Origin of the sequence: Streptomyces rugosispiralis (genome assembly GCF_024505145.1) — a bacterium.
In the GTDB taxonomy this organism is placed as follows: domain Bacteria; phylum Actinomycetota; class Actinomycetes; order Streptomycetales; family Streptomycetaceae; genus Streptomyces; species Streptomyces rugosispiralis.
In genome coordinates this window covers 111,642-168,926 of sequence record NZ_JANIAA010000009.1, presented here as the reverse complement: position 1 = coordinate 168,926, position 57,285 = coordinate 111,642, and the positions used below count along the sequence as shown (strand labels likewise).

Here is a 57,285-nt window from a genome sequence, read left to right as displayed (position 1 = left end):
GCGTCCAGGTCGTAGGAGACCGCGCAGGGCCAGCTCTCCACGCCGAAGGGGACCAGCGTCGGCGGGGCGACCAGGGTGACCTCGGCACCCAGGGTGGACAGCAGATGGACGTTGGAGCGGGCCACCCGGCTGTGCAGGACGTCGCCGACGATGGTGATCCGGCGTCCGGCCAGGTCCTCGCCCACACCGGACGCCCCGGAGGCCAGCCGGCGGCGCATGGTGAAGGCGTCGAGCAGCGCCTGGGTGGGGTGCTCGTGGGTGCCGTCGCCCGCGTTCACCACGGCGCCGTTGATCCAGCCGGAGGTGGCCAGCCGGTGCGGGGCGCCGGAGGCGTGGTGGCGGATCACCACGGCGTCGGCGCCCATGGCCTCCAGGGTGAGCGCGGTGTCCTTCAGGGACTCGCCCTTGGAGACCGAGGATCCCTTGGCGGAGAAGTTGATCACGTCGGCGGAGAGCCGCTTGGCGGCCGCCTCGAACGAGATGCGGGTGCGGGTGGAGTCCTCGAAGAAGAGGTTGACGACGGTACGGCCGCGCAGGGTCGGCAGTTTCTTGATCGGCCGGTCGGCGAGCCGGGCCAGTTCCTCGGCGGTGTCGAGGATCAGGACGGCGTCGTCGCGCGAGAGATCGGCGGCCGAGATGAGGTGGCGCTTCATCCGGTTGCTCCGTGGGTGAAGGAGGTGTGCGGGCGTGCGGGCGGGCAGGCGCGGGGACCGGTGGCCTGGTGGCACCGGTGGTCCGTCGGGCGGGTTCCCCTTCGGTCGCCGGGGTGGCACTCGCCGTCGGTGCGGGGCGCTACTTCCCGTCCGCGGGGGTGGTCCCGCGCAGCCCGAGGAGCACGCTGTCGCGGCCGTCCTCCTCGGTGAGCTGGACCTTGACCGTCTCCCGCAGCGACGTGGGGAGGTTCTTGCCGACGTAGTCGGCGCGGATCGGCAGTTCCCGGTGGCCGCGATCGACGAGGACCGCGAGCTGGACCGCGCGCGGCCGCCCGATGTCACCGAGGGCGTCGAGGGCGGCGCGGATGGTGCGGCCGGAGAAGAGCACATCGTCGACGAGGACCACGAGGCGGCCGTCGATGCCGTCGTCGGGGATCTCGGTGCGGGCGAGTGCGCGGGCCGGGCGCAGCCTCAGATCGTCGCGGTACATCGTGATGTCGAGCGAGCCGACCGGGATCCGGCCGGGCTTGCCGGTGATCTCTTCGAGCCGGGCGGCCAGCCGCCGGGCGAGATAGACACCACGGGTGGGAATGCCGAGCAGCACCACGTCATCGGCGCCTTTGGCGCGCTCGACGATCTCGTGGGCGATGCGGGTGAGAACGCGCGCGATATCCGGTGCTTCCAGCACGGAGCGCGCGGCGTCCGAGGTACGGGCGTCCATACGAAACGGACCTCCTTCTCCGCCTCACGGGACGGACCTTAAAGGACGGTCGGATTTGCGCCATTCACACTAGCAGGAGTGAGGTCCGGCCCCGTCAACACCCCTGGCCGGAGCCCCTCCGCTCCATTCGGCTTGACGAATGGAAATTACGCTGCGTAACCTCACAGTGAGTGACCAGCCGCGCGGCACAGCCGCACGTCGATACAGCGTCCGGGGAGCTTTATGTCCAGCGAATACGCCAAACAGCTCGGGGCCAAGCTCCGCGCCATCCGCACCCAGCAGGGCCTCTCCCTCCACGGTGTCGAGGAGAAGTCCCAGGGCCGCTGGAAGGCCGTGGTGGTGGGATCGTACGAGCGCGGCGACCGCGCCGTGACCGTGCAGCGTCTCGCCGAGCTGGCCGACTTCTACGGCGTCCCGGTGCAGGAATTGCTGCCGGGCACAAGCCCGGCCGGGGCCGCCGAGCCGCCGCCGAAGCTGGTACTGGACCTGGAGCGACTGGCCCATGTGCCGGTCGAGAAGGCGGGCCCGCTCCAGCGGTACGCCGCCACGATCCAGAGCCAGCGTGGCGACTACAACGGCAAGGTGCTCTCGATCCGCCAGGACGATCTGCGCACTCTCGCCGTCATCTATGACCAGTCGCCGTCCGTGCTGACCGAACAGCTGATCAGTTGGGGCGTGCTGGGCGCCGACGCCCGCCGCGCGGTCCAGCACGAAGACGTCTGAGTCCCGCTTTCCCTGTTCACCAGCAGAAACGTGCCGCCGGGGGCAGTGGAGCCCTTCTGGGTCCTCCACCGCCCCCGGCGGCTTTGTCATGTGATGAACGCGGCTATGCCTGGTGCTCCCGGGGCTCCTGCTCGCGACGCAGACTCGGCTTCAGCTCCTTGATCCGGCCCAGCAGGCCGTTGACAAAGGCCGGCGAGTCATCGGTGGAGAACTCCTTGGCGAGCTGCACCGCCTCGTCGATCACCACCGCGTCCGGGGTCGCGTCCTCCCACACCAGCTCATACGCGCCCAGCCGCAGGATGTTCCGGTCGACGACCGGCATCCGGTCCAGCGTCCAGCCCACCGCGTAGGTGGCGATCAGCTCGTCGATCCGGTCGATGTGCTGGGCATATCCCTCGACGAGCTGCATCGTGTATTCGCTGACCGGCGGCTGCCGATCGTCGGTCCGGGCGAGCCGGATCCAGTCCGCGAGCACGGTCTGCACGGTGCTGCCGCGCTGATCGGCCTCGAAGAGGATCTGGAAGGCACGCTTACGGGCCTTGTTGCGGGCAGCCACGGTTAGTTGTTCACCCGACCGAGGTACTCACCGGAGCGGGTGTCGACCTTGATCTTCTCACCGGTGGTGATGAACAGCGGCACACCGATCTCGTAGCCGGTCTCCAGCTTGGCGGGCTTGGTACCACCGGTGGAGCGGTCGCCCTGGACGCCCGGCTCGGTGTACTCGATCACCAGCTCGACGGCGGCGGGCAGCTCGACGTACAGCGGGTTGCCCTCGTACATCGCCACAACGGCCTCGAAGCCCTCGAGCAGGTAGCGGGCGTTGTCGCCGACGACCTCGGGGGTGATGTAGATCTGGTCGAAGGTGTCCATGTCCATGAACACAAAGCTCTCGCCGTCCTTGTACGAGAACTGCATGCCGCGCTTGTCGACATTGGCCGTCTCGACCTTCACACCGGCGTTGAAGGTCTTGTCGACCACCTTGCCGGACAGCACGTTCTTGAGCTTGGTGCGCACGAAAGCGGGGCCCTTGCCGGGCTTGACGTGCTGAAACTCGACGACGGACCAGAGCTGGCCCCCGTCGAGCTTGAGCACCAATCCATTCTTGAGGTCGTTCGTGGATGCCACGGTTGCGGGATCTCCTGGACTACAGCTGGCGGAGACCAGAGAGCCGCCGGCGCGCCCGGTTCCGCTAGAGCGCGAGCAGCTCTTTGGTCGTGATGGTGAGTAGCTCGGGTCCGCCGTCCGCCTCGGGGCGGACGACGAGCGTGTCATCGATCCGGACACCGCCCCGGCCCGGGAGGTGGACCCCCGGCTCGACGGTGACCGGCACACAAGCGTCCAGTTTACCCATGGCGGACGGTGTGAGCCGAGGGTCCTCGTCGATTTCCAGGCCCACACCGTGTCCGGTGCACGGTTCCAGCCCGTCTCCGAAGCCCGCGGCGGTCAGCACCTGACGGGTCACCCGGTCCACGTCCCGGTACGCCCGGCCCGGCAACAGCGCCTCCCGCCCGGCCCGCTGAGCGGCGAAGACGGCATCGTACAGCTCGACCTGCCAGTCCGCGGGCGAGGGGCCGATGACGAAGGTGCGGCCCACCTGGCAGCGGTAGCCGCGGTAGTCCGCGCCGAGCGAGATGGTGAGGAAATCGCCCTCCTCGACCCTCCGGTCGGTGGGCAGATGGCCGGAGCGCCCCGCGTTGGGCCCCGCCGCGACCACGGTGGGGAAGGCCGGGCCGTCCGCGCCGTGGTCCACCAGCCGGCGCTCCAGCTCCAGCGCCAGATGCCGCTCGGTGCGGCCCACCAGGATCGACTCCAGCAGCTCACCGAGCGCCTGGTCGGCGAGCTCCCCGGCGATCCGCATACAGGAGATCTCCTCGTCGTCCTTGATGAGCCGCAACTGCTCGACGGCGCGGCCCAGATCGGCCAGCCGGACGCGTGGGGCGGCGGCTCCCAGCGTCCGATGGCGGGCGACGGTCAGATCGTGCTCCTCGACGGCCAGCGACTCGGCGCCGTCCGCCGCGGCCAGATCGGCGGCGGCCACCGCGGGATCGCCGTCCGCGCCGGGCATCACCAGCAGCCGAGGCTCGTCGGAACGCGGCGGGCCCGAGGAGAGCGGCGGCGCGGACGGGACCTCGGTGGCCACCAGCACGTCCTGGACAGGCCCGAGCAGCAGCACGGCCCCGGGCGGCACGGCGCCGCACAGATAGCGCACATTGGCGGGCCGGGAGACCAGCGCCGCCGCGCTCCCGGCCGCGGTGCACTGATCGTGCAGACGGGCACGTCGGGCCGCGTACACCTCGGACATGTCCCCGAGCGTACGCAGGGCCGCCGGGCACGGCCGGTCGAGCGGGGCCGGACGGGGGGGGTTACCAGCTGGGCGGGGAGGCGATGGAGCGGGTGACGACCTCGTCGAGCATCCGGGCCGTGGTCTCCACGTCGTACGTGGAGTTGTCGATGATGGGCAGGCCGGAGCCGTACCACCCCGCCATCCGGCCGTGGATCCGCGCCACCTCCTCGTCGCTGAGGCGGCGGTTGCCGCTGCGGGCCGCGTTCCGCTCCAGGACGATCTCCAGGCCCGGGAGGACCACCACCGGCAGCAGCCCGGGGCCCACATGGCGCTTCCAGCCGCCGAGGCCGACGACCGGGCGGTCGGGGAAGACGGCGTCGTCGAGGATGCAGGAGATCCCGTTGGCCAGGAAGTTGCGGGCGGCGAAGCCGCAGGTGCGGCGGGCGAGCCGGTACTGCGCCTCGGAGTGCTCGTTCCACCCCGACTGGGGGTTGGCGAAGCCGGACCGGACCCACTCCCGCACATCGTCCAGGCTGATGTGGGCGGTCGGCACCCGGCGGCGGTCGGCCCAGTAGCGCGCGACCGTCGTCTTGCCCGCCCCGGCCGGTCCGATCAGCAGCACCGCCACCGCCGCCTGCGAGACATCGGCGAGCGACGGGTCCGACGGGGGGTGCGGCAGCGGCACCGGGCCGCCGGGCGGCAGTTGGACATGGCCGGTGGTGTTCACCGTCTCCAGCGGAGCCCCGGGGGGCGCGGGCGGGGCCGGCGGAGGGGACACCGGATGCTGCGCGGGCGGTACCGGGTGCCCGGCCGCGGGAGGCACCGGCGGGGCGGGCGGATTGGGGTGAGGTCCCGGGTGATGGCTCGCATTCGCGCCCTGGGTCCAGCCCGCGCCCTGCGGCCCGGGAACCGGCCCCGGCTGATGGGGCGGTGGCAGCGGAGCTCCCGCATGCTGCATCCGGTGGCACTCCGTCTCGTACAGGCAGTTCTCGTCCGACAACTGTCAGGTGCTGATACGGCGGTGAGGCCGCTCCTACCGAACGGTACCTGCCCAAAGCTCGGCTGTGTGAACGGACCGCAAACCCGCTGTGTCCCCGCCGCCCCTCGTCAGCCAGGCATTTCGTCCCTCAAGGGCCGCAACTGCGAGGGCTCGGGGGGCGTTCGAAAGCCCCCGGCGAGGCCGCGGGCTTTCGAACGCGATGACAGAGTTGTGACGCGGTGGGACGCCGCGACACCGCGGAGATCCGTCAGAAGGACCCTGGGCCCGGGTCAGCCGGAGACCTCGGCGTACGCCGCGAGCAGCACCGCCGGGTCCGGGCCCTCCAGCACGGTGGGCTTGGCGATACCGTCCAGCACGATGAAGCGCAGCAGGTCACCGCGGGACTTCTTGTCGACCTTCATGGTCTCCAGCAGCTTGGGCCACTGGTCGCCGCGGTAGGTGAGCGGCAGGCCGACGGCCTCCAGGACGGTGCGGTGCCGGTCGGCCGTGGCGTCGTCCAGACGGCCCGCCAGCCGGCCCAGCTCGGCGGCGAAGACCATGCCCACGGAGACGGCCGCGCCATGGCGCCAGTTGTAGCGCTCGTTCTTCTCGATGGCGTGGGCGAGGGTGTGCCCGTAGTTGAGGATCTCCCGCAGGCCGGACTCCTTGAGGTCGCTGGAGACGACCTCGGCCTTGACCCGGATGGAGCGCTCGATGAGCTCGGCGGTGTGCGGACCGGCGGGCGTACGCGCGGCGACCGGGTCCCGCTCGATCAGCTCCAGGATCTCCGGGTCGGCGATGAAGCCCGCCTTGATGACCTCGGCGAGCCCGCTGACGTAGTCGTTGACCGGCAGCGAGTCCAGCGCGGCCAGATCGCACAGCACCCCGGCCGGGGGGTGGAAGGCGCCGACGAGGTTCTTGCCCTCGGCGGTGTTGATCCCGGTCTTGCCGCCGACGGCGGCGTCGACCATGCCGAGCACGGTCGTGGGGACGGCGATCCAGCGCACTCCGCGCAGCCAGGTGGCGGCGACGAACCCGGCGAGGTCGGTGGTCGCGCCGCCGCCCACGCCGATGATCACATCGGTGCGGGTGAAGCCGGTCTGGCCGAGCGCCTTCCAGCAGTACGCGGCGACCTCGGCGGTCTTGGCCTCCTCCGCGTTGGGCAGCTGGATCGCGATGGCGTCGTACCCCTGCTCGGCGAGGTCCTGGCGGATCGCCTCACCGGTCTCGGCCAGCGCCTCGGGGTGCAGAACGGCGACGCGCTGGACATGGCCGTGGCGCGGAGCGCCTCCCTTGAGGGTGGTGGTGGGAGACGGGCGGGCCGGCGTGCCGATCAGTCCGGCCAGCTCGCCGAGCAGCCGCCGGCCGATCAGCACCTCGTACGGCGCGGTGCCCGCGGTGCCTCCGACCTGGATACGCGTAGGGGTATCGGCCACAGGGGAAGTCATGCGTTCTTCAGCTCCAGTACGTCCAGGACGGCCTCGGCGACGGCCTCGGGGGTACGGTCCTCGGTCGACACCACGCCGCGGGCGACCTCGGTGTACAGCGGGCGGCGCTGCTCCATCAGCTCGCGCCAGCGCTGGCGCGGATTGACCGCGAGCAGCGGGCGCGGGGCGTCGAGACCGGTCCGCTTGACGGCCTCGGCGACCCCCATCTCCAGGAAGACGACGGGGAGCCCGTCGAGCAGCGCCCGGGTGCCCTCGTCGAGGACGGCGCCGCCGCCGAGCGCGAGCACGCCCCGGTGCTCGGCTACGGCGGTCCGCACCGCCTGTCGCTCCAGCTCGCGGAAGTGCGGCTCGCCCTCGTCGATGAAGATCTCGGAGATCTCCTTGCCCGCCGTCGCGACGATGTCGGTGTCGGTGTCCCGGAAGGTGGTGCCGAGCCGCTCCGCGAGCACCTGCCCGACGGTGGTCTTCCCGACCCCCATGGGCCCGACCAGCACGACGGCCGGACCCTCGCTGACCTGCCCCGTCACCGGATGACCAGGTTCTCGAGGAAGCCCTTCACATTGCGGCGGGTCTCGGTGACCGAGTCGCCGCCGAACTTCTCCGCGACCGCGTCCGCCAGGACCAGCGCGACCATCGCCTCGGCGACGATCCCGGCCGCCGGGACGGCGCACACGTCGGAGCGCTGGTGGTGGGCCTTGGTGGCCTCGCCGGTGGTCACGTCGACCGTGGCCAGCGCCCGCGGCACGGTCGCGATCGGCTTCATCGCGGCCCGGACGCGCAGCAGCTCGCCGGTGCTCAGCCCGCCCTCGGTGCCGCCGGAGCGGCCCGAGGAGCGCCGGATGCCCTCGTCCGTGGAGAGGATCTCGTCATGGGCCTTGGAGCCGGGCACCCGCGCGAGGTCGAAGCCGTCGCCGACCTCGACACCCTTGATGGCCTGGATGCCCATCAGCGCGGCGGCCAGCCGTGCGTCGAGCCGGCGGTCCCAGTGCACATGCGAGCCGAGGCCCACCGGCACGCCGTACACGAGCACCTCGACGACGCCGCCGAGCGTGTCGCCGTCCTTGTGGGCCTGGTCGATCTCGGCCACCATCGCCTTGCTCGCGTCCTGGTCCAGGCAGCGCACCGGGTCGGCGTCCAGCCTCTCGACGTCGGACGGCTTGGGGTGGACGCCGTACGGCGCCTTCGCGGCGGCCAGCTCCACGACATGCGAGACGATCTCGATCCCGGCCGTCTCCTTGAGGTAGGAGCGGGCGACGGTGCCCAGCGCCACCCGGGCGGCGGTCTCGCGGGCGCTGGCGCGCTCCAGGATCGGCCGGGCCTCGTCGAAGCCGTACTTCTGCATCCCGGCCAGGTCGGCGTGGCCGGGGCGGGGGCGGGTCAGCGGGGCGTTACGGGCGACTCCCTCGAGGATCTCGGGGTCCACCGGGTCGGCGGCCATGACCTGCTCCCACTTGGGCCATTCCGTATTGCCGACCATGATCGCGACCGGGGAGCCGAGGGTCAGCCCGTGGCGTACGCCACCGATGAAGGTGACCTCGTCGCGCTCGAACTTCATCCGGGCACCGCGGCCATAGCCGAGCCGCCGTCGGGCCAGGGCGTCGGCCACCATGTCGGTGGTGATCGGCACCCCGGCGGGCAGCCCCTCCAGCGTCGCCACGAGTGCGGGGCCGTGCGACTCTCCCGCGGTCAGCCAGCGCAACCTGCTCAACGGTGCTCCCTCATGCGCGTGCCTCGACGTCGTGCGGCGCGGCCCGGTCCGCGCGACTCCGGCCCGCACCTCCGATCCTCCCACGACCGGGGCGTCCGCTCGGTTCGTGGTCCATGGGGTGGACGCCCGTCGCGCGCCGGGGAGGGGCCGGGGGCGGGCCGGGCCGGACCGAGGAGGGGCCGGACGGGACCGGCCAGGGCCCCGTGGGACGGCTCAGCGGGCCGTCAGCGCCTCGCGCATCGCGGCCAGCGGCGCGGGGGCGCGGCCCGTCATCTGCTCGACCTGGAGCACCGCCTGGTGCACCAGAAGGTCCAGGCCGCCGACCACCGAGCCGTCGCGCGCCGCCCAGGCGGCGGCCAGCGGGGTGGGCCAGGGCTCGTAGAGCACGTCGAAGAGCGCGCCGGGGCGGTCCGGTACGGACGCGGCGAGCGCGTCGGTGGTGCCCGCGGGCGTGGTGGCGATCACCAGCGGCGCACCGAGCCCCTCGGCCGCGTCGCCCCAGTCCGCGGTGCGCACCGCGACGCCCAGCCGCTCGCCCCACTGCCGCATCTCGGCGGCGCGGGCCTCGCTGCGGACGTAGGCGGTGACCTCGCCGTCGCAGATCCGGGAGAGCGCGGCCAGCGCCGAGGAGGCCGTGGCGCCGGCGCCCAGCACGGCGGCGCGCTCCACACGCCCGACGCCGCGCTCCCGCAGCGCCGCCAGCATGCCGGGGATGTCGGTGTTGTCCCCGCGCCTGCCGCCGTCGTCGCCGAAGACCACCGTGTTGACGGCCTCCACCGAGGCCGCGGTGTCGCTGATCTCGTCCAGCAGCGGGATGACGGCGCGCTTGAGCGGCATGGTCAGGGACAGCCCGGCCCAGGCCGGTCCCGGGTCCTCGCCGAGGTGCTTGAAGAAGTCCGGCAGCCCGGTCTCGTCCACCTCGAAGCGGTCGTACGTCCAGCCGGTCAGGCCCAGTTCGCGGTAGGCGGCGCGGTGCAGCACCGGTGACAGGGAGTGGGCGATCGGCGAACCGAGCACCGCTGCCCTGCGGTTTTCCGACATTTTTCCTCAGCCGTTGTTCTTGCGCTGCTCATTGAACTTGTTGACCCACTTCTGGTGATCCGCGTAGGTCTTGGAGAACTCGCTCGTCTTGCCGTCGAGCGAAATGAAGTAATACCAGCCGTCGCTGGTCGGGTTCATTGCCGCCTTCAGCGCGTCATGGCCCGGATTTCCGATCGGACCGGGCGGAAGTCCCTTGTAGAAGTACGTGTTGTACGGGTTGTCGTACTGCTTGATCTCACTGATCGGGATATCGATCTTGCTCTGGTTCTTGATGTAGTTGTAGGTGGAGTCGAATTCCACCTTGCCGTAGGTCTCGGGGTTCGCGGGCTTCAGCCGGTTGTAGACGACCTCGGCCATCTTCCGGAAGTCGTCGTGGGTGACGCCCTCCGCCTGGACCAGGCTGGCCACGCTGATCAGCTGGAGCGGGGACTTCAGGCCCAATTCCTTGGCCTTGCCCTCCAGATCCTGACCGGAGTAGTTCCGATTGGCCTCGGCGACCATCTTCCGCAGCACGTCCTCGGGCTTGGCGCCCTCGCCCACGCTGTAGCGGGACGGGTACAGGAATCCTTCCAGCGGATCCTTGATCTTGCTGTTGTCGTCGGCCCAGGAGGGCAGCCCGAGGTTCTTGGCCTCCTTCTTGGCGACGCCCGCGGTGGTCCCCGCCTTGAGGCCGATCTTCTTGTCGATCGCCGCGTAGATCGTGGCGTCGCGCATGCCCTCGGTGACGATCAGGGCGTTGCTGCTGCTGGGGTCGAGCATCAGCTTGACCGCCGACGCGCCGGACATCTCCTTGCGCAGGGTGTAGGTGCCCGGCTGGACGAACTTGCCGCTGTCCTCCACGGCCTTGACGAAGGCGCCGCTGCTCTTGACCACGCCCTTGTCGGCGAGGATCGAGCCGATCTCGGCGTTGCCGGAGCCGGAGGGAACCTCCACCTCGATCCGGCCGGTGCCCTCGCCGGAGTAGTCGGGTGCGGGGCCGAAGCGGGTCTGCCAGAAGTCGTAGGCGTAGTAGCCGCCTCCGCCGACGGCGCCCACCAGGACGACGGTCACGAAGAGGCAGGCCACGCCGCTGCGGCGCTTCTTGGGCTTGCCCTTCTTACCGTTGCGCCCGCCGTCCTCGCCGTCGTCGTCCGCGTCGTCGGCGTCACCCCGGCCGCCACCGTCGTTGAAGAACGGGTGGTCGTCCGCCTCGTCCGCCTGGAGGGGCGGCTCCTCGGGGGCCTCGCGCTGGCGCGGCACCTGGTGCTCGGCGGGCACCGTGGGCATCTGCTGTGTGCCGCCCTGTTGTCCCCGGTAGGGGTCCTGGCCCGGGTAGGCACCGCCCTGGCCGCCCTGACCACCCTGGCCGCCATAGGGATCCTGCGGGTCCATCCCACCGTACGAGCCGTCCTGGGCCGGGTACGCACCGCCCTGGCCGGGGTACTCCTGCGAGTGCCGCTGATGCGGGTAGCCGGCGTCCTGGCCGTCCCACTGGGGCTGCTGATGCTGCTGGGGGTCCTGCGGATAGCCGTGCGGGTACTGCTGGTGCCCGTAGGGATCCTGACCGTACGCGCCCTGGCCGTAGGAGCCCTGACCGTACGGATCCTGGCCGTAGGCCTCCTGTGCGTACGGGTCCTGTGCGTAGGTGTCCTGCCGCGCGTAGGGGTCCTGTGCGTAGGGATCCTGACCGGCCACCGCGCGGTGGCCGCTCCACTCTCGGTCCCCGTACAGCGGATCCTCGGGATGCCACGGTTGGGAGCCGGGTCCCCGGCCGTACTCAGTCATCGGTCCCCTAGCGACGGAGGTGGTCACCGCTCGGCGTGTTCGTGGCACGGGCGGCGGCGGCCATGCCGCGCGGAACGTTACCGTATCGCGATCAGATGACCACTTCGACGGCTTCCCCCGGGGCCCTCCCCGAGACCCGCTCGGTCTCCAGCGCGCTCTGCAGGATCACCACGGCCGCCGCCTGGTCAACGACGGAACGCCCTTTCTTGGACGTCATCCCGGAGGCCCGCAGCCCCTGGGACGCTGTGACAGTGGTCATACGCTCGTCGACGAGGCGCACCGGCACCGGGTTGACCCGCCGCGCCAACTCGCGCGCGAAGGTGCGCACTTTGGCCGCGGCCGGCCCCTCGCGCCCGCTGAGCGAGCGCGGCAGGCCGACCACCACCTCGATCGGTTCATACTCCTCGACGATCGCCACCAGCCGCTTGTGGGCGGCCGGGATGTCGCGTCCCGGCACGGTCTCCACGGGGGTGGCGAGGATCCCGTCGGGGTCGCACGAGGCGACCCCGATCCGGGCGTCCCCGACGTCGATGGCGATCCGCCTGCCGCGTCGCACGGTGGTCAGGCCGATTCCGCGACAAGCCGCTCGACGGCCTCGACGGCCTCGCCGACGGCCTCCGGGTTCTGGCCGCCGCCCTGGGCGACGTCCGGCTTGCCGCCGCCTCCGCCGCCGAGCGTCTTGGCGGCGGTGCGAACCAGGTCACCGGCCTTGAGCCCGCGCTCACGGGCGGCCTCGTTGGTGGCGATGACGGTCAGCGGGCGGCCGTTCGCCACGGTGAAGAGGGCGACGACGGCCGGGCGGTCGGCCGCCCCCGACAGTTGATCCAGCCGGCCACGCACGTCCAGGACCAGCTTGCGCAGATCGTCGGCGGAGGTGCCGTCCGGCACCTTGGCGGCGACCAGGGCCACGCCCCGGACGTCCTTGGCGCCCTGAACGAGACCGGCGGCGGCCTGCAGCACCTTCTCGGCGCGGAACCGCTCGATCTCCTTCTCGGCCTCCTTGAGCTTGCTCAGCATGCCGGAGATCTTCTCCGGGAGCTCCTCGGGGCGGCCCTTGACCAGGTCGGTGAGCTGGGAGACGACCGTGTGCTCCCGGGCGAGGAAGTTGTAGGCGTCCACGCCCACCAGGGCCTCGACCCGGCGCACCCCGGAGCCGATGGAGGACTCGCCGAGCAGCTTCACCAGACCCAGCTGGGCGGTGTTGTGCACATGCGTGCCACCGCACAGCTCCTTGGAGAAGTCGCCGATGGTCACCACGCGCACCCGGTCGCCGTACTTCTCGCCGAACTCGGCGATGGCGCCCTGCTTCTTGGCGTCGTCCATGCTCATCACCTCGGCGGTGACGTCGAGCTCGCGCGAGAGCACCTCGTTGATCTTCTGCTCCACGTCCGTGAGGACCGCGCCGGGCACGGCGGTCGGCGAGCCGAAGTCGAAGCGGAAGCGGCCGGGCGAGTTCTCCGAACCGGCCTGGGCGGCGGTCGGGCCCAGGGCGTCGCGCAGCGCCTGGTGGGTGAGGTGGGTGGCGCTGTGGGCGCGGGCGATGGCGCGGCGGCGCTTGATGTCGATCCGGGCGTGGGCCCCGGCGCCGACGGTCACCTCGCCGACCTGGACGACGCCCTTGTGCACGCTGACGCCGGGCACCGGCTGCTGAACGTCGCGGACCTCCACCACGGCGCCGGTGTCCAGCTTGATCCGGCCGGTGTCGGCGAGCTGACCGCCGCCCTCGGCGTAGAAGGGGGTGCGGTCCAGGACGACCTCGACCTCGTCGCCCTCGGTGGCGGCGGGCGAGGACACCCCGTCGACCAGCAGGCCGACGACGGTGGACTCGCCCTCGGTGTGGAGGTAGCCGGTGAATTCGGTCAGACCGGAGCTGTCGGCCACCTCGCGGTAGGCGGACAGGTCGGCATGGCCGGTCTTCTTGGCCTTGGCGTCGGCCTTGGCGCGCTCCCGCTGCTCCTTCATCAGGCGGCGAAAGCCCTCCTCGTCCACCGAGAGGCCCTGCTCGGCGGCCATCTCGAGGGTGAGGTCGATCGGGAAGCCCCAGGTGTCGTGCAGCAGGAACGCCTTGTCGCCGGGGAGCACGCTGCCGCCGGAGGCCTTGGTGTCGGTGACGGCGGTGTCGAGGATGTTGGTGCCGGCCTTGAGCGTCTTGAGGAAGGCCGACTCCTCGGCGAGGGCGACGGTCTCGATGCGCTTACGGTCGGTCAGCAGCTCCGGGTACTGCTGGCCCATCGTCTTCAGGACGACGTCGACCAGCTCGCCGACGACCGGCTCGGTGGCGCCGAGGATGCGCATGTTGCGGATGGCGCGGCGCATGATGCGGCGCAGCACATAGCCGCGGCCCTCGTTGCCGGGGGTGACGCCGTCGCCGATGAGCATGACGGAGGTGCGCATGTGGTCGGCGACCACGCGCAGCGAGACGTCGCTGTCATGGGCGGCGCCGTAGGCGACCCCGGTCAGCTCGGTGGCCTTGTCCATGACGACGCGCAGGGTGTCGGTCTCGTACATGTTCCGCACGCCCTGCAGGATCATCGCCAGGCGCTCGAGGCCGAGACCGGTGTCGATGTTCTTGCTGGGGAGCTCGCCGAGGATCGGGAAGTTCTCCTTGCCCTCGCCCGGACCGCGCTCGTACTGCATGAAGACCAGGTTCCAGATCTCCACGTAGCGCTCGTCGTTGACGGCCGGGCCGCCCTCCTCGCCGAACTCCGGACCACGGTCGTAGTTGATCTCGGAGCAGGGACCGCAGGGGCCGGGGACGCCCATGGACCAGTAGTTCGGGCCCATGCCCAGGCGCTGGATCCGCTCGACGGGGACGCCGATCACCTCGCGCCAGATGCGCTCGGCCTCGTCGTCCTGCTCGTAGACGGTGATCCACAGCCGCTCGGGGTCGAGGCCGTAGCCGCCCTCCTCCTGGGAGCTGGTGAGCAGCTCCCAGGCGTACTTGATGGCGCCTTCCTTGAAGTAGTCGCCGAACGAGAAGTTCCCGCACATCTGGAAGAAGGTGCCGTGGCGGGTGGTCTTGCCGACCTCTTCGATGTCCGGGGTGCGCACGCACTTCTGCACGCTGACGGCGCGGTCGAAGGGCGGCTTGACCTCACCGAGGAAGTACGGCTTGAAGGGCACCATGCCCGCGGGGACCAGCAGCAGCGTCGGGTCGTCCGCGATGAGCGACGCCGACGGCACGACGGTGTGCCCGCGCTCCTCGAAGAAGCGCAGCCAGCGACGGCGGATTTCAGCCGACTCCATCAGTGGTCCTCATTTCCGGCTTTGTGGATCTTGTAGGAGGGGGTGTGGGTGAGCTGGGACCGGCCCCGCTGGGCCGGGAGCCGCTTGCGGTCGTCCGGCGGTGGCGCCGAGAGCCCGAGCGCGTCCTTGAGCGCGGCCTCACGATCGGCCATGCCGTCCCGTACGTCGAGGGCGAAGACCTTGATCCGCCGGCCCGCCAGCACCGCGCGGTCGGCGGCCTGCGCCGCCAGGCTCTCCGGGGTGAGCTGGTTGAGCTTGCGGTTGACCTTGGTGGTGGCCCACACCCCGGCGGCGACGCCGGTGGTGAACCAGAATGTGCGGCGGAACATCCGGTCTGTCAGCCCTTCGATCCACGGTTGCGGCGGCCGCCCCGGCGGGCGGACGGCAGGGTCTTGCCGATGACGACGGTGCGCGCGGGCGCGGACTCGTCCTCCGCCCGCCCCTTGCGGCCGATCGCCCGCCGGACGCCGTAGCCGAACGCGGCCACCTTGACCAGCGGTCCGCCGAATGCGGTGGAGACGGTCGAGGAGAGCGCGGAGGCGTTGGAGGTGACCTCCTGGACGTCGGAGGCGATCGAGTCCACCCGGGCGAGCTGGGTGTTGGCCTCGCGCACGGTCGCGGACGCCTCGCTCAGCAGCGGCACCGCCTGGTCGGTGACCTCCGCCACCAGCCGGGTGGCCGCCTTGAGCGTCTGGGCCAGCCTCACCAGCGCCAGCGCCAGGAAGGACACCAGGATCGCCCAGAAGACGGCCACGAGGATCCCGGCCACCTCTCCACCGGACACGTCGCACCGCTCCCTGTCGCCGCTCGTCGTCGTTGTCTCGTGTTGGTCGTGCTCGGCGCGCCGACGTGTCGTGATGACGCGTCGTTCGGCGTCGTCCGTCGCCCGCCGCTCTCGGGCGGTATCCGGGTGCGGGCGGCAGGTATCGACCTTATCGCGCCGCGGACGCGCACCCGAAACGGATAACGGCCGCCGGGCGGCCGGTCCGGACCCGCCGTCGTCCCGCCACCGGACAAGCCCGCGGGTTCCCCGTCGACCGGTGTCGAGGGGGAGCCCGCGGGCTTGACTGGGTACGGTCGGCTCCGCCGGATCAGCGGGCGTAGTACTCGACGACGAGCTGCTCGTCGCAGATCACCGGGATCTCCTTGCGGTTGGGGTCCCGGTCGAGGCGGAAGGCGAGCGCCTTCAGATTGACCTGGAGGTAGCGCGGGGTCTCGCCGTCGGGGGCGTAGCCGCCCTCGCGCGCCACCTGGAAGGGGACCTTCTCGCGGCTGCGCTCGCGGACCATCACCACGTCGTCCGGGCGGACCCGGAAGGACGGCTTGTCGACCTTACGGCCGTTGACCTCGATGTGGCCGTGGCTGACCATCTGACGGGCCTGGTAGATGGTGCGGGCGATACCGGACCGCAGGATGAGCGCGTCCAGACGGCGCTCGAGCTCCACGACCAGGGCCTCGCCCGTCTTGCCCTCGGCCTTCCGGGCGCGGTCGTAGGCACGGACCATCTGGCGCTCGCTGATGTCGTACTGGGCGCGCAGCCGCTGCTTCTCCAGCAGCCGGACCTTGTAGTCACTGTTCTGCTTGCGGCCACGGCCATGCTCGCCCGGCGGGTACGGGCGGGCCTCGAAGTACTTGACGGCCTTCGGGGTCAGCGCGATGCCGAGCGCCCGCGACTTCTTGACCTTGGGACGCGACTGGTTCACGGGGAACGGACCTCCATGTAAGTTAGGTGAGCCTTACCTTAGCCGAGGAGAACGCATGTTTCGACCTGGGATCCCCCTGCCCAGCACTGGTCAGAGCCCCGAGGAGGGTCAGCCGCGTCCCATGGAAAGCACCCTGCGGCCAACGCCGGCAGAGCGCGTACGTACTCTCGTTGAATCCAAGGCTACGGCTTCGTTGACGATTCCCGGAACCGAGGCCCTGGACGACCTGGGAGTGGACGGTCCCGTCGCCCGTACGGTCGCCCCGGACGGGGATGTGCTGCTGCTGATGCCCAGCGCCTCCCCCACCGCCCGCGCCGCCACGCACGCCCAGGACGACGAGCTGACCTGCGTGATGGAGATCACCGACGTCGCCCCCGTCGCGATGCCCCACCGGATCCGCGGCCGCGCCTGGGTGGCCGGCTGGCTCACCCCCGTCCCCTGCGGTGAGCGCACGCGCACCGCGGCGGCGCTGCTGGCCGAGCGGCATCCGATGGGCGAATCGCTCGGCCTCGACCAGGCGCCGCGGCCGCCGCGGCGCGGTGAGCCGGCCGCCGGGGTGGGACCCGCCGGGACGGCCGCCTGGACGCTGCTGCGGCTGGAGGTCGGCGAGGCGAGCGTGGACGACCTGTGGGGCGCGGACGGCGTCGAACCGGACGACTTCACCTCGGCCGACCCCGATCCGCTGGTCCGGCACGAGGCCGATCTGCTCCAGCATCTGCACGCCGCCCACGGCGAGCAGGTGCGCGGGCTGTGCGCGCTGCTCGGCGACCGCTCGGCCCTGGTCTGCACCCGGGGCCCGGCCACCCCGGTGGCGCTGGACCGCTTCGGTCTGCGGGTGCGCTTCACGGACGAGGCGGACCGGCCGTTCGACGCGCGCTTCGACTTTCCCGAGCCGGTGCGGACCGTGTCCGAGCTGCGGTACGCGATGCACGCCCTGTTCGACGCGGCGACGGGCTGAGGGCGTTCACGTAGCGGATGGGGTGACGGGGGCGGCCGCCGACGGGGGCGACCGCTACGACGAGGGCGTGGCCGGGCCGTCGGCGGACCGCTATGACGAGGTGGCGGCCGGGCCGTCGGCGGACCGCTATGACGAGGTGGCGGCCGGGCCGTCGGCGGACGGCGGCGGGTCGCCGCGCAGCCGCGCCCGCACCCGCTCCACCACATCCGCGTACCGCGCCTCGGCCCCGTACCGCGTGGGCTCGTAGTACCGCTTGCCGTGGACCTTGTCCGGTGCGTACTGCTGGGCCGCGATGCCGCCCGGCAGATCGTGCGGATACAGATAGCCCTGCGCGTGGCCGAGCTTCTTGGCGCCCTGGTAGTGGCCGTCGCGCAGATGCGGCGGCACCGGCCCGGCCAGGCCCGCCCGCACATCGGCCAGCGCCGCGCCGATCGCGGTGGTGGCGGCGTTGGACTTCGGCGCCAGCGCCAGGGCGATGGTGGCGTGGCTCAGGGTGAGCGCGGCCTCCGGGAAGCCGATCAGGGCGACCGCCTGCGCCGCGGCCACGGCGGTGGGCAGCGCGGTGGGATCGGCGAGGCCGATGTCCTCGCTCGCCGAGATCATCAGCCGGCGGGCGATGAACCGCGGGTCCTCCCCCGCCTCGATCATCCGGGCCAGATAGTGCAGCGCCGCGTCCACGTCCGAGCCGCGGATGGACTTGATGAGGGCGCTGGCCACGTCGTAGTGCTGGTCGCCCGCGCGATCGTACTTCACCGCGGCCCGGTCGACCGCCTCCTCCAGCGAGGTGAGCGTGACCTCGGACTCGCCCTTGTCCAGGGCCGCCCCGGCGCCCGCCTCCAGCGCGGTGAGCGCCCGCCGGGCGTCGCCGCCCGCTATCCGCAGCAGATGCGCCTCGGCGTCCTCGGGGAGGGTGACCGCCCCGCCGAGCCCGCGCTCGTCGGTGAGCGCCCGCCGCAGCAGCCCGCGCAGATCGTCGTCGGTCAGCGGCTCCAGGGTGAGCAGCAGCGAGCGGGAGAGCAGCGGGGAGATCACGGAGAAGTACGGATTCTCGGTGGTGGCCGCGATCAGCGTCACCCAGCGGTTCTCCACGGCGGGCAGCAGCGAGTCCTGCTGGGCCTTGCTGAAGCGGTGGATCTCGTCCAGGAAGAGCACGGTGTCCCGCCCGTACGCCCCGGAGGAGCGGCGTGCGCCGTCGATGACGGCCCGGACCTCCTTGACCCCCGCGGTGATGGCCGACAGCTCGACGAAGCGCTTCTGGGTGGCCTGGCTGACCACATACGCCAGCGTCGTCTTGCCGATACCCGGCGGGCCCCAGAGGATCACCGACGACGGCCCGGCCGGGCCCCCGCCGCCCTCGCCCACGAGCCGCCGCAGCGGGGATCCGGGGCGCAGCAGATGCTGCTGGCCCACGACCTCGTCGAGGGTGCGCGGACGCATCCGCACGGCCAGCGGGCTGCTGGCCGGATCCTTCTCCTGGCGGTCCTCTGCGGCGGCGGTGAACAGGTCTGGCTCCACCCGGGAAGCCTATGCCAACCCACCGACAACGCCGCCGCGCGCAGGGTGCGGGCTCAGCCCTGAGCGCCGGTCCAGAAATCCCACCAGCGGGTCAGGATCAGCATCCCGATGACGCCGATCCACATCACCGGGACCACCCAGTGGAACTCCATGAGCCCGCGCCGCAGCCCGTCCGGCGCGGGGAGGTATCCGTGCTTGAGGTTGTGGCCGGTGACGTAGCAGAACATCACGATGGTGGCGACCCAGGCCAGGCAGCACCACAGGCACAGCGAGCCGATGACGTACAGCGACTCGTACTGCAGCCAGGTCACGAAGCCGACGCCGAACAGCGTGCCCGCGTTGAAGGTCAGCCAGTACCAGCGCGGGAAGCGCGCCCCGGTCAGCAGCGACATGCCCACGCAGATCACAATGGAGTAGGCCACGAGCCCGAGCATCGGGTTCGGGAAGCCGAACGCCTGCGCCTGGTCGCTCTCCATGATGTTGCCGCAGGAGACGACGGGGTTGAGGCTGCAGCCGGGCGTGAAGACCTTACCGTCGGCCTTGTACTCGAGGATCTTGTTCTTGTCGATCGTGATGACCCAGGCGGCCAGCAAGCCCAGCGCTCCGGTGATCACGAGCAGGAGGGCGAAGGCACGACTGCCGCCCGTCCCGACCCGCGCGCCCTCCCGCGCCTCGTCGGACTCCACGTCGTCCACCACTGTCGTCGCCATACTCGCCGTCCGTCGCTCTCCGCCGTCTCCAGCCCCGTCGGGCACGCCCATTGTGCCGCACCCGCTGTCGCCGTAAGGCGCGCTTATCACGGTCATGCCATGGTGCCCTGTCCCCCGTTCGGAGGACATAAGACGGGCTTCCCGATCGTCCCCGGGACCGCCGCGGCACCGTCACGCTCATGGACATGGCAGACGAAGCGGTACGGGTGCGCGGCCTGCGCGAGCGCTATGGCGCGGTGACCGCGTTGGACGGCGTTGACCTGGGCGTTCGACAGGGAGAGGTGTTCGGCGTCCTGGGCCCCGACGGGGCGGGCAAGAGCACCGCGGTGGAGATCCTCCAGGGCCGTCGGAACCGGGACGCGGGCGAGGTCACGGTGCTGGGCCGGGACCCCGCCTCCGGAGGGCGCGAGCGGCGGTCCCGAATCGGCATCGTTTGGCAGGATGAATCCGCCCCGGCCGAGTTGACGGTGCGCGAGACCGTGCGCCATTTCGCCCGCTACTACCCCCGGCCGCGCGACCCCGAGGAGGTCATCGGCCTGGTCGGTCTCGAGGACAAGGCGGGCAGCCGGATCAAGGCGCTGTCGGGCGGCCGGCGGCGCCGGCTGGATATGGCCCTCGGCGTGATCGGCGGCCCGGAGCTGCTGCTCCTCGACGAGCCGACGACGGGCTTCGACCCGGCGGCGCGGCGGCGGTTCTGGGAACTGGTAAGGCGACTGGCCGACGAGGGCACCACGATCCTGCTCACCACGCACTACCTGGACGAGGCGGAGGCGCTGTCCGACCGGCTGACTGCCGCGGGCCTTCGGCAAGCTGGGCGTGGACGACCGCACCACGGTCGTCACCGGCGCGATGCGGCTGGGGCTGCTGCAGGGACGGCGAAGAGGCCCGGGGACGCGTTCCCCGGGCCCCCTTTCGAGCGTCAGTCAGGCGATACTCGTGCGTCGCTCAGGCGATGCTCATGCGTCGCGTCGCTCAGGCGAGGCGTGCGCGGACCGCCTCGACCACCTCGGTCAGCGGGACCGGGGACTGCTCGCCGGACTCCATGTCCTTCAGCTGGACCACGTTCTCGGCGAGGTCGCGTTCGCCCGCCACGAGCGCGTAGCGGGCGCCGCTGCGGTTGGCGGCCTTCATGGCGGCCTTGAGGCCCTTGCCGCCGTAGGCGAAGTCCGTGGCGACGCCCGCCGTACGGAGCTCGCCGACCAGGCCGAAGAGAACCTTGCGGGCCTCCTCCCCGAGCGGCACCGCGAAGACGCTGACGGCGGCGGGGAGGTTCAGCTCGACGCCCTCGGCCTCCAGCGCGAGCACCGTACGGTCCACACCGAGCGCCCAGCCCACCGAGGGCAGCGCCGGACCGCCGATCATCTCGGACAGACCGTCGTAGCGGCCGCCGCCGCCGACCGCGGACTGGGAGCCCAGGCCGTCGTGGACGAACTCGAAGGTGGTGCGGGTGTAGTAGTCCAGGCCGCGCACCAGCCGCGCGTCGTCCTCGAAGTCCACACCCCGAGCGGTGATCAGCTCACGGACCTCCGCGTGGTACGCCTTGCACTCCTCGCACAGGTAGTCGCGCAGCAGCGGGGCGTCGGCGAGCTGTGCGCGCACGGCCTCGCGCTTGTCGTCCAGCACCCGCAGCGGGTTGATCTCCACGCGCCGCCGGGTGTCCTCGTCCAGGTCCAGGGCGCGCAGGAAGTCCTGGAGGGCGGACCGGTAGACGGGACGGCAGGTGGCGTCGCCCAGCGAGTTCAGCAGGATGCGGAAGTTCCGCAGCCCGAGCGAGCGGTAGGCGTCGTGGGCCAGGACGATCAGCTCGGCGTCCAGGGCCGGGTCCTCGGCGCCGATCGCCTCCGCGCCGACCTGCGAGAAGTGGCGGTAGCGGCCCTTCTGCGGGCGCTCGTAGCGGTAGTACGAGCCCGAGTACCAGAGCTTGACCGGCAGCGATCCGGCCTTGTGGAGATTGGCCTCCAGGGCGGCCCGCAGCACCGACGCGGTGCCCTCGGGGCGCAGCGCGAGCTCGTCGCCGCCCTTGGTGGTGAGGGTGTACATCTCCTTGGTCACGATGTCGGTGGACTCGCCGACGCCGCGCGCGAAGAGCTCCACGTTCTCGAAACCGGGGGTCTCGACATAGCCGTAGCCGGAGCGCTTGAGCGGTGCGGCGATCGCCTCGCGCACCGCGAGGTAGGTCGCGGAGGCCGGCGGGATCAGGTCGTACGTGCCCCGGGGGGCTTTGAAGGTGCTCAACGGAAGTCTCTCGTCACATTCCTCGTCGCGGAGCCGGGCGCCGGGCGCCGTCTCCCAGGCCGGCGGCCACCTCCCGCAGAAACGGGTTGGTGGCGCGCTCACGGCCGATGCTGGTCTGGGGGCCATGGCCGGACAGCACCACGGTCGAGTCGTCGAGCGGCAGGACCACACGGGCCAGCGACTCGAGGATCTCGGCGTGATCGCCGCCGGGCAGATCGGTGCGTCCGATGGAGCCGGCGAAGAGCAGATCGCCCGCGAAGAAGACGGACGGGATGTCCGCCTGCTCGGGCATCTGGAAGGTCACCGACCCCTTGGTATGGCCCGGGGCGTGCGCGACGGTGAGCTCCAGACCGGCCAGCTTCAGCTCGGCGCCGTCGGCCAGCTCCTTGAGGTCGTCCGGCTCGCCCACGGTGAGTTCACCCATCAGCGGCATCCCGATGGAGCGCCCGAACGCCTTCTCGGGGTCGCTCATCATGTAGCGGTCGGCCGGGTGGATCCACGCCGGTACGTCATGCGCGCCGCAGACCGGGACGACCGAGGCGACATGGTCGATATGACCGTGGGTGAGGACGACGGCGACGGGCTTGAGCCGGTGCTTGGCGACCGCCTCCGCGACGCCTTGGGCCGCCTGGTGGCCCGGGTCGATGATCACGCACTCCTCACCGGCGGCGGGGGCGACCAGGTAGCAGTTGGTCCCCCAGGCCCCGGCGGGGAACCCGGCAATGAGCACGATCGTCCTTAGAAGTCGTCCGGTGGAAGATTGTCGGCGGCTTCAGAGCCTACCGGCGGCGCCCCGGCCACAGCGAACCCGTATACGGTACGGCCGAGCCCTCGTACACAACAGCAGCACACCGACGGCACACGCCATGAGGAGACGACCCGGTGGTCAGTAACGAGCAGCGGCGGAGGCAACTCGCCCGGGAGAAGTACCTTCGGCAGCAGCAGCGGCGCGAAACCGCCCGGCACAAGTCGCGCCAGCGCAATGTGGTGATCGCCGCCGTGCTGGCCGTGGTCCTGGCCGGTGGCGGTGCCGTCGCGGCCACCGGCGCGCTGTCCGGGAACGACAAGGACAAGAAGGACGACGCCGCCTCCTCCGCCACCCCTTCGGCCGCCCCCACCAGCAAGGCGCCGGACCCCTGCGCCAAGGAGGCCAAGGCGGTCGCGGACAAGAAGCCGAAGAAGATGTCGTGGAAGAAGGAGCCGGCGGTCACGATCGACAAGTCGGCCTCCTACACCATGAAGCTGGAGACGACCTGCGGGGACATCTCCGTGACCATGGACGCGGGCAAGGCGCCGCACACGGTCAACTCCTTCAGCTTCCTTGCGGGCAAGGGCTACTTCGACCACACCAAGTGCCACCGGCTGGTGAACCAGGGGATCTACGTCCTCCAGTGCGGTGACCCGCAGGGCACCGGCGCGGGCGGCCCCGGCTACACCATCCCGGACGAGAACCTCAAGGACGCCTCGATCAAGGGCGGCAAGTACCCGGCCGGGACCGTCGCCATGGCCAACCAGTACAACCCGCAGACCAAGCAGGGCCGGAACACCGGCGGCAGCCAGTTCTTCCTGGTCTACAAGAAGAGCGACCTCCCGCCGGACTACACGCCCTTCGGCACCGTGGACGAGGCCGGGATGAAGGTCCTGCAGAAGATCGCCAACGCCGGGGCGGCTCCCCCGGACCAGACGATGAACACCGCCCCGAACGCCAGCGTGGTGATCAACAAGGCGACGGTCGGCGAGTCCTGAGCCCGCCGGGCTCGCGTACTGCGAAATTTCGGTCGCGCAGGATACGGACAGCCGGGGCACCGGTCGCCTATGTTGGCGTTGTGTAGGGTGCCTGGCCCGATGGCCGCCACCCTGATATGAGACCGGCCAGGGCGTATCCCGGCCGGAAGAAACTGTGGACGATGCCCGCGGGTCGCGCGCCCGCCCCGGCATCATGTGGAGGAGGCGCTGTGAGCAGCGAGCCTTGGGGCCGCGTCGACGAGGCGGGGACCGTGTACGTGCGTACGGCCGACGGGGAGCAGGTCGTCGGATCGTGGCAGGCGGGATCGCCGGAAGAGGCCCTCGCCTACTTCGAGCGCAAGTACGAAGGTCTGGTCGTCGAGATCGGCCTCCTCGAGCGCCGGGTCAAGACCACCGATCTGTCCGCCAAGGACGCGACGACGGCCATCGAGCACATCCGCCAGCAGGTCGACGAGCATCACGTGGTCGGCGATCTGGACGCTCTGAGGAAGCGGCTCGACAAGCTCGCCGGGGAGATCGAGGTCCGCCGCGAACAGCGCAAGGCGGCCAAGGCGGTCCAGGCCGACGAGGCCCGCAGGGCCAAGGAGGACCTGGTCGCCGAGGCCGAGCAGCTGGCCGCCAGCGAGCAGTGGCGGGCGGCCGGGGAGCGGCTGCGCGCCCTGGTGGACACCTGGAAGGGCCTGCCCCGGCTGGACCGCAAGGCCGACGACGAACTGTGGCACCGCTTCTCGCACGCCCGCTCGGCGTTCTCCAAGCGGCGCAAGGCGCACTTCGCGGCCCTGGACGCACAGCGCGAGGACGCCCGGCAGACCAAGGAGAAGCTGGTCGCCGAGGCCGAGGCGCTCTCCGGCTCCACCGACTGGGGGCCGACCGCGGCCCGGTACCGGGAGCTGATGTCGGACTGGAAGGCCGCGGGCCGCGCCCAGCGCGAGTCCGAGGAGGACCTGTGGAACCGCTTCCGCGGCGCGCAGGACATCTTCTTCCAGGCCCGTAGCGAGGTCTTCGCGGAGCGTGACGCCGAGCAGCGGGAGAATCTCACCCGTAAGGAGGAGCTCGTCGTCGAGGCCGAGAAGCTGCTGCCGATCTCGGACCTCAAGGCGTCCCGTGCGGCCTTCCGGTCGATCAACGAGCGGTGGGAGGCCATCGGCCATGTGCCGAGGGACGCCCGCGCCCGTATCGAGGGCCGGATGCACGCGGTGGAGCGCGCCATCCAGGACGCCGAGGACACGGAGTGGCGGCGGACCAACCCCGAGGCGCGGGCCCGCGCCGCGGGGCTCACCGGCCAGTTGCAGGATGCCGTGGACAAGCTGCGGTCCCAGATCGACGCGGCCCGCGCGGCGGGGAACAACGCGAAGGCCGACAAGCTCTCCAAGGAGCTCGAGGGCCGGCAGGCGCTGCTGGACCAGGCGCTGAAGGGCCTCCAGGAGTTCGGCGGCTGAGCGTGCGCCGATCCGCGTACGGCGGCGGCCCCGGGCGCGAAGGCGCCGGGGGCCGCCGCCGTCGTGTGCTCAGCGGGCGCGGGCCGAGGTGACCCGGTAGACGTCGTAGACGCCCTCGACGCCGCGTACGGCCTTCAGGACGTGGCCCAGGTGCTTGGGGTCGCCCATCTCGAAGGTGAAGCGCGAGGTGGCCACCCGGTCACGGGAGGTCTGCACGGCCGCGGAGAGGATGTTGACGTGCTGGTCGGACAGCACGCGGGTGACGTCCGACAGCAGCCGGGACCGGTCCAGCGCCTCGACCTGGATGGCCACCAGGAAGACCGACGACTGGGTGGGCGCCCATTCGACGTCGAGGATGCGCTCGGGCTGCTGGGAGAGCGAGTCCACGTTGACGCAGTCGGCGCGGTGCACCGAGACGCCGCTGCCGCGGGTGACGAAGCCGATGATGGGGTCGCCGGGCACCGGCGTACAGCAGCGGGCCAGCTTGACCCACACGTCCTCGACGCCCTTGACCACCACGCCCGGATCGGCGCTGGAGCGGCGCTTGGTGCGGCGGATGGGCGGCGCGGTCTCGGCGATGTCCTCGTTGGCGGCCTCCTCGCCGCCGAGCGCCTGGACGAGCTTGCCGACCACGTTCTGCGCGGAGACATGGCCCTCGCCGATCGCCGCGTAGAGCGCGGAGATATCGGGGTAGCGCATCTCATGGGCGAGGGTGACCAGCGAGTCGCCGGTCAGGATCCGCTGGATCGGCAGGTTCTGCTTGCGCATCGCCCGGACGATCGCGTCCTTGCCCTGTTCGATGGCCTCGTCGCGGCGCTCCTTGGAGAACCAGGCACGGATCTTGTTACGGGCGCGCGGCGACTTGACGAAGCCCAGCCAGTCGCGGGACGGCCCGGCGCCCGCCGCCTTGGAGGTGAAGACCTCCACCAGGTCGCCGTTGTCCAGGGTGGACTCCAGCGGCACCAGCCGCCCGTTGACCCGGGCGCCGATCGTACGGTGGCCGACCTCGGTGTGCACGGCGTAGGCGAAGTCGACCGGGGTGGCCCCGGCCGGAAGCGCTATGACGTCGCCCTTGGGCGTGAAGACGAAGACCTCGTTGCGGGACAGGTCGAAGCGCAGGGACTCCAGGAACTCGCCCGGGTCCTCGGTCTCCTTCTGCCAGTCCAGGAGCTGCCGCAGCCACGCCATGTCGTTGATGGCGTCGTCCTTGCCCGCCTTACGGGGCACATCGGTGCGCACCTTGGATGCGCCGGCAACCGCCTCCTGCTTGTACTTCCAGTGCGCGGCGATGCCGTACTCGGCGCGGCGGTGCATGTCGAAGGTGCGGATCTGCAGCTCGACCGGCTTGCCGCTGGGCCCGATGACCGTCGTGTGCAGCGACTGGTACATGTTGAACTTGGGCATCGCGATGTAGTCCTTGAACCGCCCGGGCACCGGGTTCCACCGCGCGTGGATGGTCCCGAGCGCGGCGTAGCAGTCGCGGACGGTGTCGACGAGGACGCGGATGCCCACCAGGTCGTAGATCTCGGCGAAGTCGCGGCCGCGCACGATCATCTTCTGGTAGACGGAGTAGTAGTGCTTCGGCCGGCCGGTGACGGTCGCCTTGATCCGCGCCGCCCGCAGATCGCCCTGGACCTGGTCGGTGACGACGGCCAGGTACTCGTCGCGCTTGGGGGCCCGCTCGGCGACCAGCCGCACGATCTCGTCGTACATCTTGGGGTAGAGGATCGCGAAGGCGAGGTCCTCCAGCTCCCATTTGATGGTGTTCATGCCCAGGCGGTGGGCGAGCGGGGCGTAGATCTCGAGGGTCTCGCGGGCCTTCTTCTCCTGCTTCTCCCGCTTGAGGTAGCGCATGGTGCGCATGTTGTGCAGCCGGTCGGCCAGCTTGATCACCAGCACCCGGGGGTCCCGGGCCATGGCGACGACCATCTTGCGCACGGTCTCGGCCTGGGCCGCCTCGCCGAACTTGACCTTGTCCAGCTTGGTGACGCCGTCGACGAGCAGGGCGACCTGATCGCCGAAGTCACGGCGCAGGGTGTCCAGGCCGTACTCGGTGTCCTCGACGGTGTCGTGCAGCAGCCCCGCCATCAACGTGGCCGGATCCATACCCAGCTCGGCCAGGATCGTGGTCACCGCGAGGGGGTGGGTGATGTACGGATCGCCGCTCTTGCGCTTCTGGCCGCGGTGCCAGCGCTCGGCCACCTGGTACGCGCGCTCGATCTGGCGCAGCGTCGCGGCCTCCGCCTTGGGGTCGTTGCCGCGCACGATGCGCAGCAGCGGCTCCAGCACCGGGTTGTAAGGGCTGGAGCGCTGGACGCCGAGGCGCGCCAGCCGGGCCCGGACGCGGTTGGACGAGCCCGAGCGGGGCGCGGGGCTCTGCACGGGGCGCGCGGGGGGCGTGGTGGCGGGCAGGCTGTTGCCGCGGCCCGCGGCGGGCTTCGGGCTGGTCTGCTCGGGGCCGCGCCGGACCGCGCCGTCACCGCTGTTCCTGGGCACGCCGCGGGCCGCCGTCGGCTCGGCGGCGGTGGGCGCGTCCGGCTGTGCGGAGGGGGTTCCGCCCGGACGGACTTCGGGCGAGAGCGGCTGGGCCTCGTCTGGCAAGAGCACTCCTAGCGGTCCGGCCCCGAAAAGGTCGGGCTGCCATGGTATCGATCCCGCCACTCCGCTTGCCTCCCGACCGCCGAGCCGGGCTTGACGGGGGCATGGGGCGGCATGGCGGAGGGCGGGGACCCGCGATGCGCGTCCCCGCCCTCCGGCGGTCCTCCCGGCCCGGTGTACGGGCCCGTAAACCCGGCTCAGACCGTGATCAGGGCCTCCAGCGGGGCGCTGTCGAGCGAGCCCAGCAGCCGGTCGCGGCCGTCGAGGAAGCCGAGCTCGAGCAGCACGGCGACCCCGGCGATCTGGGCGCCCGCCCGCCGGATGAGCCGCAGGGACGCCTCGGCGGTGCCGCCGGTGGCCAGCACGTCGTCGATCACCAGCACCCGGTCGCCGGGCTCCAGCGCGTCGGCGTGTATCTCGATCTCGGCCGTGCCGTACTCCAGCTCGTACGCCTGGGCGAGGGTCGCCCCGGGGAGCTTGCCGGCCTTGCGGACCGGCACGAAGCCGATTCCGGCGCGGACGGCGGCCGGGGCGGCGAGGATGAAGCCGCGCGCCTCCAGGCCCACCACCTTGTCCGCCCGGTGCCGGAGGCACAGCTCGGCGAGCGCGTCGGTGAGCGCGGCGAAGGCCGCGGCGTCGGCGAGCAGCGGGGTGATGTCCTTGAACATCACGCCCGGCTTGGGGTAGTCCGGCACGTCCTGGATGCGGCTGAGCAGCAGGGTGCGCAGCTCCTCGGCGGAGGCTCCGCCGAATCCGTCCGGGCTGCCCGGCGTGGTCTCCGTGGTCTCCGTCATCGCTCGGGCTCCCCCGCTCATCGCCGCTTGCCCGAAGGCCGGCCGCGCCCCCGGTTGCGGGAGGCGGGCTGGCGGCGCTGGCCGACGACTCCGGCGGGGGCCGCGGCGGCGTCCTCCAGGGCCGGGGCGTCGTCCTCCTCGGCGGACGGGTCGGCCGCCTCGGCCTTGGCGGCCGCGGCGCGCTTGGCCTTCACCCGCTTGGCCAGGGCCTTCATCCTCGAGTCGCGCTCCTTCAGATCGGCGACCAGCGGGGTCGCGATGAAGATCGAGGAGTACGCACCGGCGGCGAGGCCGACGAAGAGCGCCAGGGAGATGTCGTTGAGCATGCCCGCGCCGAGCAGACCGCCGCCGATGAACAGCAGCGCGCCGACCGGCAGCAGCGCCACGACCGTGGTGTTGATGGACCGCACCAGGGTCGAGTTGAGGCTGCGGTTGGCGATCTCGCTGTAGGTGAAGCGGGTCTGCTTGGTGATGTCCTTCGACGCTTCCTTGAGACCGTCGAAGACCACGACGGTGTCGTAGAGCGAATAACCGAGGATCGTCAGCAGACCGATCACGGTGCCCGGGGTGACCTCGAAGCCGACCAGCGCGTAGACGCCGACGGTGATGGTGAGGTCGTGGATCAGGGCGATCAGGGCGGCCAGCGCCATCCGCCACTCGAAGGCGATGGCGAGATAGATCACCACCAGCACCATGAAGATCGCCAGACCCTGCCAGGCTTTGCTGGCGATCTGCTCGCCCCAGCTCGGGCCGACCAGCTGGGTGTCGATCTTGTTGGTCTTGACGCCCAGCTCCTTGGCGAGCTTCTCCTGGACCGGCAGCGCCTGCTTGGTGCCCAGCTCGCTGATCTGGATCCGCAGCCCGCCGCGGCCGAGCTCCTGGACGACGACGGTGTGGCCGCCGGCGGCGTCCTCGGCTGCCTGACGCACATCGGTGCTCGAGACCTTGGTGTTCGGGGTCGTGAAGACCGCGCCGCCGGAGAACTCGATGCCCATGTTCAGGCCGCGCACCGCCAGGCCCACGATGGCCGTGATGGTGATCAGTATCGAGATGCCGTACCAGATCTTCCGCTTGCCGACGAAGTCGTAACCGACCTCGCCTCGGTAGAGCCTGGCGCCGAGATTGCCGAGTCGCGACATCTCACGCCTCCTTCGTGTCAGCGGGGCCGGGGGCGGCGGAACGGCGGCGGCGCAGCGGCGGTGTGGCCCCGAGGCGCTTGGGGTCGAGGCCGGACCACGAGTGGCCGTTCCCGAAGAACGGGCGGCGGGCGAGGATCGTCATCAGCGGCTTGGTGAAGAGGAACACCACGGCGACGTCGAGCAGCGTGGTCAGACCCAGGGTGAAGGCGAAGCCCTGCACCTTGCCGACGGTGACGACGTAGAGCACCGCGGCGGCCAGGAAGGACACGAAGTCGGACACCAGGATGGTGCGCCGGGCCCGCGGCCAGCCGCGCTCGACGGCGGGGCGCAGCGAGCGGCCCTCCCGGATCTCGTCGCGGATCCGTTCGAAGTAGACGATGAACGAGTCGGCGGTGATACCGATGGCCACGATCGCGCCGCAGACCGCGGGCAGGTTCAGCGCGAAGCCGATACCAGGACCGAGCAGCACCATGATCGTGTACGTCAGGATCGCGGAGACGCCGAGGCTGGCCATGGCGACCAGGGCGAGACCGCGGTAGTAGACGACCAGGTAGATCACGACGAGCGCGAGGCCGATGGCACCGGCGATCAGACCGGCGTCCAGCTGCTCACCGCCGAGCGCGGCGGAGACGGTGGTCTCGTCGGCGATGTCGAAGGACAGCGGGAGCGCACCGAAGGACAGCACGTTGGCCAGGTCCTCGGAGCTCTGCTGGGTGAAGCCGCCGGAGATGGTGGCCCGGCCGCCGGTGATGGCGCCCTGGGTGACCTCGGGGTCGGAGACGACCTCGCCGTCCAGGACGATCGCGAAGCGGTTCTGCGGGGACTGCTGCTTGGTCAGCTCGCCGGTGGTCTTGGCGAACTTCTTGGAGCCCTTGCTGTTGAAGTCGAGCTGGACGATCCAGCCCGCCCCGTTCTGGCTCTCGAAGACCGCCGAGGCGTCGTCCACGTCGGTGCCCTCGACCTCGGAGGGACCGAGGACGAACTTGGCGTCGCCCTTCTGGCTGCAGGCCAGCACCGAGTCGGTCGGCTTGGCGTTGGCCGCCTTCTCGGCCGCCGCGGCGCGTCCGGCCGGCTTGGTGCAGTCCAGCTTCGCGAACTCCTTGGCCAGCTCTTCCTGGCCGCTGGAGCCCGAGGGGCTCTTGGACGGGTCGGGCTTCGGGGTGTTCGACGGCGAGGGGCTCCCGCTGGGCTTCTCGTCGGCCTTCAGGCCCTTGGAGAGGGCCCGCCCCTGGGTGCTGGGGCTGGCGGAGGAGGACGAGGAGGCCGATGACGAGGCCGACGGCGTACCGGACGGCTTGCCACCCTTGTCGTCACCCTTGTCCTGGCCCTTGCCGGTGGCGCTGCCCGACGGGCTGGGGGTGGAGTTGGGCTTCTCGGGGGTCTTCTGGCCGCTGGTGGTCGTGACCACCGGCCGGAAGTAGAGCTGGGCGGTGGTGCCGACCTGCTGCCGGGCCTGTTTCGCGTTCGTCCCCTTGGGGATGTTCACGATGATGTGCTTCTCGCCCTGCGTCTGGACCTCGGCCTCGGACACACCCAGACCGTTGACCCGCCGCTCGATGATCCCCACGGCGGTGTTCATGTTGTCCGTGTTGATCGCGTTGGGCTTGCCCGGCTGGTTCTTGGCCTCCAGCGTGAAGCTGGTGCCGCCCGCGAGATCGATCCCCAGTCGCGGCGTGGTGTGACCGGAGACGAACATGCCTCCGGTCAGCGCCGCGATGGCGATCAGGATGACGGCCAAGGGTCGCCCTGGCCTGCCCTGTGACCCGGAGGACCTGCGGCCCTTCTTCGGTGCTGCCACCTTCTCGTATCTCCCTGTCCAACCGCCCCGCATGGGGTGTGCGCGGGGCGGCCACGAAGTCTTGTGGGGACGGGCCCCCGCCGGAGCCTAGACCGTCCAGGGAACCGCGGCGCACCGATCGAGGGCGCGCCGCGGTTCTCGCATGACGGACTTACTTCGCGTCGGTGCCGCCGTCCCGCTTGTCGTCCTCGGAGGTGCTCGCCGCGGCGGCCTCGTCCTTGCCGAGTTCGATCTTCTTGGCGTCCGTCTTCCCGGCCTCGTCGTCGGCCGCGGCGGCCTTCTCGACCGCGTCGTCGGCCTTGTCGGCCGTATCGGCCTTCTCGAGCTCCACCTTGTCGGCGGGCGAGTCGGCGTCGGCCGCCTCGGTCAGCGAGGAGGCGTCGTCGGGAACGACAGGGGTGTCGTCGGTGGCGTCCTCGTCGGGGTCGATGCCGTGCACGATGCGGTTGTACTCGGCGTCCGACAGGACGGCTCCCACCGAGTTCTTCGCGTAGATCGCGTGCACACCGGGGGCGACCTCGATGAGGACCGTGTCGTCGTGGACCTCCTTGACCGTCGCATACATGCCGCCGATGGTCCGCACGCCGGAGCCCGGCTGCATATCATTGCGCATCTGCTGGGCTTGGCGCTGCTTGTTCTTGGCCGAACGCGTCATCAGGAACATGGCCCCGATAAGCACGATGAACGGCAGGAGAGTCACGATATTCACGGGACGGAAATTCCTTCACACGACCGCGGGGAGCGGCCTGGTCTACGGGGGTGGGTACACCGCACAGTGAGCGGACGGCATACGGACGGCATCGGCGGAGTCTAAGCGAGCCCACGCCAATGGAACAACGCCCGGCGCGGTACCGGGGTTCCTGACCCCGCCATTATTGGTCCTCTACGCCATGATGCAGGGTAAGCGAGCGCTTATGCCTTGCCGCGGCCCGTCCGGCCCGTCATGGCACGTCCTGCGCCGTCACGCCGCGTCCCCGAGCCATCATGCCTGCATGATGGCTCGAGTCATCATGCCTTGAGTCATCATGCCTCGAAGAGGCCCGCTTGACCGCCGGCGGCGGTCTGCGGCGGCGGGGTGAGCCCCATATGCGCCCAGGCCGCCGGGGTGCCGATCCGTCCCCGGGGGGTACGGGCCAGCAGCCCCTCCCGGACCAGGAAGGGCTCGGCGACCTCCTCCACGGTCTCACGCTCCTCCCCCACGGCGACCGCCAGGGTCGACAGGCCCACCGGGCCGCCGCCGAACAGCTTGAGCAGGGCGCTGAGCACCGCCCGGTCCAGCCGGTCCAGGCCGCGCTCGTCCACGTCGTAGACGGCCAGGGCGCTGGCGGCGATCTCGCGGGTGACCAGGCCGTCCGCCTTGACCTGGGCGTAGTCGCGCACCCGGCGCAGCAGCCGGTTGGCGATCCGGGGGGTGCCGCGGGAGCGGCCCGCGATCTCGGACGCGCCCTGGGGCTCGATGGTCACGTCGAGCAGCCCGGCCGAGCGGTGGATGACCCGCTCCAGCTCGGCCGGGGCGTAGAACTCCATATGTCCGGTGAAGCCGAACCGGTCGCGCAGCGGGGGCGGCAGCAGCCCGGCCCGGGTGGTGGCTCCGACCAGCGTGAACGGCGGCAGCTCCAGCGGGATGGCGGTGGCCCCTGGCCCCTTGCCGACGATGACGTCGACGCGGAAGTCCTCCATCGCCATGTAGAGCATCTCCTCGGCGGGCCGGGACATCCGGTGGATCTCGTCGAGGAAGAGCACCTCGCCCTCGGTGAGGGAGGAGAGGATCGCGGCCAGATCGCCGGCGTGCTGGATGGCGGGGCCGGAGGTGATCCGGATCGGGGCACCCATCTCGGCGGCGATGATCATGGAGAGGGTGGTCTTGCCCAGTCCGGGCGCGCCGGAGAGCAGCACATGGTCGGCGGTGCCGCCGCGCTGCCGGGCCGCCTTGAGCACCAGATCCAGCTGCTCGCGGACCCGCTCCTGCCCGACGAACTCGCCGAGGTCCTTGGGGCGCAGCGCGGCCTCCACCGCCTGGTCGTCGCCGTCGGCGTCGGCGCCCACCAGCCTGCCGCCCGCGCCGGACGGGGCGTCGTCGGCGGTGGCCGGTGGGGTCTCGTCCCAGTTCACTGCGTTTCGCCTCGCGATGTCGTCTTCGGTGGTGCGTCCGGTCGCGGCCTGCCGCGGCCGCGGTGGCTCACCGTGTGCGGTTCAGGGTCTGCAGGGCGGCCCGCAGCAGCTGGGCCACCTGGGGCGTACCGCCCGCGGCCACCGTCTCCTCGGCCCGTGGGGTGACGGCGGCCACCGCCTCGTCGGCCTCCCGGGTGGCGTAGCCGAGGCCCACCAGCGCGGTGTGCAGCTGATCGCTCCAGCCGGGGGCGGCGGCCGCCGAGCGGGCGCCGGGCACGGCGGAGCCGAGCGGCTCCCCGAGCCGGTCCTTGAGCTCAAGCAGCAGCCGCTGCGCCCCCTTCTTGCCGATGCCGGGGACGGCGGTGAGCGCCTTCTCGTCCCCGGTGGACACCGCGAGCCGCAGCGCGTCCGGGGAGTGCACGGCCAGCATGGCCTGGGCCAGCCGGGGGCCGACCCCGCTGGCGGTCTGGAGCAGCTCGAAGACCTGCCGCTCGTCGTCGTCGGCGAAGCCGTAGAGGGTCAGCGAATCCTCACGGACGACGAGGGAGGTGGCCAGCCGGGCCTGCTGGCCGACGCGGAGCCCGGCCAGGGTGGCCGGGGTGCACTGGACCGCCATCCCAACGCCGCCGACCTCGATCACGGCGGTGTCCGGGGCGACGGCCGCCACCGGACCGGAGACGAACGCGATCATGAGGTACGGCCTTTCGTGGTGCGCTCGGTGCTCGGGGTACGGGCGGGGCTCGTCGGGCGCTCGGTGCTCGGGGTACGGGCAGGGCTTGTGGTACGGGCGGGGCTTGTGGTGCGGGCGGGGCTTGTGGTGCGGTGGGCGGCGACGGCCTGCTGGAGCCGGTTGGTCGCGGGGGCCCGCCAGATGTGGCAGATGGCGAGCGCCAGCGCGTCGGCGGCGTCGGCCGGTTTGGGCGGGGCGTCCAGCCGCAGCAGCCGGGTCACCATCGAGCCGACCTGCGCCTTGTCGGCGCGCCCGGATCCGGTGACGGCCGCCTTGACCTCGCTGGGGGTGTGCAGCGCGACCGGCAGCCCGCGGCGGGCCGCGCACAGCATGGCGACGGCGCTGGCCTGCGCGGTGCCCATGACGGTGCGGACGTTGTGCTGGCTGAACACCCGCTCCACGGCGACGAATTCCGGCCGGTGGGTGTCCAGCCACTCCTCGATGCCGCGCTCGATGAGGACGAGCCGGTCGGCGGTCGCGGCGTCCGCCCCGGTCCGTACGACGCCGACGCCGAGCATCCGCAGCGGGCGGCCCGCGACCCCCTCGACCACGCCGACGCCGCACCGGGTCAGCCCCGGGTCCACGCCCAGCACACGCACCGCGCCCCTCCCCTCACCGCGCTTCGGTCATCTGTTCATGCAGGCTAGCGGCTGGCGCCGACAACACCCGTGGACAACACCCGCCGACAACACCAGCGGACAACGCCGACGGGCCGGTGGGGTGCTGCCCCGCCGGCCCGTCCCTGTCGTCGACCGCCGTGCCGATCCGCCGTCAGGCGTCCACCTTGGCCATGACCTCGTCGGAGACGTCGAAGTTGGCGAAGACGTTCTGCACGTCGTCGCTGTCCTCGAGAGCGTCGATCAGCTTGAAGATCTTGCGCGCGGCGTCTTCCTCGAGCTGGACCTGCATCGTGGGCACGAAGTTGGCATCGGCCGAGTCGTAGTCGATGCCCGCCTCCTGGAGGGCGGTGCGGACCGCGACGAGGTCGGTGGCCTCGCTGATGACCTCGAAGGACTCACCGAGGTCGTTGACCTCCTCGGCGCCGGCGTCCAGGACCGCGCCCAGCACGTCGTCCTCGGTGAGCTCGCCCTTGGGGACGATGACGACGCCCTTACGGTTGAACAGGTACGACACGGAGCCCGGGTCGGCCATCGAGCCGCCGTTGCGCGTCATGGCGACGCGGACGTCGGAGGCCGCGCGGTTGCGGTTGTCGGTCAGACACTCGATGAGGACGGCCACGCCGTTGGGGCCGTAGCCCTCGTACATGATCGTCTCGTACTCGGCGCCACCGGCCTCGAGACCGGCACCGCGCTTGACCGCGCTGTCGATGTTCTTGTTCGGAACCGACTGCTTCTTCGCCTTCTGGATGGCGTCGAAGAGCGTCGGGTTGCCCTCCGGATCGGCACCGCCCATCCGGGCCGCAACCTCGACGTTCTTGATCAGCTTCGCGAAGAGCTTGCCGCGCTTGGCATCGATCACGGCCTTCTTGTGCTTCGTCGTAGCCCATTTAGAGTGGCCGGACATCCGCCTGTCTCCTTCGCGTAACCCATTGCTGTACGAACGCTTGAGATCCTACCGGGATCGGCCCAGCCTGCGGCGAGGACTGCCCTCCCGTCTCCCGCCACCACCCTCAACGGAGCGCTACGCGCGCCCCACCGCCTCGCGTCTCCCGCCACCACCCTCAACGGAGCGCTACGCGCGCCCCACCGCCTCGCGTCTCCCGCCACCACCCTCAACGGAGCGCTACGCGCGCCCCACCGCCCTCCCGTCTCCCGCCACCGCCCGCGGCCGAGCGCTACGCGCGCCGCACCATATCGACGAAGAGCCGGTGGACCCGGTGGTCGCCGGTCAGCTCGGGGTGGAACGAGGTCGCCAGGACGTTGCCCTGCCGGACGGCGACGGTGTGCCCGTCGAACGTCGCGAGCACCTCGGCACCGCCGCCCACGGACTCGACCCAGGGCGCGCGGATGAAGACCCCCTCGACCGGGCCGTCCTCGATGCCCTGGATGTCGACCTCGGCCTCGAAGGACTCGTTCTGACGGCCGAAGGCGTTACGGCGCACGATCATGTCGATGCCGCCGATGGTCTCCTGGTCGTCCCGGCCGTCGAGGATCTTGTCCGCGAGCATGATCATGCCCGCGCACGTACCGTACACCGGCATCCCGGCCCGGACCCGCTCGCGCAGCGGCTCCAGCAGCCCGAAGATGATCGCCAGCTTGGACATGGTGGTCGACTCGCCCCCGGGGATCACCAGGGCCGCGACCTCGGCGAGCTCCTCGGGCCTGCGGACCTGACGGGGCGTGGCCCCGGCCGCGGCGAGCGCGGCGAGATGCTCGCGGACATCGCCCTGGAGGGCGAGCACACCGATCACGGGGGCGTCGGCGGTGGACGTGGCCGGTATGGACGACGTAGTCACGGAAGCGAAGACCTCTCGAACGTCAGGGGCACCACGCGCCGGGCCTGCGGGCCGGGGCGCGTGGTGCCATGTGGTGCCGTACGGGCGCCGGTTACCAGCCGCGGCTGGCGTAGCGCTCGGACTCGGGGAGGGTGTCGCAGTTGATGCCGACCATGGCCTCGCCCAGGTTCCGGGACGCCTCCGCGATGACCTTGGGGTCGTCGTAGAAGGTGGTGGCCTTCACGATCGCGGCGGCGCGCTTGGCCGGGTCGCCCGACTTGAAGATGCCGGAACCCACGAACACGCCCTCGGCGCCGAGCTGACGCATCAGCGCGGCGTCGGCCGGGGTGGCGACGCCACCGGCGGAGAACAGCACGACCGGCAGCTTGCCGGTCCGCGCGATCTCGGCGACCAGTTCGTACGGGGCGCGGATCTCCTTGGCGGCGGCGTAGAGCTCGTGGTTGTCCAGGCCGCGCAGCCGGGCGATCTCGCCCTTGATCTGACGCAGGTGGCGCACGGCCTCGACGACGTTGCCGGTGCCGGCCTCGCCCTTGGAACGGATCATGGCCGCACCCTCGGCGATCCGGCGCAGCGCCTCGCCCAGGTTGGTGGCCCCGCAGACGAACGGGGTGGTGAAGGACCACTTGTCGCTGTGGTTGACCTCGTCGGCGGGGGTGAGCACCTCGGACTCGTCGATGTAGTCGACGCCGAGCGACTGCAGCACCTGCGCCTCGACGAAGTGGCCGATCCGCGACTTGGCCATCACCGGGATGGAGACGGCGTTGATGATGCCCTCGATCATGTCCGGGTCGGACATCCGGGCCACGCCGCCGTCCTTACGGATGTCGGCCGGTACCCGCTCGAGCGCCATGACCGCGACGGCACCGGCGTCCTCGGCGACCTTGGCCTGCTCGGGGGTGACGACGTCCATGATCACGCCACCCTTGAGCTGCTCGGCCATACCGCGCTTGACGCGGGCGGTGCCGGTCGCGGGGGCGTCGGAGTTGGGCGTGGTGGGCGTGATGGACACGGTTTGACCTCACTCGATAATGAAAAGTGCGATGAGCCCATCGTAGGGCCGTTCGATACCCGAACATGACCCGGCCATCTGGTCCAGGTCACGAGCGTGTGTGCTACACGAATGACAAAACCGCGTCGGGGCGGGGATCGGCAAGGGCCAATCAAAGGCCGGTGGCTCGAAGCGGCCGGTGAATCCTCGGTACGCGAAGGACGGGCGCCCCCTCGGGGCAGACGGGCGCCCCCTCGGCACGGACGGGCGCCCCCTCGGGGCAGCGGCTCCTCAGCGCTCGGTCTCCTCGGTGCCCGGCACCCGCCCGAGCGCCACCGGCGGCTCGTCGTCCATCTCGAAGGCGAGCGGGAACGGAGCGTGGCCCGCCAGCCGGAACCAGCGCACCGTCCGATGGCGGCGCAGCGCCCGCGCCGCGCGCACCGCGTCGTTGTGGAACCGCCGGGCCATCGGCACCCGCCGCACCGCCTCCGTGAGCTCCCCCAGCGCGTCCTCGCCGCCCGGCGCCCCCCGTACCGCCTCGGCCTGGGGGCTGTCCTCGAAGACGGCCCGCAGCGCCTGGCTCAGCTCGCTCTCGGCGACCTCGCGGTGCTCCTCCTCTGACTGCCGGGCGGCGTGCGCGGCCTGGTACAGCACGATCGAGGCGGCGGGGTCGAGCACTCCGGCGGTGGCCAGCTCCTGGGCGACGGAGGCACGCCGCAGCAACTGCGCGTCCAGCGCGGCCCGCGCCGCGTCCAGACGGCTGTGCAGCCGGTCGAGGCGTCCCGCGGTCCAGCTCAGATAGACGGCGATGACGACCAGTACGACCGCGATCCAGATCAAGGTGCTCACGGCCCGCCACGGTACCGCCTGCCGCCTCCGGCGTCCGGGGTGGAGCCGTCGGCCGGGGCCGCCGCGTGCGGCGGTGTGAGGCGCCTCCGGGCGGGTCCTAGTCCCTGGCGAGCCCCAGCCGCGCCCACAGCCGCGTACGGTCGTCGGCGGCCACGGACGCCGCCCCGTCCGTCACCGTCTCGTAGACCGCGAGGATGTCCGCCCCCACCGTCGACCAGTCGAAGCGCCGTACGTGCCGGCTGCCCCGCTCCCGCAGCTCGGCCAGCCGCTTCTCGTCACCCAGCAGCCGCACCGCGGCGGCGGCCAGGGCGTCGGCGTCCTCGTTGGTGAACAGCTCACCCGCCGCTCCCCCGGCCAGCACCTGGGCGAACGCGTCCAGATCGCTGGCCAGGACCGCGGCGCCCGCCGACATGGCCTCGACAAGGATGATGCCGAAGCTCTCGCCGCCCGTATTGGGCGCGATGTAGACATCGACGCTGCGCAGCAGCCGCGCCTTGTCCTCGTCGCTGACCATCCCCAGGAACTCCACGCGCTCCCGCAGCGGCGCGGGCAGATCGGCCACGGCCTCCTTCTCGTCGCCGCGCCCGGCGATCAGCAGCCGCGCCCCCGGCCGGGCCTCGAGGATCTTCGGCAGGGCGCGCATCAGCACCGGCAGCCCCTTACGGGGCTCATCGATCCGGCCGATGAAGCCGATCGTCTCCCCCCGCCACTCCTCCTTCGGCTCGGCGTCCGCGAAGAAGTCCACGTCGACGCCGTTGGGGATGACCACCGCGTCGCCGCCCAGGTGCTCCACCAGCGTCCGGCGCGCGTACTCGCTCACCGCGATCCGCGCGCTGATCTTCTCCAGCGCCGGCTGCAGGATCGGATACGCGGCGATCATGGCCCGGGAGCGCGGATTGGAGGTGTGGAACGTCGCGACGATCGGCCCCTGCGCCGCCCAGCAGGCCAGCAGCCCCAGCGAGGGCGAGGTGGGCTCGTGGATGTGGATGACGTCGAAGGCGCCGTCGTGCAGCCAGCGGCGCACCCGCGCGGCCGACAGGAAGCCGAAGTTCAGCCGGGCCACCGAGCCGTTGTACGGCACCGGCACCGCGCGCCCGGCGGAGACCACGTACGGCGGCAGCGGCGTCTCGTCGTCCGCCGGGGCCAGCACGGAGACCTGGTGGCCGCGCCGGATCAGATGGTCGGCCAGATCGCGGATGTGGAACTGGACGCCGCCTGGGACATCCCAGGAGTACGGGCAGACGATCCCGATCCTCAAGGCTTCTCCCTTTCAGGGCGACCCGGGCCGCCAGGACTTCCGGGACTCCCGGGACCGCCGGGACCTTCGGGACCGCGGTCCAGGTCCGCGAGCCACAGCCGCTGCAGCATGTGCCAGTCCTCCGGGTGCTCGGAGATCCCCGAGGCGAAGGCGTCGGCCATCTCCTGGGTCATGACGGCGATCCGCTCCGCGCGGTTCCCGTCCCCGGGCGCCTCGACCGGTGGGTGCACCCGCCCGCGCATCACCGGCGACTCGTCGTACCAGAGGGTCACCGGCAGCAGCGCGGCGCCGGTCTGCAGGGCGAGCGCGGCGGGCCCGGCCGGCATCTTCGCCCGCTCTCCGAAGAACGACACCTCCACGCCCGAGGCCGACAGATCGCGGTCGGCCACCAGACACACCAGACCGCCCGCGCGCAGCCGCCGCGCCAGCGTCCCGAACGCGCTCCCGCCCTGGTGCGGCAGCACCTCCATGCCCAGCCCCTCGCGGTAGGCCACGAACCGGTCGTACAGCGACTCCGGCTTCAGCCGCTCCGCGACCGTGGTGAAGGGCACCCCCAGATGGGTGGTCACCCAGGCCCCGGCGAGGTCGTAGTTGCCCATGTGGGGCAGCGCCAGGATCAAGCCCCGGCCCTCGGCGAGACCGTCCACCAGATAGTGCACGTCCTTGACGTCGAAGCCGCCCCGTATCCGCTCCGGGCTCCACGCCGGAAGCCGGAAGGACTCCATCCAGTAGCGCAGGTACGAGCGCATGCCCGCCCGCGACAGCTCGGCCAGCCGCCGGGGCGAGGCATCCGGCACCACGCGCGCCAGATTGGCCTCCAGGCGCAGCACCCCCTTGCCGCGCCGCTTCCACGTCTGATCGGCGATGCGCTGCCCGAGGCGTACGGCGACCGGCTCCGGGAGCTTCTTGACCGTGCTCCAGCCGAGTCCGTACAGCGCGTCGGTCAGCCTCTCCTTCACCGCGCCTCGCCCCCCTGGGGCACCGTCCGCTCCTCCGCGTCCGCCTCGGCAGCCTCCCGGCGCACCGTCACCACCCGCTGGACGAGGGTCACCGCGCTGCCGACGGCCACGACCCACAGGGCGATCGGGAGCAGGATGTCGATATGCGGCACGCCGAACTTGTGCAGCCCCGAGAAGCCGCACGCCACCAGCGAGATCACCAGCCGCTCGGCACGCTCCACCAGCCCGTTGACGTTCACCGGCAGGCCGATGCTCTCGCCGCGGGCCTTGGTGTACGAGACCACCTGGCCACTGGCGAGGCAGAAGATCGTCACCGCACACAACACATTGTCGTCCCCGCTGCCCGCGTACCACAACGTCAGACCGCCGAAGATCGCGCCGTCGGCCACCCGGTCCAGCGTGGAGTCGAGGAACGCGCCCCAGCGGCTGGAGCGTCCCAGCTGCCGTGCCATATTGCCGTCGACCAGGTCGGAGAAGACGAACAGCGTGATGACGACCGTGCCCCAGAAGAACTCCCCCCGGGGATAGAAGACCAGTGCGCCCGCGCACACGCCGGCGGTGCCGGTGAGGGTCACCGCGTCTGGGCTGACCCCGAGACGGATCAGCAGGGCGGCGAACGGTGTGAGAACACGCGTGAAGAATGCACGCGCGTACTTGTTCAGCATGGCCTTCCCGGGGGGTCGAAACGGGCCGGGTGGTCAAGAGGCCACCGGCGCGCCCATCGTAGCCACGCCCCGGAGGGGTGCCGTGCACCTGTCGGACAGCTCCATGACCCCGCGCGCGGTACGGCCGCATGTGGGACGTATGGACGCACCGTTACAGGGGTGGAAAGCTCGAAGTATCGCAAGGTGTCGACCGGGAGGCGAGACACATGGGCGACAAGACGAGTACGCACCCAGGGGCCGCCGGAAGGGCAGCGGCGGCCGACCGGCCCAGCTCCCTGCGGAATGTGGTTCTGGTCGGCCACAGTGGGACCGGAAAGACGACGCTGGTGGAGGCCCTCGCACTGGCGACGGGCGCGGTCAACCGGGCAGGCAGGGTCGAGGACGGCGGCTGTCTCTCGGACTACGACGATATCGAGCACCGGCAGCAGCGTTCGATCCAGCTGTCGCTGGTCCCCGTCGAATGGGGCGGGATGAAGATCAATCTCCTGGATACCCCGGGATATGCCGATTTCGTCGGGGAACTCAGGGCCGGTCTGCGAGCGGCGGACGCGGCCCTTTTCGTTGTCTCGGCCGCCCAGGACGCCCTGGGCATCACCGGGGCCACCCGCATGATCTGGGACGAGTGCGCCGCGGTCGGGATGCCGCGCGCCATCGTGATCACCCACCTCGAAGCGGCCCGCGCCAGCTTCGAGGAGATGACCGAGCTGTGCCGGGACAGCTTCGGCGGCGACGACCCCGACGCGGTACTGCCGCTGTACCTGCCGCTGCGCGGCGAGCCGGGACCGGACGGGCACGCCCCCGTGACCGGGCTCATCGGGCTGCTCACCCAGCGGGTCTTCGACTACTCCTCGGGGACGCGCGCCGAATCGCCGCCCCAGGAGGACCAGCTCCCGCTGGTCGAGGAGGCCCGCGGCCGGCTCATCGAGGGGATCATCGCCGAGAGCGAGGACGAGACCCTCATGGACCGCTATCTCGGCGGTGCGGAGATAGACGTCAAGACGCTGATCGAGGATCTGGAGAAGGCCGTCGCACGCGGCAGCTTCCACCCCGTGCTGGCGGCGGCGCCCGCCACGGCGGGGTCCAAGCAGGGCCTGGGCACCATCGAACTGCTGGACCTGGTGACCGGCGGCTTCCCGTCCCCGCTGGAGCGCGAGACGCCCGCCGTCACCACTCCGCAGGGCGTCACGCGCCCGCCGCTGAGCTGCGATCCGGACGGTCCGCTGGCCGCCGAGGTGGTCAAGACCTCCTCCGATCCGTATGTCGGCCGGATCTCCCTGGTGCGGGTCTTCTCCGGCACCCTCCGCCCCGATGAGACCGTCCATGTGTCCGGACACGGTCTGGAGGACCGCGGCCATGAGGACCACGACGTGGACGAGCGGGTCGGCGCGCTGTCCGCGCCCTTCGGCAAACAGCAGCGCACCCTCCCCCAGGCCATCGCGGGCGATCTGGCGTGCGTGGCCAAGCTGACCCGCGCCGAGACCGGGGACACCCTCTCGGCCAAGGACCAGCCGCTCCTGATGGAGCCCTGGCAGATGCCCGATCCGCTGCTGCCGGTCGCCATCCAGGCGCACAGCAAACCGGACGAGGACAAGCTGTCGCTGGGCCTGTCCCGGCTGGTCGCCGAGGACCCGACGATGCGCCTGGAGCAGAACCCGGACACCCATCAGGTGGTGCTGTGGTGCCTGGGCGAGGCGCATATGGACGTCGCGCTGGAGCGGCTGCGCAGCCGGTACGGCGTCCAGGTGGACGCGGTGCCGTACAGGGTCTCGCTGCGCGAGACCTTCGGGGCGAAGTCCGCCGGGCGCGGTCGCCATGTCAAGCAGTCCGGAGGGCACGGCCAGTACGCGATCTGCGAGATCGAGGTGGAGCCGCTGCCGGAGGGCTCGGGCATCGAGTTCGTGGACAAGGTCGTGGGCGGCGCGGTGCCCCGGCAGTTCATCCCGTCCGTCGAGAAGGGCGTGCGCGGCCAGGCGGCGCGCGGCGTCGCCGCCGGGTATCCCCTGGTCGATGTGCGGGTCACGCTGCTGGACGGCAAGGCGCACTCGGTGGACTCCTCCGACGCCGCCTTCCAGACGGCGGGCGCGCTCGCGCTGCGCGAGGCGGCCGCCGACGCCCGGATCGACCTCCTGGAACCGGTGGTGGAGGTGGGCGTGCTGGTCTCGGACGACTATGTCGGCGCCGTCATGAGCGATCTGTCCGGCCGGCGCGGCCGGGTCGTCGGCACCGAACAGTCCGGTGGCGGACAGACCTTGATCAAGGCGGATGTGCCGGAGATCGAGATCGGTCGGTACGCGGTCGATCTGCGATCGCTTTCGCATGGCACGGGACGGTTCAGCCGCTCCTACGCCCGGCATGAGCCGATGCCCCACCAGCTGGCCGAGCGAATGCGTGAACAAGTGGCCGCGGAGGCGTAGTTCAGGGCCCGTCCGTGGCGTAGCGCGGCCCGTCCATGGCGTGGCGCACGGCCATGTCACGGCCCATCCGTGCCGTATGCCATGGCCGGTCGTGGCGTAAGTCATGACCGGCCATGCCGTAAGTCACGGCCGGTCGTGGCGTAAGTCACGGCCCGTCCGCCCCAACCGCGCCGGGGCGGGCGGGCCTTCGCCGTCGGCCGTCCACCGGCGGTTCCGCGGGCGGTCTTCTCCACGAGGGTTTTCCACAGGCCGCACACGCCCTGGCGACAGGCGGTGCACACCCCGGATACGCTGAGGTCGCAGCGCAAGAGCGTGCCGTATTGGGGGCGTTGGTGACGGACGGATTCGACTTCAGTCCCGGGGCGCAGGTTCCCCTGTCGGGAGCGGCGGGACAGACGGCGGCGACGCAGGCCCTGGCCTCGGCCGCCTACCGCGACGACCCCGTGGCAAAGTTGCTCGACGCCAATTCGGAGTGGACGGTCTCGGAGGTCAAGAAGCCGAGGATCTCGCTCTTCGAGCCGAACCTGGGCGAGGCGTTCGCACGCGCCGTCCAGACGAGAATGCTCGGCGGCGGCCGGGGCCAGGTGATCCAGTCCTTCGGGATAGAGCCCCAGACGGTGGTCGAGCACTGTCTGGCCGCCAACCGCATCCGCAAGACCCGTGACGCCCGGCTCACCGCCGTCATGGTGATCTTCGGGCTGCTGTTCCTGCCCGGGGTGCTGCTCTGGCTCGGCGCCTTCCAGCTGCGCCGCTCGGTCGCCGGGGCCCAGGACAAGCGCATGGGCGCGCTCGGCACGGCGCTGCTGGTGGCGCTCGGCGTGATGGTCGTGATCTTCCTGATCAAGCTGCCCTTCGGGGGCTTCTGGGGGATCTATCTCCGGGGCGTCGTGGTCGCCCCGATCATCGGCTGGTACATCGCCAAGCAGATCTGCGAGCGCACGGCCAAGGAGCTCCGGGACTCCTGGGGCGGGCTGCTCGGGGGCGGCGGCGTCGGCGCCAAGGTGCCCGAGACGGTGCCCAACCACCCGGGCCAGACCGCCGCCGAGGAGCTCCGCAAGGCGCTCCACAAGCTCACCGCCGAGCAGTACAGCAATGTGGTCTTCTACGCGGGGCCCAAGGGCATATTGGGCATGGGCACCCGCTGGGGCAGCTGGCAGCTGGCCGAGGACCTGGTCTCGGCCGATCCCGACAAGGAGATCGACCCCTTCCGCAGCTGGGACGTCATACGGGCGATCCACGACCAGCTGCGCATGCTGGAGCGCACCCCCCTGCACACCGGCGGCTTCCCCACCCCCTCCGTGCGCCACTGGGTGGTCTCACCGATCGGCGAGGGGGCCAAGGGGGTCGAGCGCGGCGGCACCTCCGAGGAGGAGGGCTTCCAGATAAAGGGCGTCGACCTCCAGCGGATCTGCGACCAGCAGCAGTTCGGCGCCGGTGACCGGCACTACCTGGGTGTGCAGTTCGTGCTCTGGGACGGCCAGTTGGTGATCACCCTGATGATCACGGTGACCCTGCTGCACAAGACGCTGCGGATCGAGGTCACCGGGCATGCGCTGGGGCCGATACACCCGCTCTTCCACAACAAGCCGTCGGCGCCCAGCAAGACGGTCGCCAAGACCTTCCGGTTCTGGGAGACCAAGTCCATCCCGCTGCCGCTGGTGAACACGAAGGAGGTCGTGCGGCTGACCGCACGCGCCCCCTTCACCTGGTACCCGCCGATCCTGGACCACCTCGGCGGCAAGCTGGTGCTGCCCGAGCCGTTCGGTCTGCGGCACGCCTGGGCGGACAAGCCCTGGCGGCACCGCTTCATGGCGGACGACGCGCTGCGCACCGCCACGCCGGTGCTGCGGGTGGTCCACGAGGCGGCCATCGGGGTGCTCAAGCACCACGGCGTGGACACCGAGCGCTTCGGCAACCGCTCGCTGGCCCTCAGCGGCCAGATCCAGGACGCCGCCCCGAAGAAGGCCGACCTGTACGACGCGTAGGGGCACGAGACACGTAGGGCAGCGCTCATGGGTCGGGCCCTGGCCACATTGGCCAGGGCCCGACCCATGAGCCCTAGGCCCCCGGCCGGGGCCAGGCGTCGGCGAGCAACCGGCGGGTGTCGGCGAGGAGTTGCGGCAGCACCTTGGTCCTGCCGATCACGGGCATGAAGTTGGTGTCCCCGCCCCAGCGCGGCACCACATGCTGATGCAGATGCGCGGCGATCCCGGCGCCCGCCACGGTCCCCTGGTTCATGCCGATGTTGAAACCGTGCGCACCCGAGGCGGTACGCAGCGCGGTCATGGCGGCCTTGGTGTATTCCGCGAGCTCCACCGTCTCCTCGGCGGTGAGCTCGGTGTAGTCGGCGATGTGCCGGAATGGGACGACCATGAGATGGCCGCCGGTGTACGGATACAGATTGAGTACGGCGTACACGGACTCGCCGCGAGCGATGATCAAGCCGTCCTCATCGGACTTCTCCGGAATGGAGCAGAACGGACAGCCATCGCCCGCACCCGGGCCGGTCGGCTTGTTCTCCCCCTGGATGTAGGCCATCCGATGGGGGGTCCACAGGCGCTGGAACGCGTCAGGCGTCCCCACTCCGATCTGCTGTTCCGGCTCACTCGTCATGCGGGCCAGCATATTCGCCCCGCAGGGGTGAGGAAGAGCCGAGGGGCGGCCCTGGCCAGGGCCGCCCCTCGGAATCCTGGCCTCCGTGGAGACCGCCATCGGATCAGACCTGGATCCGGCGCTCCACGGCGTCGGCGATCTCGGCCAGCGCCTGGTCGATCGGGATGCCGTTCTTCTGCGAGCCGTCGCGGTAGCGGAAGCTCACCGCACCGTTCGCGACGTCCTCGTCACCGACGATCACCATGAACGGGATCTTGGACTTCTGGGCGTTCCTGATCTTCTTCTGCATCCGGTCCGAGGACGAGTCCACCTCCATCCGCAGGCCCTTCGCCTTGGCCTGCGCGGCGAACTCCTCCAGGTACGGCACATGGGTGTCGCCGATCGGGATGCCGACCGCCTGGACCGGGGCCAGCCACACCGGGAAGGCGCCCGCGTAGTGCTCGAGCAGCACCGCGAAGAACCGCTCGATCGAGCCGAAGAGCGCCCGGTGGATCATGACGGGCTGCTGACGGGAGCCGTCCGCCGCGGTGTACTCCAGCTCGAACCGGGCCGGCTGGTTGAAGTCGACCTGGATGGTCGACATCTGCCAGGTGCGGCCGATCGCGTCCCGGGCCTGGACCGAGATCTTGGGGCCGTAGAAGGCCGCGCCGCCCGGGTCCATGACCAGCTCCAGGCCCTGCTTCTCGGCGGCCTTGCGCAGCTCCTCCGTGGCCTCTTCCCACTGGTCGTCGCTGCCCATGAACTTGTCGGAGTCGTCCCGGGTGGACAGCTCCAGATAGAAGTCGCTCAGGCCGTAGTCGCGGAGCAGGTCCAGCACGAAGGTGAGCAGATTGTCCAGCTCATCGGCCATCTGCTCCTTGGTGCAGTAGATGTGCGAGTCGTCCTGGGTGAAGCCCCGGGCCCGGGTCAGACCGTGGACGACGCCGGACTTCTCGTAGCGGTAGACCGTGCCGAACTCGAAGAGCCGCAGCGGCAGCTCGCGATAGGACCGCCCGCGCGCCCGGAAGACCAGGTTGTGCATCGGGCAGTTCATGGCCTTGAGGTAGTAGTCCTGGCCCTCGAACTCCATGGGCGGGAACATGCCGTCCATGTAGTGCGGCAGATGGCCGGAGGTCTCGAAGAGCTTGGCCTTGGTGATGTGCGGAGTGTTGACGAACTCGTACCCCGCCTCCTCGTGGCGCTTGCGCGAGTACTGCTCCATCTCCTTGCGGATCACGCCGCCCTTGGGATGGAACACCGCGAGGCCCGAGCCCAGCTCGTCGGGGAAGGAGAACAGGTCCAGCTCGGCGCCCAGCTTGCGGTGGTCGCGCTTCTCGGCCTCGGCGAGGAAGTCCAGGTACGCCTTCAGCTCGTCCTTGGTCGGCCAGGCGGTGCCGTAGATCCGCTGGAGCTGGGGGTTCTTCTCGCTGCCCCGCCAGTACGCGGCGGCGCTGCGCATCAGCTTGAAGGCCGGGATGTTCCGCGTGGTCGGCAGGTGCGGACCGCGGCACAGGTCCTTCCAGCACAGCTCGCCGGTCTTGGCGTCGAGGTTGTCGTAGATGGTCAGCTCGCCCGCGCCGACCTCGGCCGACGCGCCCTCGGCGGCGTCCGCGGCCGAACCCTTGAGCCCGATCAGCTCCAGCTTGTACGGCTCGGCGGACAGCTCCTCGCGCGCCTCCTCGTCGGTGACCGCGCGGCGGGAGAACCGCTGCCCCCGCTTCTGGATCTCCTGCATCTTCTTCTCGATGCGCTTGAGATCGTCCGGGTGGAACGGGGTCTCGACGTCGAAGTCGTAGTAGAAGCCGTCCTTGATCGGCGGGCCGATGCCCAGCTTCGCCTCCGGGAACAGCTCCTGCACCGCCTGGGCCATGACATGCGCGGTGGAGTGGCGCAGGATGTCCAGACCGTCCTGGCTGGTGATCTCCACCGGCTCGATCTCGTCGCCCTCGGCCGGCTGGTACGCCAGGTCCTTGAGCTGCCCGCCCACGCGCACGGCGACGATCGAGCGGTCGCCGGTGAAGAGGTCCGCCGTCGTAGTGCCCGTGGCCACCACGCGTTCTTCCCGCTCGGAATCGCGTTGGATGATCACACGGACGTCTGACACCGGTCTCTCCTGACTGATGGATGGCTCCCCGCGGCGAATGCCGCGCAGCGTGAATCGTACCGAGCCGACGGGCGGGACCGCGAAACGGTTGTGGACGCCCTCACCGCGCGGGGTGACGGCCACCGGCCGCCGTCACCGCGTACGAGGACCGTCGGACGGACACCGGCAGCGCGTACGAGGGCCGTCGGACGGACACCGTGCACCGGGCACGAGGGCCGTCGGGCGGAAGCCGTCACCGCGTACGAGGGCCGTCGGGCGGAAGCCGTCACCGCGTACGAGGGCCGTCGGGCGGACACCGCCACCGCCCGGGGCGGGCCCCACCCGACGCCATGACGAGCGCGGGCGGCGGTCAGGGGCCGCCGCCGCACGCCTCCTCGAAGAAGTCCAGGTTCTCCTGGAGCGACTTGACCAGCCGGTCCCGCTCGGCCTCGTCCACCTGGACCGGGGTGACGCCACCGGCCCCGCTGAGCCGCCGGAAGCCGCCGCGGCTCTCCAGCCGCCCCCGCACCCGGATCGGCAGCCCCACCAAATGGGCATGGCCGGCGATGCGGTAGTCCTCCTCGTCCAGGGTGATCCGCACCTGTGCGACCTCCGCCCCGGAGAGCACCCGCAGCCGCACCGCCCCGGGACCGCCGGGGCCGGTGCGGCGCAGCCGGACCACCGCACCCGTGAGGCACACGGGAACGGACGGCTCATCCCGAACATAGCGGGCACCGGCCTCCCTCAGCCCCGGGAGATCGCCGGGCGAGAACTCCACCGGATCGGGCCGGGCGGCGAACCCCGGCGGCGGACCGGCGGCCGGTGACCACTCCAGCGCCACCCGCGCCCCCTCCGTGCCCTGGACCAGCGCGATCACCGCCTCGGTCAGCTCCCGGCTGGCCCCCGCCGCGATCGCCGCGTCATACGCCTCCATGCCGCCGGTCGTCCGGTGGTAGTCGGCGGCGTCCCGGAGGGCGTACAGCGCCCGCAGCAGGGTGACGGCAGTGGCGCGGCCCTCCTCCTCGACGGGCACGAAGACGGTCAGCTCACGGCCGCCGGACCCGGCGCCCGGGGGCCCGGTCAGCACCCGCTCCAGGGACGCCTCGGCGGCGCGGCGGTGCCGGGCGCCGTAGTAGCCCGCGCGGCCGCGGGCGGCGAGCGCCCCGGCCAGCAGGGTGTCGCGGGCGGCGGCGCGCAGCCGCTCCTGCGCGGTCCAGGCGGAGGTGCCGCCGGGCGATTCGGGGACCTCGCGCCACCAGCGGATCTCGTCGCTGGGCACGGCGAGGCCGGTGAGCACCTCGCGGGCGGAGGGCGCGGCGCTGCGGCCGAGCGCCATCAGCGCCTCGCCGAGCAGATCGCCGCTGTCGGGGAAGTCCCGGCTCTCGGGCACCAGCAGGCTGGTGCCGCCCGCGCCCCGGCCCGGCGGGGTCCAGCGGGCATAAGCCCCCGGGGCGCCGCCCCGGCGGCGCCAGCCGTGCCGGGCGAGCAGGGCGCCGAGGACGGCCGGATCCACCTCGTCGGGGCGCGGGACCGACAAGGGTGCCGGGTCGTCCTGGGGCCATGGCCGGTCCATCACGGTTTCCCTCCCGCCCCGACCCGGGTCATGATCTCGCAGAGCGCGCGGTCGTCGAAGATCCGCGAGGTCGGGATCCGCACGGTGGTCCGGCGGCGGCCCGTGACCGCGTGGCCGGCCAGATTGATCCAGTAGCAGCAGTGGCGCAGGGACAGGCGGTCATGTCCGGCGCGCAGCCAGTCGTCCTGTCCGCGCGGCACGATCATCACCACGAGGATCTTGTGCACGGAGACCGGGCTGCGGGCCAGCTTGACCAGGTGGTCGTTGTCGAGCGTGAAGGCGAAGCTCGGCCCCGGAGGGCCGGGCGCGATCTGGTACGTGGCCTTGAGCTGCACCTTGATGGTGACCTCGTCGTCCACGGCGTGGCCGGGCGCGCTGTGGCTGACATGCCAGTCGATGCCGTGGTCGGGAAAGGGCTGGGCCAGTGAGCAGCCCGCGGCGGCGGCCACCGCGTGCAGATACCCCACCTGAAGGGTCTCCATACAGGCGGTGGTGGCGATTTGGCCACGCACGGGAGGTGATCCGCTCAGGGCAAGGCCGCTCGCCGTCGGGGCCGGGTCGGGTGTTGCGAGCGTCATGTCCGTGACGCCTTCCGGTCGTCGCCGGCTTCGTACACCTGTGTTGTCTCCGCGTCAGGACCTCGGCAAACAGCGGCGGTTCGCGGTCCTCCCTCCGGGTATCACCTGGTCGGGGCGGGATCACATGTCATCGAGGGGAAATGCACGAGGAGTTGAGGCCATGCCGTCCTGGTTCGAAGGGCCGCTCGCCGCCTTTGACACGGAGACCACGGGTGTCGATGTCGAGCATGACCGGATCGTATCGGCGGCCCTGGTGGTGCAGCGTGGGACCGGAAGTCTGCCGGAGATCCGGCGCTGGCTGGTGAGTCCGGGCGTGCCGGTGCCGCCGGCCGCCACCGAGATACACGGTTTGACCGACGATCACCTCCAGCGTCACGGCAGATGGCCGGCGCCGGTGGTGGACGAGGTGACGCGGGCGATAGCGGAGCAGGTCGCTCGGGGCACCCCGCTGGTGGTCATGAACGCGCCGTTCGATCTGACCCTGCTGGACCGGGAGTTGAAGCGGCATCGCAACTCCAGCCTGGCGGGCTATCTTTCGCTGCGCTCGATGACCGTTCTGGATCCGCGGGTGCTGGACAAGCATCTGGACCGCTATCGCAAGGGCCGCCGCACCCTGATCGATCTGTGTGCGCACTACGGCGTGGAGCTGACCGGCGCGCATGACGCGGCGGCGGACGCGGCGGCCGCGCTGCATGTCGTACGGGCGGTGGGCCGCCGGTTCGCCTCCCGTCTTGAGACGCTGACGCCCGCCGAGCTGCACGCGCGCCAGACGGTCTGGTACGCGGCGCAGGCCCGGGGGCTGCAGGCGTGGTTCGCGCTCAACGGCTCGGACGAGGTCTGCGATCCGGCCTGGCCGCTGCGGCCGGACCTGCCGGCCGCGGCCTGAACGCTCGGGTCCGGCGGCGTCGCGGTGCGCCCGACGCTCAGGCCCGGCGGAGCGAGAACGGGTGGCCGGCCGGGTCGGAGTAGATCCGTATGTCGCGCGGGCCACCGTTGTTCTTGGTGTCCAGCGGCCGCGCGCCCAGGTCGACGACCTGACGCTCCGCGGCGTCGATGTCCTCCACCAGCAGGTCCAGATGCGCCTGCTGGGAGTCGTCCGGCCGTGGCCAGCTGGGCGGGGCGAAGCCGTGGTCCCGCAGGAAGGCCATCCGTGACCCGCCGGGTGCGACGATCTCGACCCGGTCGGGGGTGGTCAGCGGCTGGATCTCCGCGCCGAGCACCCGGGCGTAGAACTCGGCGAGCTCTTCGGGTTCGGCGCAGTCCAAGGACAGAACGGCTGCGGTCGCGACGGCCATGAGTTCCCCTCCACATCGTCACCCACGGAAGTTTTATCCGGATACCCCACTCCCGGCCGTACAAGCACATAAACAGGAGGCCGGGCCGCCTGCTGGCGGCCCGGCCTCCTGGGGTGGTGGGCGATACTGGGTTCGAACCAGTGACCTCTTCGGTGTGAACGAAGCGCTCTCCCACTGAGCTAATCGCCCGGGTTGTTCTCTTCGGGTTCTCCCCGGCGGAACGACCTGAACAATACAGGTCGCGGCGGGTTTGGTTCAAACCGTGTTTCCGCCGGAGGGCCCGGAGGCCGGGCCGGACGGCGCCTCGGCCGGACCGGCGGGGCGCGCGGCGAGGTACGCCCGCAGCCCCCGCAGCCCGGAGCGCATCATCAGGGCGTGGTTGACCCGGAAGACGGGGCGCCCGGGGAGCGCGAGACGGCGCAGCAGCGGCTTGCGGGCCACCACCTCCTGTTCGAAGAGGGCGCGGGTGCCGGTCCCCCGGGGCAGCACCGTCCAGCGCGCCCAGCCCTCCAGATCGCCCGCGAACCCGATCTCCAGCACGCCGTCCGCCGGGTCCTGGCGCGCCTCGCTGACGGTCAGCCGCAGGTCGTAAGGGATGAGGGAGCGGAAGCGGGCGGCGCCGCTGCGCTCGTCGATCCGCCGGACCTCACGGACCTGGGGCCACCACTGCGGATAGTCGTCGCCGTTCGCCAGCACCGCGAAGACGGCGGCGGGCGGTGCGTCGAGATCCCATCGGCTGCGGAAGCGGTAATGGCACCAGTCCATGCCCTCAAGTGTGCGGCAGCGAACCGGGGACGGCCGCACCTACCCGGGCAGCCTGTCGCCGACGAGCGCCAGGTTCTGGATCGCGGCGAGGCCGTACTGCGCGGTGGCGTTGGTGCTCACCCAGGCCGCCTCGACGCCGGGCTCCAGCACGTCCGGGCCCTCCACCCGCACCGACTTCCAGCTGATGGTGGCATCCGGGTAGCCGTCGCCCTCGTGGTACTCGGTGAACTTCTGCCAGGCGCGGGCGGCCAGCCTGTCGTCCTCGAGCTGGACGGCGGCGTAGGCGTCGAGCCGGGAGTGGCCCTGGACCAGGATCAGGGAGCCGAAGTCGGTGCCGTAGCGGGCCTTCTGCTCGGCCTTGGTGGCGTTGAAGTAGCGGCAGTAGTCCAGCCATGCCTCCTTGAACTTCGGCAGGTCGATGAGGTCGATCACCTCGGCGCAGACCTCGACCAGGCCGAAGACCGCGGACAGATGGGAGACGCTGACCTCGGGCCGGTCGGCGATGGCGTATTTGCCGGTGTCGAGGTCGTACAGCCCGCTGCCCTGGACGAAGCCGTTGGGCTGGGCCGCGATGGTCTCCATGGTGGAGCGCAGCCGCGCCTCGGCCTTCTTCGCCTTCGGGCCGCGCCGCTCCCATTCGGTGAGCCAGGCCCCGGCGAGGCCGCTCCAGTCGGTGCCGAAGCCGATGTCCAGGGCGTGCGGATCGGGCTCGTAGTCGGGGTCGTCGCGGACCTTGCGCTGTGGATCGAGGACGAGGAAGGTCTCGTCGGAGTCGACGAGGGCGTGCATGATGTCGCCGATCCGCTCGTCCGCGGTGAGGAAGTAGTAGTAGCGGCGGTACAGGGCGGTGGAGATGCGCTGCTGTTTGGCGCTGTCGGCGAAGTGCTGGACGCCGTGCCGGGTGCCGAGCCCGGCCCATGTGCCGAGGTGGTAGGCGTCGACCTCGCCGGTGTGCCGGGTCATGGATTCGGCGAAGCGGAAGATGTCGGAGCGGCCGGAGCGCAGATACGCCAGCCACAGCCACAGGTCGGGCGAGAGTTCGGAGTTGTCCCAGGCGTAGCCGCCGACGTCGTACCGCCACTGGTGCCGGTCGCCGTCGTACGTGTGCATGATGTCGCCGTAATCCCAGAAGCCGTACCAACGGCGCTGTTCGACCTGGCCCTTGTGGTAGTCGAAGAGGAAGTCCAGCCGGTCCTCGATCTTCGCCTTGGCGGGGGTGGAGCGGTCGACGGGGGCGAAGAGGCCGCCGAAGACCTTGGCGCGGGCCAGGTCGGCCGGTCCGGCGGCCAGTTGGGGCGGGGTGCGTACGGCGGCGGCCTGCCGGACGAGGGTGTCGGCGTCGGGAGTGGCCGCGTTGGCCCAGAAGGTGAGTTCGCTGGTGCGGGCGATGCCGTACGGGGTGCCGAACTCCGGCTCGTAGTCCTCGTAGGTGATGTTGAGGCCCTCGAGCTGTTCCGGATAGGTGTCCTGGCCCATGCCGTCGTGGTAAAAGCGCAGGTCCATGGGCTGGGCCTCGGGCGACCAGAGCCACAGGGTGACCTCGGCCTCGGCCCCGGCGGCGCCGCGGATGTCCAGTTGGGCGGGGAACTTCTCCCAGAAGTCGCGCAGTCCGAAGGAGAGTCCGCCGCTGACGCCGCCGACGTAGCCGAAGCCGCTCGCCCGGCCGCCGCCGCCCGCCGCGATCCAGCCGTGGCCGGGCTTGGTGCGCTTGCGCAGGGTGAAGCCGTCGGCGGAGAGCTGGGAGAGGGTGTAGTCGCCCCAGGTGGGGATGAGGTGCAGCCGCGAGGTGACGCGCTGGTCCCAGCCGGCCGGGTCGGGCAGCTTCTCGCCCTTGACCTGGGCGGTGCGGACGCCCGCGCCGGGGTCGCGGCGCAGCCCGGTGACGCCCTTGACGGCCTCGGTGAGGAATCCCTTGCCCTCGCCCGCGATACGGATGTGGCGGTCGTACGCCTCGTCGCGCATCGGCACGGAGAAGCGGACGCCGAGGCCGCGGATGAAGTCTCTGTCCTGGTCGCCGTCGAACGTGATCGTGTGCACCATACGGAAGGAGTCGGCGCCCGCGTAGAAGTAGAGCCGGACGCTGAAGGGGAGCCAGGCGCGGCGGCCCTTACGGTGCTTGCCGTCGATGCGGACCACGGCGCGGACGGGGCCCTTCTGCTCGACCTTCGCCCCGCTGATCTCGCCGTCGAACCGCTCCCACTCGACGCGGCCATGGTCGCCGTCGTCCACGTCGCCCTGGCGGAGCAGGACCAGCCGGCCGTCGCGGGCGATCTCGGTGGAGCCACGGGTGACCGAGCGCATGAGCTGCTTGCCGTCCTTACCGATGACGGCCTTGATGACCCCGGTGTCGACGGTGATCCTGCCGCCGGTCTCGGAGACGGTGACCTTCTTGGCGGGCGCGGCGGGCGTGCCGGTGGTGAGCTGGTAGGCGCTGCCGGTGAGGCCTTCCCCCGCCGCGTGGGCGGTCCACTTCAGCGAGCCGTCGGGCCAGTAGGCGGTGGCCCAGGTCTGCAGGGGCACATGTGTGCCGTCGGCGGTGGTCAGCGCGAACGTCCGGTCGCCGGGGTGGGCGCCCTTGGGCCAGGGGACGCCGAAGGTGGAGCCCGCGGCCGCGCCCAGGCCGCCGTCCTCCAGCCAGGTGATGTCCACGGGCCCGTCGGCGGCCTTCGCGGCGGGGCTGTCGGCGGCGGCCCGCGGGGCGTTGTGGGCGAGCAGCCAGGAGAACGGCACGGCGGCGCCGGTGGCGGCGGCGGCCTTGAGGAGGTTGCGTCGGGGGATCGGGGGCATGTCCGCTTCACCTTTCGTACGGGGCAGGTGCATGACATGAGCGCGCGGAGGGGCGGAGGCGCGGGGGGCCGCGCCTTGGGCGGGCGGCGCCTGGGGAGGACGGCGCCGGTGGTGGGACGGCGGCGAGGGCGAGACGGCGCCGGGGGCGGGTCAGGCGCGGGCGCGGCGCTCCACCGCGACCGCACAGCCCGCGAGGGCGCCCGCCGCCGGGGCGATCAGCGGCAGCATCTGCCAGGCCGCGACGGCGAGTACGGCGAGCCCGCCGATGAGCAGCAGCGATCCGCCGGGGTCGGCGGCCAGTCCCTGGCGCGCGGCGGTACGGGCGGCGGCCGGCCAAGCGATGCCGGGCCGCCGTAAGGCCGCCGTCCGCAGCCCGAGGACGACCGCCGCGAGCAGGCCCGCCACGCTCACGGCGATCAGCGCGGGCCCGCCGGGCAGGGCCCCGGAACGGGCCACCCGCAGATCGAAGGCGAGCAGCGCGAGCGCCGCCCACCACAGCAGCGAGAACCGCCAGCCGCTCCGGGTCGCCTCCCGCAGCCCGGCCAGGAAGTCCCGCCAGGTGGACCGCTCACCGTCCAGATGACGGCCCAGGTGCGCACAGCCCGCGGCGAACGCGGGCAGCAGAGTGATCACCGGCAGGGCGGCGAGCACCACCCAGACGCCGGTCAGCAGGCATTCGGCGAACAGCGCGAACCGCAGCGGGCCGTGCGCGGCGCGCCGTACGGCGGCCTCTCCTCCGGCATCTCCCATGGCTTGCCCCATGGCATCTCCCCTGGCTTGTCCCATGACGGCCTCAGCCCTTCAGCCCGGAGGTCGCCGCGCCCTCGACCAGATAGCGCTGGAAGGCCAGGAAGAACAGCAGCACCGGCAGCAGGGCGACCATCGACATGGCGACCATCCCCCCGTAGTCGGCGACGGAGTCCTGGTCGATGAAGAGCTTCAGGCCCAGCGAGACCGTGTACTTGTCCGGTTCGTTGAGGTAGAGCAGCGGCCCGATGAAGTCGTTCCAGGACCAGATGAAGGTGAAGATCGCGCTGGTGATCAGGGCCGGGCGGCACAGCGGCAGCACGATGTTCCAGTAGATGCGCAGATGGCCGCAGCCGTCCAGCCGGGCCGCCTCGTCCAGCTCCCGGGGCAGCCCGCGCATGAACTGCACCATCAGGAAGACGAAGAAGGCGTCCGCGGCCAGGTACTTGCCGAGCAGCAACGGCACATACGTGTTGATCAGGCCCAGCTTCTGGAACAGGATGTACTGCGGAATGATCAGCACCTGGAACGGCAGCAGCAGGGTGGAGATCATGAGCGTGAAGAGCGCGTTGCGCCCGGCGAAGCGGATCCTGGCGAAGGCGTAGGCCGCCAGCGAGCAGGAGAACAGCACGCCGATCACCGAACCGGCCGCCAGCAGCAGCGAGTTGGTGAAGAAGGTCGAGATCGGCACGTCGGCGATGCCGTCGCTGAGCCGGCGGTAGTTGTCGGTGATCGGAGCGGTGGGCAGCAACTGGAGGCTGCCGACGATCTGGTCACCGGGCTTGAACGAGCCGCCGATCACCCACACCACGGGGTAGAGGATCACCGCCAGTACGGCCAGCGCCCCCAGGTGCCAGATCACCGAGCGCGCCCGGGGGCGTCCCACCATCGTGGTCATCTGGCGTCCTCCTCGTAGTGCACCCAGCCGCGCTGGGTCTTGAACAGCACGGCGGTCACCAGGCCGATGCCGAGCATCAGCATCCAGGCCATCGCGGCGGCGTAGCCCATGCGCAGATTGCGGAAGCCCTGTTCGTACAGGTACCAGCCGTAGACCAGCAGGGAGTCCCCCGGTCCGCCGGTGTTGGTGCCCGACCCCGCGATCACCACCGCCGAGGTGAAGACCTGGAACGAGTGGATGAGCTCCAGCAGGAGGTTGAAGAAGAGCACCGGGGAGATCATCGGCAGGGTGATGGACCGGAACCGCCGCCAGCGGCCGGCGCCGTCCATCTCGGCGGCCTCGTACAGCTCGCCCGGCACCTGCTTCAGCCCGGC

The 57,285-nt window shown here is 71.2% G+C and carries 52 protein-coding genes, 1 tRNA gene and 1 pseudogene (2 of these 54 running past the window's edge); 8 read left to right on the top strand and 46 right to left on the bottom strand.

Annotated features, from left to right (window positions below; genetic code table 11):
• A protein-coding gene (locus tag NP777_RS17360; RefSeq protein ID WP_256651049.1) for an aspartate carbamoyltransferase catalytic subunit crosses the window boundary here: on the bottom strand, positions 1 to 653 show its 5' portion. It extends 328 nt beyond the left edge of the window; only the first 653 of its 981 coding nucleotides appear in the window; its start codon is at positions 651 to 653; the stop codon falls past the left edge of the window.
• A gap of 139 nt (positions 654 to 792) precedes the next feature.
• Positions 793 to 1,374, bottom strand: a complete 582-nt coding sequence (gene pyrR / locus NP777_RS17355) for a bifunctional pyr operon transcriptional regulator/uracil phosphoribosyltransferase PyrR (protein WP_256651048.1) — start codon at positions 1,372 to 1,374, stop codon at positions 793 to 795.
• Positions 1,375 to 1,596: 222 nt separating this feature from the next.
• Here pyrR and bldD point away from each other — a divergent pair, with 222 nt between their 5' ends.
• Positions 1,597 to 2,097: a transcriptional regulator BldD gene (bldD, locus tag NP777_RS17350; protein WP_014056259.1), complete on the top strand. Its 501-nt coding sequence runs from the start codon at positions 1,597 to 1,599 to the stop codon at positions 2,095 to 2,097.
• A gap of 103 nt (positions 2,098 to 2,200) precedes the next feature.
• Here the strand turns inward: bldD and nusB are convergent, their stop codons facing one another.
• The 14 genes from nusB to rpsD all read right to left on the bottom strand — a co-directional run bounded on the left by nusB (position 2,201) and on the right by rpsD (position 16,270).
• Entirely contained in the window at positions 2,201 to 2,653 is a 453-nt protein-coding gene (gene nusB, locus NP777_RS17345; RefSeq protein ID WP_046087725.1) for a transcription antitermination factor NusB, read from the bottom strand.
• A gap of 2 nt (positions 2,654 to 2,655) precedes the next feature.
• Entirely contained in the window at positions 2,656 to 3,222 is a 567-nt protein-coding gene (gene efp, locus NP777_RS17340) for an elongation factor P (protein WP_020867059.1), read from the bottom strand.
• 64 nt (positions 3,223 to 3,286) lie between these two features.
• Positions 3,287 to 4,399: an aminopeptidase P family protein gene (locus NP777_RS17335; RefSeq protein ID WP_256651047.1), complete on the bottom strand. Its 1,113-nt coding sequence runs from the start codon at positions 4,397 to 4,399 to the stop codon at positions 3,287 to 3,289.
• Between the two features lie 61 nt (positions 4,400 to 4,460).
• Positions 4,461 to 5,339: a Pro-rich N-terminal domain-containing protein gene (locus NP777_RS17330; protein ID WP_256651046.1), complete on the bottom strand. Its 879-nt coding sequence runs from the start codon at positions 5,337 to 5,339 to the stop codon at positions 4,461 to 4,463.
• Between the two features lie 311 nt (positions 5,340 to 5,650).
• Positions 5,651 to 6,808 (bottom strand): 3-dehydroquinate synthase, encoded by a 1,158-nt coding sequence (aroB, locus tag NP777_RS17325; RefSeq protein WP_305889838.1) that lies wholly within the window; start codon positions 6,806 to 6,808, stop codon positions 5,651 to 5,653.
• Positions 6,805 to 7,287 (bottom strand): shikimate kinase, encoded by a 483-nt coding sequence (locus NP777_RS17320; RefSeq protein WP_256651146.1) that lies wholly within the window; start codon positions 7,285 to 7,287, stop codon positions 6,805 to 6,807. Before NP777_RS17320 ends, aroB begins: the two co-directional genes overlap by 4 nt.
• Before the next feature lie 44 nt (positions 7,288 to 7,331).
• The gene (aroC, locus tag NP777_RS17315; RefSeq protein ID WP_256651045.1) at positions 7,332 to 8,516 is read right to left on the bottom strand and encodes a chorismate synthase; all 1,185 of its coding nucleotides are present in this window, start codon (positions 8,514 to 8,516) and stop codon (positions 7,332 to 7,334) included.
• 213 nt (positions 8,517 to 8,729) lie between these two features.
• Entirely contained in the window at positions 8,730 to 9,557 is an 828-nt protein-coding gene (locus NP777_RS17310; protein WP_256651044.1) for a shikimate dehydrogenase, read from the bottom strand.
• 6 nt (positions 9,558 to 9,563) lie between these two features.
• Positions 9,564 to 11,321 carry an endolytic transglycosylase MltG gene (mltG, locus tag NP777_RS17305; protein WP_256651043.1) on the bottom strand — a complete coding sequence of 586 codons (1,758 nt, stop codon included), beginning with the start codon at positions 11,319 to 11,321 and terminating at the stop codon, positions 9,564 to 9,566.
• Between the two features lie 91 nt (positions 11,322 to 11,412).
• Complete coding sequence (gene ruvX, locus NP777_RS17300) at positions 11,413 to 11,877, bottom strand: Holliday junction resolvase RuvX (RefSeq protein ID WP_164425030.1); 465 nt, start codon at positions 11,875 to 11,877, stop codon at positions 11,413 to 11,415.
• A 5-nt stretch (positions 11,878 to 11,882) separates the two neighbouring features.
• On the bottom strand, positions 11,883 to 14,567 hold the full coding sequence (gene alaS, locus NP777_RS17295; RefSeq protein ID WP_256651042.1) for an alanine--tRNA ligase: 2,685 nt from the start codon (positions 14,565 to 14,567) through the stop codon (positions 11,883 to 11,885).
• Positions 14,567 to 14,896: a DUF6167 family protein gene (locus NP777_RS17290; RefSeq protein ID WP_256651041.1), complete on the bottom strand. Its 330-nt coding sequence runs from the start codon at positions 14,894 to 14,896 to the stop codon at positions 14,567 to 14,569. Before NP777_RS17290 ends, alaS begins: the two co-directional genes overlap by 1 nt.
• An 8-nt stretch (positions 14,897 to 14,904) precedes the next feature.
• The gene (locus tag NP777_RS17285) at positions 14,905 to 15,351 is read right to left on the bottom strand and encodes a DUF948 domain-containing protein (protein ID WP_256651040.1); all 447 of its coding nucleotides are present in this window, start codon (positions 15,349 to 15,351) and stop codon (positions 14,905 to 14,907) included.
• A 307-nt stretch (positions 15,352 to 15,658) separates the two neighbouring features.
• Positions 15,659 to 16,270, bottom strand: a complete 612-nt coding sequence (gene rpsD / locus NP777_RS17280; RefSeq protein WP_256651039.1) for a 30S ribosomal protein S4 — start codon at positions 16,268 to 16,270, stop codon at positions 15,659 to 15,661.
• A 55-nt stretch (positions 16,271 to 16,325) separates the two neighbouring features.
• Between rpsD and NP777_RS17275 the strand changes: the two genes are divergently transcribed.
• Complete coding sequence (locus tag NP777_RS17275) at positions 16,326 to 17,228, top strand: DUF2470 domain-containing protein (protein ID WP_391858530.1); 903 nt, start codon at positions 16,326 to 16,328, stop codon at positions 17,226 to 17,228.
• A 126-nt stretch (positions 17,229 to 17,354) separates the two neighbouring features.
• Here NP777_RS17275 and NP777_RS17270 read toward each other — a convergent pair whose 3' ends face one another.
• Both NP777_RS17270 and NP777_RS17265 read right to left on the bottom strand, forming a co-directional pair.
• Positions 17,355 to 18,743, bottom strand: coding sequence for a replication-associated recombination protein A (locus NP777_RS17270; RefSeq protein ID WP_256651037.1), 1,389 nt, complete (start codon positions 18,741 to 18,743; stop codon positions 17,355 to 17,357).
• Between the two features lie 53 nt (positions 18,744 to 18,796).
• The gene (locus tag NP777_RS17265) at positions 18,797 to 19,453 is read right to left on the bottom strand and encodes a vitamin K epoxide reductase family protein (RefSeq protein WP_256651036.1); all 657 of its coding nucleotides are present in this window, start codon (positions 19,451 to 19,453) and stop codon (positions 18,797 to 18,799) included.
• A 185-nt stretch (positions 19,454 to 19,638) separates the two neighbouring features.
• On the opposite strand from NP777_RS17265, the pseudogene NP777_RS17260 reads away from it, so the two are divergent.
• Positions 19,639 to 20,298, top strand: a pseudogene (locus tag NP777_RS17260) (ABC transporter ATP-binding protein); the annotation flags it as partial.
• Between the two features lie 127 nt (positions 20,299 to 20,425).
• Here the strand turns inward: NP777_RS17260 and hisS are convergent.
• A complete protein-coding gene (gene hisS / locus NP777_RS17255) occupies positions 20,426 to 21,688 on the bottom strand; it encodes a histidine--tRNA ligase (protein ID WP_256651035.1) in 1,263 nt (420 codons plus the stop codon).
• A gap of 13 nt (positions 21,689 to 21,701) precedes the next feature.
• Positions 21,702 to 22,418: an MBL fold metallo-hydrolase gene (locus tag NP777_RS17250; protein ID WP_256651034.1), complete on the bottom strand. Its 717-nt coding sequence runs from the start codon at positions 22,416 to 22,418 to the stop codon at positions 21,702 to 21,704.
• A 152-nt stretch (positions 22,419 to 22,570) separates the two neighbouring features.
• Here NP777_RS17250 and NP777_RS17245 point away from each other — a divergent pair, with 152 nt between their 5' ends.
• Both NP777_RS17245 and NP777_RS17240 read left to right on the top strand, forming a co-directional pair.
• The gene (locus NP777_RS17245) at positions 22,571 to 23,434 is read left to right on the top strand and encodes a peptidylprolyl isomerase (protein WP_256651033.1); all 864 of its coding nucleotides are present in this window, start codon (positions 22,571 to 22,573) and stop codon (positions 23,432 to 23,434) included.
• A 209-nt stretch (positions 23,435 to 23,643) separates the two neighbouring features.
• Complete coding sequence (locus tag NP777_RS17240) at positions 23,644 to 24,873, top strand: DUF349 domain-containing protein (RefSeq protein WP_256651032.1); 1,230 nt, start codon at positions 23,644 to 23,646, stop codon at positions 24,871 to 24,873.
• Positions 24,874 to 24,942: 69 nt separating this feature from the next.
• Here NP777_RS17240 and NP777_RS17235 read toward each other — a convergent pair whose 3' ends face one another.
• From NP777_RS17235 to pgsA, 15 genes are all read right to left on the bottom strand, one after another.
• On the bottom strand, positions 24,943 to 27,474 hold the full coding sequence (locus NP777_RS17235; RefSeq protein WP_256651031.1) for a RelA/SpoT family protein: 2,532 nt from the start codon (positions 27,472 to 27,474) through the stop codon (positions 24,943 to 24,945).
• Positions 27,475 to 27,668: 194 nt separating this feature from the next.
• Positions 27,669 to 28,265: an adenine phosphoribosyltransferase gene (locus NP777_RS17230; RefSeq protein ID WP_256651030.1), complete on the bottom strand. Its 597-nt coding sequence runs from the start codon at positions 28,263 to 28,265 to the stop codon at positions 27,669 to 27,671.
• A 17-nt stretch (positions 28,266 to 28,282) separates the two neighbouring features.
• A complete protein-coding gene (gene secF / locus NP777_RS17225; RefSeq protein ID WP_256651029.1) occupies positions 28,283 to 29,404 on the bottom strand; it encodes a protein translocase subunit SecF in 1,122 nt (373 codons plus the stop codon).
• A 1-nt stretch (position 29,405) separates the two neighbouring features.
• Positions 29,406 to 31,202 (bottom strand): protein translocase subunit SecD, encoded by a 1,797-nt coding sequence (gene secD, locus NP777_RS17220; RefSeq protein ID WP_256651028.1) that lies wholly within the window; start codon positions 31,200 to 31,202, stop codon positions 29,406 to 29,408.
• Between the two features lie 151 nt (positions 31,203 to 31,353).
• Positions 31,354 to 31,911: a preprotein translocase subunit YajC gene (gene yajC / locus NP777_RS17215; protein ID WP_256651027.1), complete on the bottom strand. Its 558-nt coding sequence runs from the start codon at positions 31,909 to 31,911 to the stop codon at positions 31,354 to 31,356.
• Positions 31,912 to 32,225: 314 nt separating this feature from the next.
• Positions 32,226 to 33,314, bottom strand: a complete 1,089-nt coding sequence (gene ruvB / locus NP777_RS17210; RefSeq protein WP_256651026.1) for a Holliday junction branch migration DNA helicase RuvB — start codon at positions 33,312 to 33,314, stop codon at positions 32,226 to 32,228.
• A gap of 67 nt (positions 33,315 to 33,381) precedes the next feature.
• Complete coding sequence (gene ruvA, locus NP777_RS17205; protein ID WP_256651025.1) at positions 33,382 to 34,005, bottom strand: Holliday junction branch migration protein RuvA; 624 nt, start codon at positions 34,003 to 34,005, stop codon at positions 33,382 to 33,384.
• Positions 34,002 to 34,643, bottom strand: a complete 642-nt coding sequence (ruvC, locus tag NP777_RS17200; protein ID WP_256651024.1) for a crossover junction endodeoxyribonuclease RuvC — start codon at positions 34,641 to 34,643, stop codon at positions 34,002 to 34,004. Before ruvC ends, ruvA begins: the two co-directional genes overlap by 4 nt.
• Positions 34,644 to 34,815: 172 nt before the next feature.
• Complete coding sequence (locus NP777_RS17195; protein WP_037951606.1) at positions 34,816 to 35,568, bottom strand: YebC/PmpR family DNA-binding transcriptional regulator; 753 nt, start codon at positions 35,566 to 35,568, stop codon at positions 34,816 to 34,818.
• 271 nt (positions 35,569 to 35,839) lie between these two features.
• A complete protein-coding gene (gene pdxT / locus NP777_RS17190; protein ID WP_256651023.1) occupies positions 35,840 to 36,460 on the bottom strand; it encodes a pyridoxal 5'-phosphate synthase glutaminase subunit PdxT in 621 nt (206 codons plus the stop codon).
• 91 nt (positions 36,461 to 36,551) lie between these two features.
• Positions 36,552 to 37,469 (bottom strand): pyridoxal 5'-phosphate synthase lyase subunit PdxS, encoded by a 918-nt coding sequence (gene pdxS, locus NP777_RS17185; protein WP_308405146.1) that lies wholly within the window; start codon positions 37,467 to 37,469, stop codon positions 36,552 to 36,554.
• Positions 37,470 to 37,739: 270 nt separating this feature from the next.
• Positions 37,740 to 38,297 carry a hypothetical protein gene (locus NP777_RS17180; RefSeq protein ID WP_256651022.1) on the bottom strand — a complete coding sequence of 186 codons (558 nt, stop codon included), beginning with the start codon at positions 38,295 to 38,297 and terminating at the stop codon, positions 37,740 to 37,742.
• A 97-nt stretch (positions 38,298 to 38,394) separates the two neighbouring features.
• Complete coding sequence (locus NP777_RS17175) at positions 38,395 to 39,555, bottom strand: glycosyltransferase family 4 protein (protein WP_256651021.1); 1,161 nt, start codon at positions 39,553 to 39,555, stop codon at positions 38,395 to 38,397.
• Positions 39,552 to 40,514: a phosphatidylinositol mannoside acyltransferase gene (locus NP777_RS17170; RefSeq protein WP_256651020.1), complete on the bottom strand. Its 963-nt coding sequence runs from the start codon at positions 40,512 to 40,514 to the stop codon at positions 39,552 to 39,554. The genes NP777_RS17175 and NP777_RS17170 overlap by 4 nt, the downstream gene beginning before the upstream one ends.
• Positions 40,511 to 41,179, bottom strand: a complete 669-nt coding sequence (gene pgsA / locus NP777_RS17165; RefSeq protein ID WP_256651019.1) for a phosphatidylinositol phosphate synthase — start codon at positions 41,177 to 41,179, stop codon at positions 40,511 to 40,513. The genes NP777_RS17170 and pgsA overlap by 4 nt, the downstream gene beginning before the upstream one ends.
• A gap of 206 nt (positions 41,180 to 41,385) precedes the next feature.
• Here pgsA and NP777_RS17160 point away from each other — a divergent pair, with 206 nt between their 5' ends.
• Positions 41,386 to 43,593, top strand: a complete 2,208-nt coding sequence (locus NP777_RS17160; RefSeq protein WP_256651018.1) for an elongation factor G-like protein EF-G2 — start codon at positions 41,386 to 41,388, stop codon at positions 43,591 to 43,593.
• A 332-nt stretch (positions 43,594 to 43,925) separates the two neighbouring features.
• The gene (locus NP777_RS17155) at positions 43,926 to 45,578 is read left to right on the top strand and encodes a hypothetical protein (RefSeq protein WP_256651017.1); all 1,653 of its coding nucleotides are present in this window, start codon (positions 43,926 to 43,928) and stop codon (positions 45,576 to 45,578) included.
• Positions 45,579 to 45,651: 73 nt separating this feature from the next.
• Here the strand turns inward: NP777_RS17155 and NP777_RS17150 are convergent, their stop codons facing one another.
• The 4 genes from NP777_RS17150 to NP777_RS17135 form a co-directional block, all read right to left on the bottom strand.
• Positions 45,652 to 46,218, bottom strand: a complete 567-nt coding sequence (locus tag NP777_RS17150) for an HIT family protein (protein ID WP_138916590.1) — start codon at positions 46,216 to 46,218, stop codon at positions 45,652 to 45,654.
• Positions 46,219 to 46,309: 91 nt separating this feature from the next.
• The gene (gene thrS, locus NP777_RS17145; protein ID WP_256651016.1) at positions 46,310 to 48,289 is read right to left on the bottom strand and encodes a threonine--tRNA ligase; all 1,980 of its coding nucleotides are present in this window, start codon (positions 48,287 to 48,289) and stop codon (positions 46,310 to 46,312) included.
• Between the two features lie 349 nt (positions 48,290 to 48,638).
• A complete protein-coding gene (locus NP777_RS17140; RefSeq protein ID WP_256651015.1) occupies positions 48,639 to 49,841 on the bottom strand; it encodes a hypothetical protein in 1,203 nt (400 codons plus the stop codon).
• Positions 49,841 to 50,323 (bottom strand): DUF4365 domain-containing protein, encoded by a 483-nt coding sequence (locus NP777_RS17135; protein WP_256651014.1) that lies wholly within the window; start codon positions 50,321 to 50,323, stop codon positions 49,841 to 49,843. The genes NP777_RS17140 and NP777_RS17135 overlap by 1 nt, the downstream gene beginning before the upstream one ends.
• A 256-nt stretch (positions 50,324 to 50,579) precedes the next feature.
• Between NP777_RS17135 and NP777_RS17130 the strand changes: the two genes are divergently transcribed.
• Positions 50,580 to 51,305, top strand: coding sequence for a 3'-5' exonuclease (locus NP777_RS17130; RefSeq protein WP_256651013.1), 726 nt, complete (start codon positions 50,580 to 50,582; stop codon positions 51,303 to 51,305).
• Between the two features lie 37 nt (positions 51,306 to 51,342).
• Here the strand turns inward: NP777_RS17130 and NP777_RS17125 are convergent, their stop codons facing one another.
• The 7 genes from NP777_RS17125 to NP777_RS17095 all read right to left on the bottom strand — a co-directional run.
• Positions 51,343 to 51,714, bottom strand: a complete 372-nt coding sequence (locus NP777_RS17125) for a VOC family protein (protein WP_256651012.1) — start codon at positions 51,712 to 51,714, stop codon at positions 51,343 to 51,345.
• 114 nt (positions 51,715 to 51,828) lie between these two features.
• A tRNA-Val gene (locus tag NP777_RS17120) sits at positions 51,829 to 51,903 on the bottom strand.
• A 66-nt stretch (positions 51,904 to 51,969) separates the two neighbouring features.
• Positions 51,970 to 52,479 carry an SRPBCC family protein gene (locus NP777_RS17115; protein ID WP_256651011.1) on the bottom strand — a complete coding sequence of 170 codons (510 nt, stop codon included), beginning with the start codon at positions 52,477 to 52,479 and terminating at the stop codon, positions 51,970 to 51,972.
• Positions 52,480 to 52,518: 39 nt separating this feature from the next.
• Positions 52,519 to 55,266, bottom strand: a complete 2,748-nt coding sequence (locus tag NP777_RS17110) for an exo-rhamnogalacturonan lyase family protein (RefSeq protein ID WP_256651010.1) — start codon at positions 55,264 to 55,266, stop codon at positions 52,519 to 52,521.
• Between the two features lie 150 nt (positions 55,267 to 55,416).
• The gene (locus NP777_RS17105; protein WP_256651009.1) at positions 55,417 to 56,028 is read right to left on the bottom strand and encodes a hypothetical protein; all 612 of its coding nucleotides are present in this window, start codon (positions 56,026 to 56,028) and stop codon (positions 55,417 to 55,419) included.
• Between the two features lie 31 nt (positions 56,029 to 56,059).
• Complete coding sequence (locus tag NP777_RS17100; RefSeq protein ID WP_256651008.1) at positions 56,060 to 56,911, bottom strand: carbohydrate ABC transporter permease; 852 nt, start codon at positions 56,909 to 56,911, stop codon at positions 56,060 to 56,062.
• Positions 56,908 to 57,285, bottom strand: the 3' end of a protein-coding gene (locus NP777_RS17095; RefSeq protein WP_391858529.1) for a carbohydrate ABC transporter permease. Its footprint extends 624 nt past the window's final position; the window shows 378 of its 1,002 coding nt (coding positions 625-1,002); the start codon falls outside the window, past its right edge; its stop codon occupies positions 56,908 to 56,910. Before NP777_RS17095 ends, NP777_RS17100 begins: the two co-directional genes overlap by 4 nt.

Bases quoted from the DNA above. Each gene is read 5' to 3' on its own strand.
- NP777_RS17150 (WP_138916590.1), bottom strand. From the start codon at position 46,218: ATGCTGGCCCGCATGACGAGTGAGCCGGAACAGCAGATCGGAGTGGGG.
- NP777_RS17335 (WP_256651047.1), bottom strand. From the start codon at position 4,399: ATGTCCGAGGTGTACGCGGCCCGACGTGCCCGTCTGCACGATCAGTGC.
- NP777_RS17115 (WP_256651011.1), bottom strand. From the start codon at position 52,479: ATGGACTGGTGCCATTACCGCTTCCGCAGCCGATGGGATCTCGACGCA.
- NP777_RS17310 (WP_256651044.1), bottom strand. From the start codon at position 9,557: ATGTCGGAAAACCGCAGGGCAGCGGTGCTCGGTTCGCCGATCGCCCAC.
- bldD (WP_014056259.1), top strand. From the start codon at position 1,597: ATGTCCAGCGAATACGCCAAACAGCTCGGGGCCAAGCTCCGCGCCATC.
- NP777_RS17125 (WP_256651012.1), bottom strand. From the start codon at position 51,714: ATGGCCGTCGCGACCGCAGCCGTTCTGTCCTTGGACTGCGCCGAACCC.
- NP777_RS17110 (WP_256651010.1), bottom strand. From the start codon at position 55,266: ATGCCCCCGATCCCCCGACGCAACCTCCTCAAGGCCGCCGCCGCCACC.
- secF (WP_256651029.1), bottom strand. From the start codon at position 29,404: ATGTCGCGACTCGGCAATCTCGGCGCCAGGCTCTACCGAGGCGAGGTC.
- mltG (WP_256651043.1), bottom strand. From the start codon at position 11,321: ATGACTGAGTACGGCCGGGGACCCGGCTCCCAACCGTGGCATCCCGAG.
- ruvA (WP_256651025.1), bottom strand. From the start codon at position 34,005: ATGATCGCGTTCGTCTCCGGTCCGGTGGCGGCCGTCGCCCCGGACACC.
- NP777_RS17320 (WP_256651146.1), bottom strand. From the start codon at position 7,287: ATGGGGGTCGGGAAGACCACCGTCGGGCAGGTGCTCGCGGAGCGGCTC.
- pyrR (WP_256651048.1), bottom strand. From the start codon at position 1,374: ATGGACGCCCGTACCTCGGACGCCGCGCGCTCCGTGCTGGAAGCACCG.
- aroB (WP_305889838.1), bottom strand. From the start codon at position 6,808: ATGACTTCCCCTGTGGCCGATACCCCTACGCGTATCCAGGTCGGAGGC.
- NP777_RS17230 (WP_256651030.1), bottom strand. From the start codon at position 28,265: ATGACGGAGACCACGGAGACCACGCCGGGCAGCCCGGACGGATTCGGC.
- alaS (WP_256651042.1), bottom strand. From the start codon at position 14,567: ATGGAGTCGGCTGAAATCCGCCGTCGCTGGCTGCGCTTCTTCGAGGAG.
- NP777_RS17140 (WP_256651015.1), bottom strand. From the start codon at position 49,841: ATGGACCGGCCATGGCCCCAGGACGACCCGGCACCCTTGTCGGTCCCG.
- NP777_RS17160 (WP_256651018.1), top strand. From the start codon at position 41,386: ATGGGCGACAAGACGAGTACGCACCCAGGGGCCGCCGGAAGGGCAGCG.
- NP777_RS17130 (WP_256651013.1), top strand. From the start codon at position 50,580: ATGCCGTCCTGGTTCGAAGGGCCGCTCGCCGCCTTTGACACGGAGACC.
- NP777_RS17275 (WP_391858530.1), top strand. From the start codon at position 16,326: ATGTTTCGACCTGGGATCCCCCTGCCCAGCACTGGTCAGAGCCCCGAG.
- NP777_RS17265 (WP_256651036.1), bottom strand. From the start codon at position 19,453: ATGGCGACGACAGTGGTGGACGACGTGGAGTCCGACGAGGCGCGGGAG.
- NP777_RS17135 (WP_256651014.1), bottom strand. From the start codon at position 50,323: ATGGAGACCCTTCAGGTGGGGTATCTGCACGCGGTGGCCGCCGCCGCG.
- NP777_RS17290 (WP_256651041.1), bottom strand. From the start codon at position 14,896: ATGTTCCGCCGCACATTCTGGTTCACCACCGGCGTCGCCGCCGGGGTG.
- pgsA (WP_256651019.1), bottom strand. From the start codon at position 41,179: ATGCTGAACAAGTACGCGCGTGCATTCTTCACGCGTGTTCTCACACCG.
- NP777_RS17330 (WP_256651046.1), bottom strand. From the start codon at position 5,339: ATGCAGCATGCGGGAGCTCCGCTGCCACCGCCCCATCAGCCGGGGCCG.
- NP777_RS17100 (WP_256651008.1), bottom strand. From the start codon at position 56,911: ATGACCACGATGGTGGGACGCCCCCGGGCGCGCTCGGTGATCTGGCAC.
- NP777_RS17195 (WP_037951606.1), bottom strand. From the start codon at position 35,568: ATGTCCGGCCACTCTAAATGGGCTACGACGAAGCACAAGAAGGCCGTG.
- NP777_RS17105 (WP_256651009.1), bottom strand. From the start codon at position 56,028: ATGGGGCAAGCCATGGGAGATGCCGGAGGAGAGGCCGCCGTACGGCGC.